Annotated in this window: 40 protein-coding genes, 2 tRNA genes, 2 rRNA genes and 1 other RNA gene; 16 read left to right on the top strand and 29 right to left on the bottom strand. The window is 67.0% G+C overall.

The annotated features are described in order from the left end of the window. Positions 1 to 149: 149 nt before the first annotated feature. The 5 genes from ssrA to ftsE all read right to left on the bottom strand — a co-directional run bounded on the left by ssrA (position 150) and on the right by ftsE (position 4,315). Positions 150 to 520: a transfer-messenger RNA gene (gene ssrA, locus RIV12_RS10005) on the bottom strand. Positions 521 to 680: 160 nt separating this feature from the next. Then, positions 681 to 1,217 carry an SsrA-binding protein SmpB gene (gene smpB / locus RIV12_RS10000; RefSeq protein WP_070661703.1) on the bottom strand — a complete coding sequence of 179 codons (537 nt, stop codon included), beginning with the start codon at positions 1,215 to 1,217 and terminating at the stop codon, positions 681 to 683. A gap of 155 nt (positions 1,218 to 1,372) precedes the next feature. Beyond that, positions 1,373 to 2,689, bottom strand: coding sequence for a M23 family metallopeptidase (locus RIV12_RS09995; RefSeq protein ID WP_075418386.1), 1,317 nt, complete (start codon positions 2,687 to 2,689; stop codon positions 1,373 to 1,375). 6 nt (positions 2,690 to 2,695) lie between these two features. Then, the gene (gene ftsX, locus RIV12_RS09990) at positions 2,696 to 3,613 is read right to left on the bottom strand and encodes a permease-like cell division protein FtsX (RefSeq protein ID WP_075418387.1); all 918 of its coding nucleotides are present in this window, start codon (positions 3,611 to 3,613) and stop codon (positions 2,696 to 2,698) included. 12 nt (positions 3,614 to 3,625) lie between these two features. Then, positions 3,626 to 4,315: a cell division ATP-binding protein FtsE gene (gene ftsE / locus RIV12_RS09985; protein WP_009398449.1), complete on the bottom strand. Its 690-nt coding sequence runs from the start codon at positions 4,313 to 4,315 to the stop codon at positions 3,626 to 3,628. Between the two features lie 215 nt (positions 4,316 to 4,530). Between ftsE and RIV12_RS09980 the strand changes: the two genes are divergently transcribed. Then, the gene (locus RIV12_RS09980; protein WP_309323547.1) at positions 4,531 to 5,091 is read left to right on the top strand and encodes a TY-Chap domain-containing protein; all 561 of its coding nucleotides are present in this window, start codon (positions 4,531 to 4,533) and stop codon (positions 5,089 to 5,091) included. On the opposite strand, the gene RIV12_RS09975 is transcribed toward RIV12_RS09980, so the two are convergent. The 4 genes from RIV12_RS09975 to RIV12_RS09960 form a co-directional block, all read right to left on the bottom strand. Then, positions 5,084 to 5,791, bottom strand: a complete 708-nt coding sequence (locus tag RIV12_RS09975; RefSeq protein WP_309323545.1) for a single-stranded DNA-binding protein — start codon at positions 5,789 to 5,791, stop codon at positions 5,084 to 5,086. The two genes, RIV12_RS09980 and RIV12_RS09975, sit on opposite strands and share 8 nt — an antisense overlap. 169 nt (positions 5,792 to 5,960) lie before the next feature. Continuing rightward, a complete protein-coding gene (locus RIV12_RS09970) occupies positions 5,961 to 7,463 on the bottom strand; it encodes a GTPase (RefSeq protein WP_309323543.1) in 1,503 nt (500 codons plus the stop codon). Continuing rightward, on the bottom strand, positions 7,460 to 9,061 hold the full coding sequence (locus tag RIV12_RS09965) for an ABC transporter (RefSeq protein WP_309323541.1): 1,602 nt from the start codon (positions 9,059 to 9,061) through the stop codon (positions 7,460 to 7,462). Before RIV12_RS09965 ends, RIV12_RS09970 begins: the two co-directional genes overlap by 4 nt. 308 nt (positions 9,062 to 9,369) lie before the next feature. Next, a tRNA-Arg gene (locus RIV12_RS09960) sits at positions 9,370 to 9,442 on the bottom strand. A 393-nt stretch (positions 9,443 to 9,835) separates the two neighbouring features. Between RIV12_RS09960 and RIV12_RS09955 the strand changes: the two genes are divergently transcribed. Beyond that, positions 9,836 to 12,526, top strand: a complete 2,691-nt coding sequence (locus RIV12_RS09955) for an ATP-binding cassette domain-containing protein (protein ID WP_309323539.1) — start codon at positions 9,836 to 9,838, stop codon at positions 12,524 to 12,526. Between the two features lie 86 nt (positions 12,527 to 12,612). Here the strand turns inward: RIV12_RS09955 and RIV12_RS09950 are convergent, their stop codons facing one another. After that, entirely contained in the window at positions 12,613 to 15,120 is a 2,508-nt protein-coding gene (locus RIV12_RS09950) for a serine/threonine-protein kinase (protein WP_309323538.1), read from the bottom strand. 182 nt (positions 15,121 to 15,302) lie between these two features. Here RIV12_RS09950 and orn point away from each other — a divergent pair, with 182 nt between their 5' ends. From orn to RIV12_RS09935, 3 genes are all read left to right on the top strand, one after another. Further along, positions 15,303 to 15,914, top strand: a complete 612-nt coding sequence (gene orn, locus RIV12_RS09945; RefSeq protein ID WP_075418417.1) for an oligoribonuclease — start codon at positions 15,303 to 15,305, stop codon at positions 15,912 to 15,914. Positions 15,915 to 16,032: 118 nt separating this feature from the next. After that, positions 16,033 to 16,108, top strand: a tRNA-His gene (locus RIV12_RS09940). A gap of 212 nt (positions 16,109 to 16,320) precedes the next feature. Next, positions 16,321 to 17,181 (top strand): polysaccharide deacetylase family protein, encoded by an 861-nt coding sequence (locus RIV12_RS09935; RefSeq protein WP_309323536.1) that lies wholly within the window; start codon positions 16,321 to 16,323, stop codon positions 17,179 to 17,181. A gap of 6 nt (positions 17,182 to 17,187) precedes the next feature. On the opposite strand, the gene tagD (RIV12_RS09930) is transcribed toward RIV12_RS09935, so the two are convergent. Continuing rightward, entirely contained in the window at positions 17,188 to 17,607 is a 420-nt protein-coding gene (gene tagD / locus RIV12_RS09930; protein WP_075418395.1) for a glycerol-3-phosphate cytidylyltransferase, read from the bottom strand. 728 nt (positions 17,608 to 18,335) lie between these two features. On the opposite strand from tagD (RIV12_RS09930), the gene RIV12_RS09925 reads away from it, so the two are divergent. Genes RIV12_RS09925 through RIV12_RS09895 form a run of 7 tightly spaced genes read left to right on the top strand, consistent with a single transcriptional unit; the run spans position 18,336 to position 25,304 of the window. Continuing rightward, positions 18,336 to 18,563 (top strand): hypothetical protein, encoded by a 228-nt coding sequence (locus tag RIV12_RS09925; protein ID WP_256695556.1) that lies wholly within the window; start codon positions 18,336 to 18,338, stop codon positions 18,561 to 18,563. After that, on the top strand, positions 18,560 to 19,600 hold the full coding sequence (locus RIV12_RS09920) for a glycosyltransferase family 4 protein (protein WP_309323534.1): 1,041 nt from the start codon (positions 18,560 to 18,562) through the stop codon (positions 19,598 to 19,600). Before RIV12_RS09925 ends, RIV12_RS09920 begins: the two co-directional genes overlap by 4 nt. 4 nt (positions 19,601 to 19,604) lie before the next feature. Further along, positions 19,605 to 20,879 carry a glycosyltransferase family 4 protein gene (locus tag RIV12_RS09915; protein WP_309323532.1) on the top strand — a complete coding sequence of 425 codons (1,275 nt, stop codon included), beginning with the start codon at positions 19,605 to 19,607 and terminating at the stop codon, positions 20,877 to 20,879. Next, the gene (locus RIV12_RS09910; protein ID WP_309323530.1) at positions 20,872 to 22,590 is read left to right on the top strand and encodes a glycosyltransferase family 4 protein; all 1,719 of its coding nucleotides are present in this window, start codon (positions 20,872 to 20,874) and stop codon (positions 22,588 to 22,590) included. Before RIV12_RS09915 ends, RIV12_RS09910 begins: the two co-directional genes overlap by 8 nt. Continuing rightward, a complete protein-coding gene (locus RIV12_RS09905; RefSeq protein WP_075418399.1) occupies positions 22,587 to 23,501 on the top strand; it encodes an ABC transporter permease in 915 nt (304 codons plus the stop codon). Before RIV12_RS09910 ends, RIV12_RS09905 begins: the two co-directional genes overlap by 4 nt. Then, a complete protein-coding gene (locus RIV12_RS09900) occupies positions 23,488 to 24,525 on the top strand; it encodes an ABC transporter ATP-binding protein (RefSeq protein ID WP_309323528.1) in 1,038 nt (345 codons plus the stop codon). The genes RIV12_RS09905 and RIV12_RS09900 overlap by 14 nt, the downstream gene beginning before the upstream one ends. Positions 24,526 to 24,527: 2 nt before the next feature. Continuing rightward, complete coding sequence (locus RIV12_RS09895) at positions 24,528 to 25,304, top strand: DUF6270 domain-containing protein (RefSeq protein ID WP_075418401.1); 777 nt, start codon at positions 24,528 to 24,530, stop codon at positions 25,302 to 25,304. 58 nt (positions 25,305 to 25,362) lie between these two features. On the opposite strand, the gene RIV12_RS09890 is transcribed toward RIV12_RS09895, so the two are convergent. The 10 genes from RIV12_RS09890 to RIV12_RS09845 all read right to left on the bottom strand — a co-directional run bounded on the left by RIV12_RS09890 (position 25,363) and on the right by RIV12_RS09845 (position 43,053). Continuing rightward, positions 25,363 to 26,610 (bottom strand): glycosyltransferase family 2 protein, encoded by a 1,248-nt coding sequence (locus tag RIV12_RS09890; RefSeq protein ID WP_309323526.1) that lies wholly within the window; start codon positions 26,608 to 26,610, stop codon positions 25,363 to 25,365. Then, positions 26,610 to 28,988, bottom strand: coding sequence for a hypothetical protein (locus tag RIV12_RS09885; protein WP_309323524.1), 2,379 nt, complete (start codon positions 28,986 to 28,988; stop codon positions 26,610 to 26,612). Before RIV12_RS09885 ends, RIV12_RS09890 begins: the two co-directional genes overlap by 1 nt. Continuing rightward, positions 28,985 to 30,889, bottom strand: coding sequence for a glycosyltransferase family protein (locus RIV12_RS09880; protein ID WP_309323522.1), 1,905 nt, complete (start codon positions 30,887 to 30,889; stop codon positions 28,985 to 28,987). Before RIV12_RS09880 ends, RIV12_RS09885 begins: the two co-directional genes overlap by 4 nt. Further along, on the bottom strand, positions 30,886 to 34,875 hold the full coding sequence (locus RIV12_RS09875) for a CDP-glycerol glycerophosphotransferase family protein (RefSeq protein ID WP_309323520.1): 3,990 nt from the start codon (positions 34,873 to 34,875) through the stop codon (positions 30,886 to 30,888). Before RIV12_RS09875 ends, RIV12_RS09880 begins: the two co-directional genes overlap by 4 nt. A gap of 141 nt (positions 34,876 to 35,016) precedes the next feature. Then, positions 35,017 to 35,409, bottom strand: coding sequence for a glycerol-3-phosphate cytidylyltransferase (gene tagD, locus RIV12_RS09870; protein ID WP_309323518.1), 393 nt, complete (start codon positions 35,407 to 35,409; stop codon positions 35,017 to 35,019). 263 nt (positions 35,410 to 35,672) lie between these two features. After that, complete coding sequence (locus RIV12_RS09865) at positions 35,673 to 38,855, bottom strand: bifunctional glycosyltransferase/CDP-glycerol:glycerophosphate glycerophosphotransferase (RefSeq protein ID WP_309323516.1); 3,183 nt, start codon at positions 38,853 to 38,855, stop codon at positions 35,673 to 35,675. Positions 38,856 to 38,861: 6 nt separating this feature from the next. Next, positions 38,862 to 40,145 (bottom strand): UDP-N-acetyl-D-mannosamine dehydrogenase, encoded by a 1,284-nt coding sequence (gene wecC, locus RIV12_RS09860; RefSeq protein WP_309323515.1) that lies wholly within the window; start codon positions 40,143 to 40,145, stop codon positions 38,862 to 38,864. A 76-nt stretch (positions 40,146 to 40,221) separates the two neighbouring features. After that, entirely contained in the window at positions 40,222 to 41,358 is a 1,137-nt protein-coding gene (locus RIV12_RS09855) for an LCP family protein (RefSeq protein WP_309323513.1), read from the bottom strand. Between the two features lie 179 nt (positions 41,359 to 41,537). Continuing rightward, complete coding sequence (locus RIV12_RS09850; RefSeq protein ID WP_309323511.1) at positions 41,538 to 42,713, bottom strand: branched-chain amino acid aminotransferase; 1,176 nt, start codon at positions 42,711 to 42,713, stop codon at positions 41,538 to 41,540. Positions 42,714 to 42,927: 214 nt separating this feature from the next. Continuing rightward, the gene (locus tag RIV12_RS09845) at positions 42,928 to 43,053 is read right to left on the bottom strand and encodes a hypothetical protein (RefSeq protein WP_256695558.1); all 126 of its coding nucleotides are present in this window, start codon (positions 43,051 to 43,053) and stop codon (positions 42,928 to 42,930) included. Between the two features lie 356 nt (positions 43,054 to 43,409). Here RIV12_RS09845 and RIV12_RS09840 point away from each other — a divergent pair, with 356 nt between their 5' ends. Then, positions 43,410 to 43,595, top strand: coding sequence for a hypothetical protein (locus tag RIV12_RS09840; protein ID WP_309323509.1), 186 nt, complete (start codon positions 43,410 to 43,412; stop codon positions 43,593 to 43,595). A gap of 117 nt (positions 43,596 to 43,712) precedes the next feature. Here the strand turns inward: RIV12_RS09840 and RIV12_RS09835 are convergent, their stop codons facing one another. Both RIV12_RS09835 and RIV12_RS09830 read right to left on the bottom strand, forming a co-directional pair. After that, entirely contained in the window at positions 43,713 to 44,297 is a 585-nt protein-coding gene (locus tag RIV12_RS09835; protein WP_309323507.1) for a hypothetical protein, read from the bottom strand. A 67-nt stretch (positions 44,298 to 44,364) separates the two neighbouring features. After that, the gene (locus RIV12_RS09830) at positions 44,365 to 45,432 is read right to left on the bottom strand and encodes a 3-isopropylmalate dehydrogenase (protein WP_075418411.1); all 1,068 of its coding nucleotides are present in this window, start codon (positions 45,430 to 45,432) and stop codon (positions 44,365 to 44,367) included. Between the two features lie 116 nt (positions 45,433 to 45,548). Here RIV12_RS09830 and RIV12_RS09825 point away from each other — a divergent pair, with 116 nt between their 5' ends. Together RIV12_RS09825 and RIV12_RS09820 are read left to right on the top strand one after the other, a co-directional pair. Then, entirely contained in the window at positions 45,549 to 46,169 is a 621-nt protein-coding gene (locus RIV12_RS09825) for a TetR/AcrR family transcriptional regulator (protein ID WP_309323505.1), read from the top strand. Next, the gene (locus tag RIV12_RS09820; RefSeq protein ID WP_075418413.1) at positions 46,166 to 47,416 is read left to right on the top strand and encodes an MFS transporter; all 1,251 of its coding nucleotides are present in this window, start codon (positions 46,166 to 46,168) and stop codon (positions 47,414 to 47,416) included. The genes RIV12_RS09825 and RIV12_RS09820 overlap by 4 nt, the downstream gene beginning before the upstream one ends. Before the next feature lie 89 nt (positions 47,417 to 47,505). Here the strand turns inward: RIV12_RS09820 and ilvC are convergent, their stop codons facing one another. Genes ilvC through RIV12_RS09805 form a run of 3 tightly spaced genes read right to left on the bottom strand, consistent with a single transcriptional unit; the run spans position 47,506 to position 50,849 of the window. Then, complete coding sequence (gene ilvC / locus RIV12_RS09815) at positions 47,506 to 48,537, bottom strand: ketol-acid reductoisomerase (RefSeq protein WP_075418414.1); 1,032 nt, start codon at positions 48,535 to 48,537, stop codon at positions 47,506 to 47,508. A 9-nt stretch (positions 48,538 to 48,546) separates the two neighbouring features. Next, positions 48,547 to 49,059, bottom strand: coding sequence for an acetolactate synthase small subunit (gene ilvN / locus RIV12_RS09810; protein WP_003784785.1), 513 nt, complete (start codon positions 49,057 to 49,059; stop codon positions 48,547 to 48,549). Between the two features lie 5 nt (positions 49,060 to 49,064). Next, the gene (locus RIV12_RS09805; protein WP_309323503.1) at positions 49,065 to 50,849 is read right to left on the bottom strand and encodes an acetolactate synthase large subunit; all 1,785 of its coding nucleotides are present in this window, start codon (positions 50,847 to 50,849) and stop codon (positions 49,065 to 49,067) included. Positions 50,850 to 51,135: 286 nt separating this feature from the next. On the opposite strand from RIV12_RS09805, the gene RIV12_RS09800 reads away from it, so the two are divergent. Beyond that, positions 51,136 to 52,908, top strand: coding sequence for an aspartate:alanine exchanger family transporter (locus RIV12_RS09800; protein ID WP_178388852.1), 1,773 nt, complete (start codon positions 51,136 to 51,138; stop codon positions 52,906 to 52,908). Positions 52,909 to 53,014: 106 nt separating this feature from the next. Here RIV12_RS09800 and RIV12_RS09795 read toward each other — a convergent pair whose 3' ends face one another. From RIV12_RS09795 to RIV12_RS09785, 3 genes are all read right to left on the bottom strand, one after another. Then, positions 53,015 to 54,328 (bottom strand): threonine/serine exporter family protein, encoded by a 1,314-nt coding sequence (locus RIV12_RS09795; protein WP_178388853.1) that lies wholly within the window; start codon positions 54,326 to 54,328, stop codon positions 53,015 to 53,017. A gap of 242 nt (positions 54,329 to 54,570) precedes the next feature. Then, positions 54,571 to 54,688, bottom strand: a 5S ribosomal RNA gene (gene rrf / locus RIV12_RS09790). Positions 54,689 to 54,875: 187 nt separating this feature from the next. Then, a 23S ribosomal RNA gene (locus RIV12_RS09785) occupies positions 54,876 to 54,994 on the bottom strand; the annotation flags it as partial.

Genomic DNA, 54,994 nt, shown 5'->3' with positions numbered 1-54,994 from the left:
GCACCTCGGGAGTTTTTACGATTCAGCAGAACGGAGCCCCCACCACCCTCGACGGGTGGTGGGGGCTCCGTTCTACGTTCCTGAATGCTGTCCCCGTCTTGTTTCGCAGCCAGGCATTGACAGGCATCCTTCTTTGGAAACTTATGTATTGGTGGAGATGGGGGGAATCGAACCCCCGTCCGACGGGCGTACAACAGGACTTCTCCGGGTGCAGCTCGCTAGCGTTTTTCTCGGCCCCGGCGTCTCACGCGAGCAAGGACGCCGACGGGCTCAGTCGATGAAAAGTCCCAAGAGCCCTACCGACACGGGCTCTCAGCAGTGGCTTCCTAGATGACGCCAGGAACCGGGGCGGAAGCGCTCCCCGGGCTGACGGACTTCGAGGCTCGCTCAGGCGGCGAGGGCGAAGTCGGTGCGAGTGTTATCGGCACCTATTGGTTCGCGCAGAGCGTTGACGAGATGACTGCGCATCCTCGACCCGCTTCTCCTGAACCTACGACCGTCGTCGAAACCGATCATCCCCTATGGACATGTCACCGGACTCCCGCAGGAGACCTGGAACGCGCTCTCAGCAGAGCCAGAACACTCTAGCAGAATCAGGAGACGAAAGCACCGAATGCTGATGCCCCGTGCCTCACACGACCCACGCGGAGCACTCGAGGCAGGAGAGTCTTCCGCACGTCTCAGCCCCGACGCCGGTTGGCGGCGGCCATGGCCCGGGCCGCTTCCCGCTTGTCCTGCGCCTCACGCAGTGCCTGGCGCTTATCCCAGTCCTGCTTACCCCGAGCCAGGGCTATCTCCAGCTTGGCGCGTCCACCGATGAAGTACAGCTCCAACGGGACCACCGTATAGCCCTTGGCCTGGACCCTGGTCTCAAGGCGCTCCAGCTCACTGCGGTGCAGGAGCAGCTTGCGCTTGCGACGCGGGGAATGGTTGTTCCACGTCCCTTGCAGGTACTCGGGGATATGAGCCCCCTGGAGCCAGGCCTCACCATGGCGGTCGATCTCGATCCAGGCCTCGGTGAGCGAGGCTCGTCCCATGCGCAGCGCCTTGACCTCGGTGCCGGTGAGAACCAGCCCCGCCTCGTAACGGTCCTCGATGAAGTAGTCGTGGGTCGCCTTGCGGTTACGGGCCACCGTCTTGTGGGCATCGGAGGCGGCCTTCGCCTTCTGCCCGGCTGTTGGCTTGGACGCCCGAGCAGACTTGGAGGCGGGGGTCATCGGCCTGTCCTTTCACGAGTACGGGATGGCTGGCGCTCCCACGTCAGGGCGACCCGGAGTCCCCTCCGGGCGGGCCGCACCCAACCGGGGCATCGTGGCGTGACACGACGACGCGCAGGGACAGGAGTCTACGGGCCTCGTCAAGAAGGACTCGCCTAGAAGCCGGGCAGAGACATCGGGTCGATGTACACCCCGTCCTGAGCCACCTGGAAGTGGACGTGCGCCCCGGTCGCGTAGCCGGTCGAGCCGGTCGCGCCGACGACGTCACCGCGCTTGACCTGCTGGCCGTCGGCAACGCTGCGCGAGGAGAGGTGGCACAGGGTGATGACGTAGGAGTGCCCGTCGATGATGCCGCCATTGATGTCAATGCCGATGCCGCAGGACTCGGAGTCCCAGTAGGTGGCCACTCCAGAGACCGCGGCGTACTGAGGCGTGCCCTCACTCGCGGCGAAGTCGACCCCCTGGTGCCCTGTTCCGGAACCGGTGACCGGGTGAACGCGGTACCCGAAGGGCGAGGTCACCTCGAGCGGACCGGTGATCGGGTGACCGATGTACCCGCTTCCCAGGGAGTCGGAACTGATCGAGCTCGAGGGGACCGACGGCATGGTGCCGGCGCTGGCCGCAGCCCGGTTGGCGGCGTCGATCTTGGCGACTCGCTCAGACGCGGCCGCGGCATCGGCGTTGGCCTGGTCGAGCTGGGCCTGCAGATTGCTCTTACGGTTCTCCAGCGCTGTGGCAGCGGACTTCTTCTGAGCAGCCAGCTTGGCGACCTCGTCCCGCTTGGTCTTGGCCGCGTCCCGGGCCGTCTTGGCGTTCGCCTCGGCGTTGTCGGCCTCGGTCTTGAGTGTGCCGACTCGCGTGGTGGCGGCATTCTGCCTGGCCTCACGGTTGGCGTTCTGAGCGCGCTCGACCTCGGCGGCGGACAGCACAGCCTCCTGGACCCCTGAGCCGATCTCGACGGCCGAGGCGCGTTGGTTGAGCTCCTCGACGTCCTGGGAGGCGAGAACATAGCTCCACGAGGTCACCGAGTTGTCCCCCTGGTAGGTGGACACCACGATCTCCGCCACGGAGTCGGAGGTCTCCGAGGCCGTTTTCTTGGAGGCCTCGGACTCCTGCTTGACCGTCTCAAGACTGCTCTGCGCAGCGGTCAGGCGGTCGCTGGCGATCTGCTGCTCCCTCTCCTTGGCGGCCAGCGTCGTCTCAGCAGTATTGAGCTCGGTCTCCGCTGTGCTCAAGGATGCCTGGGCGTTTTGAAGCGAGATGTAGGCCTGTCCCAGATCAGCGCTGACCCCCTCGAGGGAGGAGAGGACCTCCTGCTGCTTACGCTGCGCCTCACTCTGTTTGGCAACGGCGTCGTCGCGCTCGTCGGCCAGGGAGATGTCCCCGGAGTAGAAGAAGGCGAGGCTGGCGGCGGCCAGGGCACAGACCGCGGCGCGCCGGCGTGAGCGGCGGAGGAACAGACGAGACAGCATGCGAGATCAGATCCTCGTGTACTTGGACAGAGAGAAGGCGGAAGAGACCGCGGCCAAGGCGATGGCCGCCAGAATCAGCCAGGGCGACAGGAGGAGAACGTCTCTGGTGGTGATGAAGGCAGTCGTGAAGGAGATGGAGGAGGCGAGCCACCCCTCCACGACGTAGCGGACTCCCACCCACAACGTGGCCACGGCGAGAATCGCCCCGGTGAGGGCGGCAATGACCCCTTCAAGGATGAAGGGCATCTGGATGAAGAGGTTCGAGGCTCCCACCAGGCGCATGATCCCGGTCTGTCGGGAGCGGGACATGGCCGACAGCCTGATGGTCGTCGAGATGAGCAGCACCGCGGCCACCGCCATGATGGTCGCCAGCCCTCCCGTGATCCAGGAGGCCCGGTTCATCACGAGGAAGAGGGGCTCGAGGGTGGAGCGTTGGTCGACCACGCGCTCCACGCCTCTGTGTCCCTCGAACTGCTCCGCCACCAGCTTGTAGTTCTCGGCGTCCTTGAGCTTGATGCGGAAGGACACGGGCATCATGTCCTCAGTGGCGTTTCTCCCGACCGCCGATTTGGCGTAAGCCTTCATGAAGTTCTGATAGGCCTGGGCCTTGGTCTCCATCTGGTAGGACTTGACGTAGCCGGAGGGGGCACCGCTGGTGATGAGGTTCTCAACCTCGCTGATCTGAGCAGCAGTGGCCTCGCCGTCGGCGCAGTTGGAGGAGGCCGACGACTTGGGGCACATGTAGACCGAGACCTCGACCTTGTCGTACCAGTCGCCCTTCATGGTCGAGATCTGGCTCTGCAGCAGTGAGGAGGCCCCCACGAAGAGCAGCGACACGAAGGCGACGAGAATCACGGACACCGTCATCGCCAGATTCCGGGACATGCCCTTGGCGGTCTCCGAGAGGACGAAACGCAGTCTCACAGTTCTTCTCCTTCAGCGGTCCGAGCCGTAGACACCGCGGTCCTGGTCGCGTACGACCTCACCGCCCTTGAGCTCGATGACTCGTTTACGCATCTGGTCGACGATCTCGTCATCGTGAGTCGCCATGACGACCGTGGTCCCCTGCCGGTTGATGCGGTCGAGCAGACGCATGATCCCGACCGACGTCGAGGGGTCCAGGTTTCCGGTGGGCTCATCGGCCAGGAGGAGCTTGGGCCGGTTGACCATGGCACGGGCGATCGCCACGCGCTGCTGCTCACCCCCGGAGAGCTCGTGCGGGAGGCGCTTCTCCTTGCCGGCCAGCCCCACCAGGTCGAGGGCCTCCGGCACAGCGGAGAGGATGTAGTGGCGCGGCTTACCGATGACCTGGGAGGCCAGTGCCACGTTCTCCAGGACGTTCTTGTTCTCCAGGAGCCGGAAGTCCTGGAAGACGAAGCCGATCTCCCGTCGCAGCTGGGGCACCTTCCACGAGGAGATCTGCGACAGGTCGCGTCCCAGCACGTGGATGCGTCCCTTGGTGGGACGCTCCTCACGCAGGACCAGACGCAGGAAGGTTGATTTTCCTGACCCCGAGGCACCGACGAGGAACACGAACTCATCACGGTTGACCTTGATGTCGACGTCGTCAAGCGCCGGACGCGCCCCGCGTTTGTACACCTTCGAGACGTGGTCGAAGCGGATCATTTGCTCGTTGCTCCCCTGCTGCGCCCCGAGCACGGCACTCGGGTTCATGGCGTTATGGCCACCGTATGCGCCGACACGCCATTTACCCGCCGTGACACGCCCAGCATCGATGTGGCTTGTGATGGCCGGGACGAGGTGTGATCCTCCTGTGATCACAGGGCTCGAGAGCCCCAGGCTCCAACCACTCACCGGCAACGCGCCCTAGGCTTGGGAGCATGAGTGAGATCTCCCTGTCGCCCGCGCTGTCACGCGCCTTCGAGGATCGTGTCGACCTGGGTTCCTGGGCGGGCTTCACCTCGTCGCTGGCCCGGTTCCTCGACGAGGTGTGTAGGCCGCCCGTGCAGCGGGGAGAGGCTGCCGAAGCCGCCATTGATCCATCTGGCGGAACCCTGTTGCTGACTGCACCGGCCCCCATGGTCAAGGCCGAGGAGCTGGCTCCCCAGGGGCGCTGGTCGCAGCTGCTGTCGAAACTGTCCCTGTCCACTCCCCCCGTTCCCTCCCCGGACCTGCCGGGTGTGGTCCTCGTGGGACGCACCGACGGCATCGAGGTCTCCCTACCTGAGCTCGACGCACAGGGGCGGGTGCTGCTCGGCCCCACCGAGCGCAGAATCCTGGGCGCGATCGGCTGGCAGGAGAGTCATCACGTCTTCGCCAGGCTGCTGTCCGACGGAGATGAGACCGCCGACCTGGTGACTCGCATCCTCATCGAGGTGCTCGAGGTCGCCCATCCCGCAGACCTCGACTACCTCCTGCGCGCGCACTCCGACATCAGCTGACCCCTGTGGCCTGCTCGACGAGATCATCGGCGAGCTCATACATGGGCCACGGTTCCTCGGCCTGCTCCTCGGCCTGCTCCTCGGCCTGCACGGAGACTGGATCGACGACGAAGGAATCAGCATTCCCCGCGTGCGTCGCAGTGGACTCTCTGGAGTCTCTGGACTCGCCGATCTCAGTGGAGTCCTGGGAAGCTCCCGCTCTCCGGGCCTCTGGAGCCGAGGCGCCCGATGCTGGCGTCTCGACGTCCCAGTGATCCGGTGAGACGTGCTCGTCGCAACCGGGCTCGAGCTCGGCGTCCCCGGTTCCAGCGCCCGAGGATGCAGAGGGCGCCGACTCCACGGCTCTCACGCGCGCGAAGCGGGACTCCCCTCTGGTCAGATCGTGCCCAGCGGCCTGGAGCGTGATGACGTTGGTCTCGTGCTTCCTGCCGTTGTTCTCCCAGGACTCCTGAGAGAAACGTCCTGTGAGCAGGACTGCGTCCCCCTTGCGCAGGGAATGACTCAGATTGGCGGCGAGCTGCCCCCATGCCTTAGCGGTGAACCAGATCGTCTCGGCGTTGTTCCACCCCTGATCAGTGCGGTAGGTCGGGGTGACGGCGACACGAAAACGACAGTAGGGACGGGCATTGTCCCCGACACGGGACAGGACCGGATTGGTCCCGACGACGCCCTGGACGGTAAGGTCGAGCTGACGAGTCATGAGCGGGCTCCTTGGTTGTGGGAGGGCGGCGCTCTGCCGCCCCTGCACCACAACGGTGCTCGGTCCGCCCATCAGATGCCCAGCGGGCCCCGGGCTCACTCCCCGCACGAGCCTCCCTCAGGGGAAGAACTGAGGGCTGTGGCCACTGGATGGCCTCTCAGAGGCGGGGTTACAGCCCCAAAGCGGATTGCAGCGCCCGATGCTTCTCCAGAACCTTGGCAGCCGGCTGGCTCAGTCCCCGCTCAACCACGGACTCCAGGCGTGCACGCACCCGTTGTCCATAGCGCTCCGCCTCGCGGCGCGCTCTGCTGCGCCGACGTACCCCGGCGATCAGAACCGCCATGAGTCCGAGGACGATGAGGCAGGCCGGGACGATCTCGATGCTGCGGTGCAGAACCTCGAGTCCCTCTCGCACCACGGAGGCGGACAGCCACGACACCCCGCCGAGCACCATGAGCAGACCTCCCCACCACAGCAGGTCGATCACCGGCTGGCGATGCCCTGGCAGCGGCACGGAACCGACCGCCTCGGCGGTCTGCCCCGCCAAGGTCTCCGGGGAGACGACGGCGGCCTCCATGCTCCGGGCCCACGTGGGCGGCAGTCCCTGTGAGGTGCGGTGGACCCATGTGGAGTGAGCCGAGGACACCGCGGTACGCGAGGGCGGTTCGGGGCGGGCCAGGGCTCTGGGCAGGACCCTGGACAGTCCGGCCCTCACCGAGTCCTCCACCGCCTGGGCGCCGGACGCCTGCAGCAGCACCTTGGTGGTCTCCTCGGTGAGGTCGGCATTGAGCTCCACCTTGTCGCGAGCCACCGTGGGACGTAGACGACGCGTGATCGCATCAAGCTCGGCCGAGGCCGTGCGTGCCGCGTTGGACTCCCGTGCGACGCGCTGGCGCAACATGCTGCGCACGACGTCGAGATTGTCACCACGCACGGCCGATACCGGGAGCACCTGAACCCGGCTGAGCCCATCATCCTTGAGAAGAGACCCGACGTCGTCCAGCAGGGTCGCCAGGCCGCTCTCCGGGAGGGTATCCACCTGGTTGACCAGGACGAGCATGTCCTCCTGACGGGCGCCCAGCCCGCGCAGGTAGCCGTCGTGCAGGGCCGCGTCGGCGTACTTCTGAGGATCGACCACCCACACGAGGATGTCGGCCAGCGGAACGAGGCGATCCACCTGCAAGGAATGCTCCGTCGTCACCGAGTCGTAGTCGGGGACGTCAAGCAGGACCAGGCCGGACATGCTTCCCTGGTCCTCGGCGTCGAGAATCGAGTCCCCCCGAATTCGCCGTTCCGAGGAGACCCCGAGGAAGTCCAGGAGCGGGCCGGCGTCGTCACCCCAGGAGCAGGCGGCAGCCCGCGACGTCGTGGGACGACGCGCGCCCACATCTGCGAAGTTCAACTGGGTCAAGGCGTTGAACAACGACGACTTGCCCGAGCCGGTGCCCCCGAACAGCGCTACGACGGTGTGATCCACTCCCAGCGCCAGGCGCTGCGCCACGGCATCGAGCGCTTTGTGAGCAGGGATCGACAGGGAGGCCGGAACCTCGGTGGGGCACAAGCGCAAGGCATCTCGAACCGCGTTCAGGCGGGCATCGAGGTGCTCGGCGTCGAGCACCTCGAACCCCCTCTGGGCGGAGGAGGCGGAGGGGACGGTATCGGATTGGCTCATGCTGTGGCTCCGGGACGGGTGAAGGGCTTGAGCTCGCCCGAGCGCAGACGCAGCGCGGCGGCGAACCCGGGGGCGGGGGCGAGGGAGGTGGCCGCCCCCTTGGGGACTGTGGCAGTCAGCGCCTCCGTGACCGCTTCCACCAGGAGCTGACCGGCCTGAGCGGTCTGCTCCTCCAACCCCAGGCGTCTGGCGGCGGAAACGGCCCCGTCAACACCGGCTGCTGCGGCGATGAGGAGATCGATGACGCTGGCGGGGCTCAGTCTACGGATGTCCTGCGGACTCTCGATATTCGCCTCCAGGTAGCCGACCCAGGCCTCAATGGTCACGGCCGCGTCATCACCCTGCCCCAGGAGTCTGCGCGCGTGCTCCTCGGCCCCCACCTCGGACCAGGCTCTCCGAGCTTCAGCACTCAAGGCGACGATAGCGGCCTGCAGCTGGTTGGCCAGGGCCTCACGGGCGTCGGTGGCCAGCTGAGAGAGTCCCTCGGCGCGAGCCTTGTCCGCCCGCCCCAGGAATCCTCTGCGCAGCCTGCCCCCTTGAGCCAGGGAGGCCAGTGGACCTCCGGAGGATGCCAGGGTGATCCACCGGGTGGCCGTGGCGCCCTGGCCTGCAGAGCCGGCCCTGATGTCAGCGCTCAACGACTCAATGGCGGCCTCCCTCAGGTTCTGGCACTTCCTCTCCAGCTCCTGAGCCACCGCGTCCTGGGCGTCGACGTCATCAGCCAGGCGCTCCAGGTCGGTGCGCAGAGTGCTCCACACCCCTCTGCCGGTACGACGCACAAGACCGGCTGCGCGGTGACGGCCGGCCAGGAGCTGCAGCCAGTCGCGCAGCTCGTTCACGCCGTCGCCCGACAAGAGCCCCTCATGCGGCCCGGCGTCCGGGATGACGAAGAAGGGCGCCTCTGACAGCCCCAGCCCCTGCAGGCGGGTGATGAGATCCCGACGCACCTCGGCCAGGATCGTCGCCGGCACCCGGTTGAGAACCACGCCGATGGGAGTCTCACGGCGTGCGGCCTCCTCCAGCGTCGTCCACGGCGTCTGATCGCCGTAACGCGCCGCGGTCGTGACGAAGAGCCACAGGTCGGCCGCCTCCAGCAGCCTGCCGGCCAGTGCCCGGTTGGCCTCATGCACGGAGTCCAGGTCCGAGGCATCGATAAGAGCCAGACCAGCCGGAATGGCAGCGGAGACCTCCTGCCGGCAGACCTGCATCAGAGGGTGCTCGGACAGTGAGTCCATATCCTCGGGGTTGGCCACCAGAACCGGGATTCTCGTGGTGGGTCTGATCACTCCGGCATCTGAGACCTCCTGGCCGAGCACGGAGTTGACAAGTGTGGATTTTCCGGCCCCGGTGGAGCCCCCGATCACCACGATGGACGGGATATCAGCATCCTGAAGGCGGGGAACAACCTGATCGCGGACCTGCCCGATAAGACCGTCGCGCAACGTACGCGCAGCCTCGATGCCGTCGGCACTCAGGGCCAGGTCGAGGCGCTCGAGGTCCCGGACCAGGTCGGACAGGACATCGAGGAGCTGAGCGCGACTCAGGGCCGAGACGGGGGCATCGTCCTTGGAGTGGCGCGAGGGGACAGGAGCGGGCATGTGCCAACACTATGAGCACAGCGCAGCAGAGTCGACGATTGATCTCGACAGTTCACACCACATGTGTCGCAAGTTCAGTGAGAGTCTCCTGTCACCCCGCTGTGACCGCTGGAGGCGTGCACCGAATCTCGGACAAGAGGAACAGCCGACCCCTCAGACATGTCAGGAGCACAGCCGCCGACTACCGCATCCGAACCGGTTGGAGCCGGCGGCGATGAGCGCGGCGACATCCTCACAGCCTCTGCGAGCCAGCGACCCGAACGGTCGATACTCCGCGGAATATCAACCTTCTCCACCCTGGCTGCCAGTGCCCCCGGCCGGACTCGAACCGGCAACCTGCGGATTAGAAGGCCGATGCTCTATCCATTGAGCTACGGAGGCGTGCGCAAGCGCCTGACCAGCCTACGCCATCAACATGGTGCCCCCTACCCCGACGGGAGGACCGCTCCCACACCGTCGTCAGCATCAGAAGATGATCGCGAGGAGATCACGCCGCCATGACGGACGTGCATCGAACCGGACGGCCGAACGATTCCGCGCAGCCGTTCAGGCCGCCTCTCAGACCATTGGCAGCCCGAGCCGCAATGCAACTGTGACAGCACTGCAACAGCCCTGTGACCGGCTTGATCGACACATCGCGGGGCCTCGCCCCGCCCCACGGCATCGCCCACATGTTGACAACCTCACAACGGGGAGCCCTCACTCTTAGCGACGACACTGAAACACCAGTATCGTGGCCGGAGCCCCATCCCGCCCCTCCGGAAGGATCGCGCCTTGCCCACTCCCGCACTCATCGTGCGCTCCCTTTCTGCCCAGGCATCGCTGGAGCCCCATACCTTCACCACTCCTTTCACCGTGGGGCGCGCACCGGACAGCGACGTGCAGATCGTCCACCCCCTCGTCTCCCGAACACACCTCCAGGTGACTCCCACCCCGACCGGGTGGGCGGTGAGCTGCCAGGGCCGTAACGGCATGCTCGTCGACGGGGCCGTGACGCGCGAAGCGCTTGTGACTCAGGGCACCCGGATCCAGCTGGGTGACGCCTCCGGGCCGGCTCTGGGGCTCACCCCGATCGTCTCCGGCGGAGTTCCTCAAGCCGGCGCCCCCGTCCAGTCGCAGCCGATGGGGCAGCCCGCGCCCTCTGCACCGAACGCCCCCTTCATCCCATCGCAGCCGAGTGCGCCCTCCGCCCCACAAGCCGCTCCGCTCCTCCAGCGCCCTGCCGGCCCGTCCCCGGCCGCAGCCGCCTCGACGCAGGCCGCACCCGTTCCACAGGCCATGGGATCGGCGCCCTCAGCAGCCACCTACGTGGCACCCGGACGCCCCCAGGCGGCGCCCTCATCGGGCTCAGCAGGCTCGGGCGCCTTCCCCACCTCGCGGCACACGCTCAAGTCCTTCCGTATCACCTCCTCGGGCACCATCGGGCGCGCCCCTGACAACACCCTGGTCCTGGATGACCCGCTCATCTCCAAGCACCATGCTCGGATCGACGTCTCCCCCAACGGCATGGTCGTCACCGACCTGGGATCCACCAACGGTCTCTACGTCGGCGGCCAGCGCGTGCCTCAGGTCCAGGTGACCCAGCCCGTGCTCCTGGGACTGGGATCCACCTTCATCGCCCTGAGCCCGGACGGCCTGTGCGAGGTCCAGGTCGCGGGCGGAGCCGGCGGCGAGCTGGTGGGTAAGGATCTGACCTTCCGTGTCAACAACGGCAACATGACGCTGCTCGACGGCATCTCCTTCTCCCTGCCGGGCAACGAGCTGCTGGCCGTCGTCGGCCCGTCGGGAGCCGGGAAGTCGACGCTGCTCAAGGCTCTCACCGGTGAGCAGAAGGCCCAGGAGGGCCAGGTGCTCTTCAACGGATTGGACGTCTACGAGCACTATCCGGTCATGCGCAACAAGATCGGCGTGGTCCCCCAGAGCGACGTCATCCACTCCGCCCTCACTGTCCGCAAGACCCTCGAGTACGCCGCCGAGCTGCGCTTCGCCAAGGACGTCTCCAAGGCCGAACGGCGTCAACGCATCGCCGAGGTCCTGGAGGACCTCGACCTGACCGCGCATGTGGACAAGCGCGTCAAGAAGCTCTCCGGCGGTCAGCGCAAGCGGGTCTCCACCGCCATCGAGCTGCTCACCCGCCCCAGCCTCCTGTTCCTCGACGAGCCCACCTCCGGTCTGGACCCCCAGCTGGACCGTGACGTCATGGACCTGCTGGCGTCCCTGGCTCATGGGACTCGTCCCGGTGACAGCGGCCGCACGGTCGTCGTCGTCACTCACAATGAGAACCACATCGACCGCGCCGACAAGGTCCTCATCCTCGCAGCGGGCGGCAAGCCCGTCTACTACGGCTCCCCCCGCGAGGTGCTCCCCTACTTCCGCCAGAGGCTCAACGAGATCGCCTCTCAGGGCCGCCTGCTGCTCAACACGCCGAAGGGCACCCTGCCCGACCCGCCCGCCGTGGACGGCTACGCCGATGTCTACGCCCTCATCCGCAACCACACCGCGGAGCTGCGTCAGTACATGGAGGCCACAGTGCCCTCGACGCGGCGCGGAGGGGCTCCCGCTGCGGCCGCCGGGCCGGCGACGCAGGAGAAGCCGCCCAAGCAGCAGTCCGTGCTCCGGCAGGTCTCAACCCTCGTGCGACGCCAGCTGCGGATCGTGGCGGCCGACCCCTCCTACCTCGCCTTCATGCTGCTGCTCCCCATCATCATGGGACTGTTGACCAAGGCGATCGAGGGGAGCGACGGCTTCGCGGTCCCCCACTACCCGGAACCCACTCCCCCGACGCCGGAGAACCCCACTCCCCAGGTCATCAAGTACTCCAGCCAGGCCCTGCAGCTGTTGGTCATCCTCATCACCGGCGCGGCCTTCTCCGGGATGTCGGCGACCATCCGTGACCTCATCGGAGAGCGGGACGTCTTCCTGCGGGAGAAGGCCGTTGGCCTGAGATCCGGTGCCTACCTGTTCTCCAAGGCAATCATCCTGGCGCTCATCACCACCGTTCAGACCGCGTTGATGATGGGCATCGCCCTGGCCCTCAACAAGGGCCCCTCCGATGCCGTGATCCTGGAGGGGTGGCCGGGGCTGGAGCTGGCCTTCTGCTGCTGGGCCGTCGCCTTCGTCTCCGGGCTCCTCGGACTGGCGGTCTCCGCGATGGTCTCCTCCTCCGAGCAGGTCATGCCGGTCCTGGTGGTCTCCATCATGGCCCAGCTGGTTCTGTCCGGCGGCATCATCCCGATCGCGGGGCGAGCGATCTTCGAGCAGCTCGCCTGGTTCATGCCATCGCGGTGGGGGTACGCGATGGCCGCCTCCACCCTGGAGATGCTCGCCATCATGCCCAACCGCGACGACGCGCTGTGGAAGCACGAGACCGCGCAGTGGCTGACGAACTACGGCCTGCTCTCAGCCATCGGCCTGGCCTGCATGGTGGTGTGCTACATCGCCCTGGCCCGCCGTGGGCGCCGCTGACGCCTGTCAGCCCTCCCGACTTGAACGCCGGGGTGCCGACCACAGAGCTGGTCGGCACCCCGGCGTCGTACCTGTCGCATGTGCCCCTATTTGCTGGTGATACTGGAGATCACCAGATCAAAGGTGTAGGTGGACCCTTGTGCTACCAGGAGGCGGGCGTCGCTCTTGTCCTTCGCGGGAACGACGGTGCCTCCGTAAGCGCCGGGAACCTTCCAGCCGACCTTGCCCGTATCGGGCGATACGGCAACGACGAGGTTGCCCGGATCACTGTCCGAGTAGCTGTACTCCCCGACCTCCACCAGCACCTGTCCGTCACTGAGCAGACCAATGGGCCTGATGTGGCACTCCTTGCTCTGTGTGAACTCGGGCAGCTCGAGCTTCTTGCTGCCTGCCTTGGCCGTGCAGGCACTCGTGTCGACGACGACGTCGACCGTGCCTCCGGGGCCGATGACTGGAGTGGTCGAGGACGCCGCCTTCGCTAAGGAGGAGTAGGCATCCTTCAGTGACGAGGCATCCAGCGGTGCTGACGAGGCCCACCAGTGCTCCTCCGAGAACTTTCCTGAGACGGTTGCCGCCTCGCTGCCGTCGGCCTTGTAGATCGTGGCACCTGAGGACGTCACTCGCGAGAAGGCCTCCGGTCCGGACTCGATATTGAATCCGCCGGGGAATCGAGTTTTCTTGTCGAAGTCGGAGTCCGGCTGCTTGCCGGGCTCCGAGACGAGCACCTCACCGGTCTTGGCCGACAGCACCTGGAACTGTCGCGACTTGATCTCGTAGGTGAGAATGAAGCCGTTCTGGACCCGGCCCCCCTTGTACTGGCCGGAAGCGCTCCACTTCTCCTTACCGGATACGTCGTACCCCCTCATGGGGCCTCCGTCGAAGACCTCCCCCTGCTCAGACACGATGCCGAGGTCCTGCGTCGCTCCGATGTAGAAGGACTCCTTGGAGAAAGGCGCTTGAGAGGTCTTGCCCCCAGCCCCGATCACCGTGGATGCGTCAGTGGTCTGGGTACAGAGCACCGAGCCACCGACCCAGGGCCGAACCTTGTAGCACTCACCGCTCCACACCGGCGTCGTCGTACTCTTCGAGAGATCGACGAGGTTCGCCTTGCCATCGTGGTCGAAGGCCATCGTGGTCCCATCCGCGGACACAACAGGATTGGAGACATCCGAGTAGCGCAGATCCTCCCGAACGCTGTTGCCCGCAGGCAGTGCCGCCGGCCACCTGTTGTCGATCTCCTGACCGGAGAAGAAGTACCACCAGGTCGCACTCGCCCCCACGACCGCCAGGACGGTGACCACTGCGGCCACAGCCACCCATCGACGACGCCACCACCGACGACGCGCACCGGCCTGCGCTCCAGCCGCCGCAGCCGCCGAGTACTGGGCTCCCGGCTGGCTGTAGAAGGCGGGCGCGGAGGGACTGGAGCTGCCCGGAGCGGCCAGCGTCGAAGGAGCGGCGAAGCCTCCGGTGCTCGCGGTCCCCGGGCTGAGAGGAACCTGTCCGGGACTGGGGGCGTACTGCTGCCCACTGACCAGAGTCGGCGCCTCCGGGGCGATCGCCATCGTGGCTGAGGTCGCCGAGGGATTCGGGGGCGTCGACGGCGGCACCGTCGGATCCGCGGACGGAGGTGCGTCCCAGTCATAGGGCATGACCGAGGCCGTCGACTGCGGAGGCGACTCGAGCCTCGGTGCGGCGGGCAGGCCCGCCAGTGTCGACTGCATGGCATCCAGACGCTGAGCGACGTCCTCGATGGAGGGACGCCTGTCGGGCTGCTTGAAGGTCATCGAGGCGATGAGCTCCCACAGCGGGTCAGGCATGCCAACCGGTCGGCCCGCGTCACGTCGGGCGTGCTGACTGAGCAGCTGAGCGGGTTGTCCCACGAACGGCGTCGTCCCACAGCTCATCTCGTAGAGCATGATGCCCAGCGAGTAGATGTCGGCGGCGGAAGTGGGTGCCTGCATCGACAGAATCTCCGGCGCCATGTACAGCGGCGTACCGATGGCTCCTGTGACGTGGGAGGCGGAGAAGGTATCGCAGATGCGCGCCACTCCGAAGTCCGCCAGCCGAGGGACGACGGCCTCCGGCACATTCCCTCCAGGCGCCATACCGGTGGCAACCGTCTCCGACGGGTCGCCGCCCCTACTGGGACGCGAGCTGAGCAGGACGTTGGCAGGCTTGATGTCCCGGTGAATCACTCCGGCCTGGTGAACCGCGCACAGCCCCTGGGCGATACGCGTTCCCAGGGAGGCCACTTGCGCAGGAGGCAGCGAGCCGCGAGCCCTCAGCAGATCCCGTAGGTCTCCTCCGTTGACGTAGTCCATGACGATCGCGAAGGTGGAGCCCTCGATCACGATGTCGCGGACGGCGACGACGTAGGGGCTGCGCACCCGCAGCAGCGTGGAGCGCTCCTTGATGAAGCGCTCCACGACGTCCGGATTCTCCACCAGGTCGGCGCGCAGTACCTTGAAGGCCAGGGTCTCGCGGGCGTCAGTACGCCGACCGCGCCAGACCTCTCCCTGGGCACCCGCACCGATCCGGGTCTCCATGATGTAGGAGCTTCCGAGGTGACGGGGGGCGGGGCTTTGGGACATCAGTGCTCCGTGTTACTCAAGGGCTGTCAGGCTTCACGGAGACCTTATCGCGATCCTCGCACCATGGGACCGCTCTACCAGGAGATGGTCGTGAATCGCTCCTCGAATCTCACCACCCTCATGGGAGGGTCCGTGACTTCAAGGTCGTCGACATGACTACAGTGGCTCCCGTGAGCAAGCAGATGACAACCTCTGACCCGCTGGTGTGGATCGACTGTGAGATGACGGGCCTGGACCAGAGCGCCGACGCGCTCATCGAGGTCGCCGTCATTGTCACCGACTATGAGCTCAAGCCGCTGGCGGACGGAATCGATGTGCTCATCAAGCCTCCCGCCGCAGCACTGGAGCGGATGGACGACTATGTGCGAAACATGCACACCTCCTCCGGCCTCCTTGCCTCCTTGGAGGACGGAGTGACCATGGAGGCCGCCCGCAAGACGGTTCTGGACTATGTGACCTCCCTTGTGCCCGAGCCACGCACCGCCCAGCTGGCGGGGAACTCCGTGGGCACGGACAAGGCCTTCCTGGCCCGTGACATGCCGGATCTCATCAAGCACCTCCACTACCGGATCGTGGATGTCTCCTCCCTCAAGGAACTGGCCAAGCGCTGGTACCCCAGGACCTTCTTCCACGCGCCGAAGAAGGCCGGCGGGCACCGTGCCTTGGCGGACATCCTGGAGTCCATCGACGAGCTGCGCTACTACCGCGAGGTCCTGTTCCCCAGCGGGGAGGGGCCGAGCTCCCAGGAGTGCAAGGACGTGGCTGAGCGAATCCTGCGCACGCCCACCAGGTGACCGGAGCGACGGTCCTCTCAGGACACCCACCCGACGTGACGTAGTGCACCGAGTCCAGTTTGGTGTGCGGGGAGAGGAGCGGATACAGTACCGATTCGTTGCGGTGATACCGTACATGGTGGCTGTAGCTCAGTCGGCAGAGCGCCTGGTTGTGGTCCAGGAGGTCGCGGGTTCAAACCCCGTCAGCCACCCCACTGATCGCGGATCGTCCCGCGCCCAATACTCTTCTCCATCCAGGCGGCAAGTGATGCCGCCGTCATCCGTAGCGCAGGCATGCGGCGGACAGCGAAGGCTTCAGCCGTTTTCCTGCGCCCCTGAGTAACAAGCAACCCACTCACTCCGGCGCTCCTGCCGGCGGAGCATGTGCTCGATGCTCTGAAAATCCATCTTCGAGAAAGTCCCTCCCATGCAACGCCGCGACTTCCTGCTCGCTCTGGCCGCCGGAACCGCCGGATGCCTCAGCGCCTGCAACACCACACAGCCGGCAGCTCGTTCCACCTCACCGGCCTCATCCTCAGCGCAGAGCTCACCCCCGGCCTCAAGGACCCCCTCCCCCACACCCTCACCGACGCCGTCGCTCAGCCCGCTCCACCTTCAGGACGGACCGCCTCCGCTACCCGCCCCCAGTCCGGCTGACTCCCTCATCACCGGCCTGCCGGAGAACGTCGGCAACGTCGTCGCGATCACCATCGACGACGGCGTCGACTCCTCAGTCGTGGAGGCCTACCTGGATTTCGCCAAGGACTCGGGAGTCCGCCTGACCTTCTTCGTCACAGGTTGCTATCCGAGCTGGACCGACAACCGGGACAAGATGAAGCCCCTGGTGGAATCGGGACAGGTTCAGCTGGCCAACCACACCTGGACGCACCCCGACCTGACGACACTGTCAGAGGGCGAGATCATCGATGAGCTCACCCAGTGCGAGAACCTGCTGCGCAACACCTATGGTGTTACCGGGGCTCCCTTCATCCGGCCTCCCTACGGCGGCCGCAGCTCCTTCACCGACTCGGTCTGCGCCAAAGCGGGCTACACGACCACGACCATGTGGTACGGCTCCTTCGGAGACTCCGGGCAGCTCACGCCGGAGGTACTTCTCGGTGAGGCGCAGAAGTGGCTGCTCGCGCAACACATCGTCATCGGTCACGCGAACTTCCCCACCGTCACTCACGTCTACGGCCAGATCATCGATATCCTGCGTCAGCGCTCCCTGCAGACAGCCACACTCGACGACGTCTACTTCGGCCCCGGGCACAATCGTCACGTCTGAGGGCGCTCAAGCGCACGAGGGCCCCTGGACGACCTCCTGATCCTCGTAGCACGGCCGCGTCCGAGCGGAGCCGATCTCCGGGGTCCGCGGGAGGTAGGCGATCTCGCAACGGCCTTCGAGCTGCTCGTCGAAGGTGCCGATCCAGTCATCGCCGATGACGAAGACATCAATGCCGTACTCATCGACGTCCCGGCTCTTCTGCCCCCAGGTCTGCTCGGGAACGACCAGGTCGACATAGCGAACGGCCTCAAGCATGGCCTTGCGCTGCTCATAGGAGAAGTAGGCGCGCTTCCCCTTGGAGGCACTGAACTCATCGGTCGATAGAGCGACAATGAGATAGTCGCCCATCGCCTTGGCCCGGCGCAGCAGCTCGATGTGCCCGTAGTGGAGCAGGTCGAAGGAGCCGTAGGTGATGACGCGTTTCATTGGGATTGTCCTCATGGTTAGGGCCACCGTTTTTTGTATGAATCACACAAGAACCGATCGCATTGTCGTTGGTTGCGCGTATGGCAGTTGAACGCGCTCGCCGCTAAGTCTAGGCACCAAGCGATCCCCAAAAATCCTTTGTTACCCCTCTGAAGCAGGCTTTCAACTATGTCGGCCGTCACCCCCTATCACTTAACCCAATGAATGCGCGAAACCGCCGCCCCACGCCTCACCCCGGGCCGCCACAAGCTGAGGCCATCATGTGACAGAACCCCAGCATTCCGCGGTATCGCAACGATTACAAGCGGTTTCGGCACCGTCACAATAAACCCTGAACATCACAGTCTGATTGCAGACAAGCCAATCATGACGACTATCGCTTTTCCGACTCTTCAACACAACTACCGTTATAAGAAAACGAGTAAAGAAGGCCACCTCAGGCCTTTCCCGTCCTAGAAGACCGGAGGTCACCAGTGGTAGCAGTAGCTCCTGCCCGCACCCTCCCCCGCCCTTCCTGCACCACCTCACGCATCCCTTCCGTGGCCGCTTCGATGCCCGACCTCCCTTCCGATTTCTCGGCAGTGACCCGAGACATAGCCTCCTGGGCTCTATGGCTCTTCCTGGCAACCCTCATCAGAACATTCTTATCAACGCATCGAATTCTTTATCCGCGCATGCTCCTGATAGGATTCGCGGCCGCAACGCTCATTCAAATGACCGCCTGGTGCGTGACACGGTATTACTGGCCGTGGGCCTCCACGCGGGTCATGCCGTTCATCATCGTGGCAGGCACCGGGTTCGCTCTGGGTTCCTGCTTCCTCGACCTCACGACGGAGGTCCATCTCCTGCCGTGGACCGCCGGCCTCGCCGGGTCGGCCATCGCCATGGCCGACCAGTGGCGGCGTCGGCTGAGATGGCGGGTTCAGGCACGGCGGGCTCTGGAGCCGGTCTCATGAGGACCCTGCTCCTGGGCGGCCTCGTCGTGACGGCAGTCGTCTCGGCCTCCTTGACTGCGGCTGTCATTCCGCTTCTGAAGAGAGCTCGCGTCATTGACGTACCCGAGGACAGGTCCCTCCACCGGTTTCCTGTTCCTCGCGGTGGCGGACTCGCCATCGTCCTGGCCGCCTCACTCGCCACCTGGACATCCATCCTCGTCGCGGCGCACCAGCAAGGCACTGCTCACACGGTAATCAGGCTCGATGTCGCGCTCATGGGTCTGGCGACCGTGCTCACCTTCGCACTGCTCGGACTGATCGAGGACCTGTTCTCCGTGTCTGTCCGGACTCGCCTGGTTCTTCAGCTCGCCCTGGGTGCAGGACTCGGCCTGGTGGTACACAGCGCCTTCGAGGTCCCACTGTGGTGGACCCCGGCGATCTGTGTGGGCACTGCCGCCCTGGTCAACGCCACGAACTTCATGGACGGCGCCAACGGCCTGGCCTGCAGCCACGCCCTGATGACCTCACTGTGGTACGTCCAGGTGGCGATCGTGGCTCCGGTTCCCGGCCTGGGGCTCATCATGATATCGGTGGCCGGCGCGTGCCTCGGCTTCCTGCCCTTCAATACGCCCCACGCCAAGGTGTTCCTGGGCGACTCCGGCTCCTACGCCCTGGGCGGTGCCTGGGCCTTCGCCGTCACGGCCTGCCTCGCCCAGGGCGTGGCCGTGGAGGCTGCAGTCGCCCCCGTCCTCGTGCTTCTGGCGGATACCGGCTACACCCTGTGGATGCGGGTGAGAGCAGGCCAGTGCTGGTATGAGCCGCACCGGCTTCATGTCTACCAGCGCATGGTCTGTGCCGGATGGCCGCACTGGGCCTCGGCTCTTCTGGTGACCCTGGCCGCGGCGTCGTGCTCCGCCCTGGCGGCAGGCAGTCTTCTCAGCCGCAGTCGGCTCTGGATACCCCAGGTCGCCATGGCGGCAGTCCTGATCCTCTACTTGCGGATGCCCTCCATCATCGGAGCGCCCAATCCCTTCCCCACCCTCCGAAGGGCGAGGTGAGGACATGCGCATCCTTCTTCTCAGCCACTACTGGGCACCGGAGGTCGGCGCTGCTCAACACCGTTGGAGCCGACTGGCCGAGGCGCTGATCTCACGTGGCCACGAGCTGGCGGTGTTGGCGCCGGCTCCCCACTACCCAGGAGGTCGTCTCCTGCAAGGAGGTGGGGCGCACATGGCCGGCTCGATCAGGCGAGACGTCACCGGAGCCATGGTGCATCGCACGATCTTCCGCCCCTACAGCAGCGGCGTGTGCGGGCGCGGTATCGATCAGATGGTCGCGGCGGCCGACTCCGTGCGCCTGGGGGTGGAGCGCTTCCGGGGAGCGAACCGACCCGACGTCATCCTCGGCTCGGTTCCCGGGCTCCCCACCCTTCCTGCAGCGCTCGCCGTCGGCAGGGTCCTACGCCGTCCGGTCGTGGTGGAGCTGCGAGACGCCTGGCCCGATGTGCTCCTGTCAGCCGCGCAGTGGTCCTCGCCTCCCGCCTGCTCATCGGCCATCACGCAAGCCCACCGAGCCCGCAGGCTGGACATCGTCAGCCGAGGTGCACGCACCCTTCTGCCACCCCTCATCACCCGCCTGGAGCGGGAGGCCACGGCTGTGGTGACGACGACGGACTCCTTCGCGCAGGTCCTGCGCTCCCGCGGGGTACGCCGCGTGGTGACGGTGCGCAACACCGGCTCCACGATGCAGGCAGGCCGGCCTCCTGCCGGCCGACGCCGTTCAGACGGCGTCCTGAACGTGCTGTACCTGGGGACGGTGGGGCGCGCCCAGGGACTGGGCTTCGCGGTCAGGGCCGCGCACATCGCCCAGCAGAGCGGTACCCCGGTGGTACTGCGGATCGTCGGCGACGGCGCGCAGCTCCAGGAGGTCGCCGCCTTGGCCCGCAGACTCGGGGCCCCCGTGGAGATACACCCTCCTGTGCCCTGGACCGAGGTGGACCAGCACTACGCCTGGGCTGATACGGCCCTGGTGAGCCTGCAGAACTGGCCGGCCATGTCTGTGACGGTCCCGTCCAAGCTCTACGAGATCATGTCCACCGGACTGCACGTGTGCGCCTCGGTCGACGGTGAGGCTCGGCGCATCGTGGAGGACGCCGGCTGCGGCGACGTCACTGCCCCGCAGGACCCGCAGGCCCTGGCATCCCTGTGGAGGGCTCTGGCTGCCGACCGCAGCCGTCTGGACGTGGTGGGTGGACGGCGTTGGCTGGCGGACCACGCCAACGCCGAGACCATGACGGACCGCTACGAGTCCCTCCTGAGGCAGGTTGTCGGTGACTGACATCCAGATCCTGAGGAACCTGATGCTGCTGGGCACCTCCGCCACCCGGCAGCTGGTCGAGGATCCTACGCTCCTGGTCCTGCAGGGGGCGCGTCGACTGTCTGAGCCCTGGCGCGGTCGGAGCGCTCGGTTGCTCGGCATCGGGGCGGGTGATCACGAGGTGCGCCGGGCACTGTCGGCATTCATCGCAGACAGGCCGGACACAGCCGGCGACGCGCTGAGTCGGGCGGTACCACGGTCCGCCGCCGGCCGCCGGCTCGCCGCCGAGATGGCGATCCATCTCGGTTCCGCAGAGCGCAGGCATATTGATGCCGAGGGTCTGAGCCCCTCGGTGCGTGCGCGGGACCTGTGGTCCCGGGGACACCTGAGCACTGCGCTGAGCACATTGGAGGGGGCGCCCGGCTCCAGGGCGCTGTGGGCCCGTCTGCGTTCCCAGCTCGCCATGATGAGCCCGGGCTTCCACCTCCCCCGTTTCTCTCCCTCACCCGGCTGGACGGCTCCTGACCCGACTGAGCCGCTCCGGGTCCTTCACGTACTGACCAGTTCGCTGCCCCACACTCAGTCCGGCTACACCGTGCGCTCTCACGCGCTCCTGCAGGCGCAGTCCAGCGCCGGCATCGATGTGCGTGCGGTGACACGCATCGGTTACCCCGTGATCATCGGCAGGCCTGCGGCTCAGGCCAGCGACGTCGTCGACGGAGTCACTTACCGGCGGCTTCTTCCTGCGCGGTCACAGGCCTCCCCGATAGCCCGGCTCACACAGATGAGCCGCCTGCTGGCGCGGGAGGTGGAGGCCTTCTCCCCCCACGTGCTGCACACGACCACCAACTACGTCAACGCCCTGGTCACCCAGGCTGTGGCCCGCTCCTACGGTCTGCCCTGGGTCTATGAGATGCGAGGGGTGCTGGAGTGCACCTGGGTGGCCTCCAGGCCGCCGAGCCAGCAGGCCGAGGCGCTGAGCTCTGAGCGCTTCACGCTGCTACGGGCCAAGGAGGCCGAGATGGCCCGGCAGGCCGACGCCGTTGTCGTCCTCTCACGGGTCCAGGCCGAGGACCTCACGGCCCGGGATGTCGACTCCAGCCGGATCACGGTCGTTCCCAACGCCGTGGACCAGGAGGTCCTCGAGGCCACCAGGCTGTCGCCGGCGGATGCGCGCCGACGGCTGGGACTGCCCCGCAGCGGCCTGTGGGTGGGGAGCGTCTCCTCCCTGGTGGGCTATGAGGGATTCGGCGTGCTTCTGCGGGCCGTGGCGCGCTGCCGCACTCGGGGGGTCGATGTCCGGTGCGCCGTGGTGGGCGACGGCGTCAGCCGTCCCGAGCTGGTGGCCCTGGCCGGAGAGCTGGGGCTGGAGAAGCCGGTGTGCGTCCTTCCCGGACGGGTGGACCGCGCAACGGCCCTGGACTGGTACCAGGCCCTGGACGTCTTCTGCGTGCCGAGACTGGATACGCCGGTATGTCGGCTGGTGACACCCCTCAAACCGATGACGGCGATGGCGCTGGGCCGGCCGGTCGTGGCCTCCGACCTTCCCGCGCTCAGCGAGCTCACCGCCTCAGCGGCGAATCGGTCCTTTCCCGCCGGTGACGTCGAGGCGCTCAGCCGAGTGCTGACCCGGCTGGCCGTTGGAGAGCCCCTGCCCTCCGCGTTTCACACGCCGCCCACCTGGAGCGGCAACGCAGTCCGTCAGGCCGAGATCTACGAGGAGCTGGTATGAGCAGGTCGTCCTGGACCCCGTGGCCCGACGGGCAGCCGTTCTGGGGTGGCAGCTCCGAGGTCAGCGTCAGCGTCGTCGAACTCAGCGAGCTGTATCCGGTGGGCCGGCGCCCACCGCTGGTGGCCTACATCCGCCAGCTCTGGCAACGGCGGCACTTCATCTGGGCCGACGCCCGGGCCAAGGCCCTGGGTTCTCAGCGTGGCACCTTCCTGGGAAACGCATGGCTCATCGCCAAACCGATGCTCAATGCGATGGTCTACTTCGTCGTCTTCGGGCTGCTTCTGCAGACGAGCCGCGGTATTGACAACTTCATCGGCTACCTCATCATCGGTGTCACGTTCTTCCCGCCGCTGCAGCGGTCAGTGACCGGCGGTAGCCAGGTGATCATCGCCGGGAGGAACCTCATCCGGGGGTTCTCCTTCCCGCGGGCCGCCCTGCCCGCGTCGTACACGATTCGTAACGCGATCGACCTGGTCCCACCGATGATCGCCGTCCTCGTCCTCGTGGTGGTTCTTCCTCCTCACGCCTGGCCGAGCTGGCACTGGGTCCTCATCCTCCCGGTCCTGGCGCTTCAGGTGCTTCTGAGCCTGGGGCTGGCACTGGCCACCTCCCGTATCACCACGACGATTCCGGACATGCGGAATATCTGGCCCTTCCTGACGCAGTTCTGGTTCTACGCCTCGGGAGTCTTCTTCTCCTACGAACGTTTCATTGATCACCCGGTGATGCTGCGGGCCATGGATCTCAATCCCGGATACCTCATCATCACGATGTATCGGGACGCGATCCTGTACCAACGCGTCCCACAGGCTCACATGTGGCTCATTCTCAGTGCCTGGTCACTGGGGCTGACCGTGGTTTCCTTCGTGTTCTTCTGGGAGAAGGAGGAGGTCTACGGTGTCGAACGCTGAGACCGGACCGAAGAATGAGCCAGCGGCCCTCCAAGCGGATGAGCCGGGAGACACGACGACGCCTTCCCCCATCGTCACGATGGCACCGGATGCCGACTCGCGTCCCGCTGTCATGACCGCGGACGACGGTCACGAGGCCGGCATCGGCACCGCCACCGTCGTCGTCGACGACATTCGGGTGAGCTACCGGGCGCCCTCCACTGACGCCGAGGATCTGCGAGCAGCGTCCATGGCGCACAAGATCTTCCTGGGGCTGACGGGGCAGAGGCCGAAAGTGAGGATCGATGCCCTCAAGGGGATCTCGTTCGTGGCACGCGCCGGGGAATCGATCGGCATCCTGGGGCGCAACGGTGCCGGGAAGTCCACGCTGCTTCGTATCATTGGCGGCCTGGAGACGCCGACCTCGGGAACAGTGAGCGCCCGTTCCAATCCGGTACTCCTGGGCGTCAATGCGGCCCTCGTCCCAGACCTTTCCGGCGAGCGCAATGTGCGCCTGGGCTGTCTGGCCATGGGGCTGAGTCCTCGACAGATCGAGGAGATCATTCCCGAGGTGATCGAGCTGGCCGGGATCGGGAAGGCCATCCACCGCCCGATGAAGACCTATTCCTCAGGAATGGCCTCACGTCTTCGGTTCGCGATCGCCGCCGCGGCGAACCCGGACATTCTCCTCATCGACGAGGCCCTGTCCACCGGTGATGCCGCGTTCAAGGAGCGCAGTGAGAACAAGATGACCGAGCTGCGGCGCGCAGCCGGAACGGTGTTCATCGTCAACCATGCCGCGCAGGTGGTCGAGGAGATGTGCACCCGGGCGCTGTGGCTCATGGACGGCGAGCTCATCGGAGATGGCCCGGGTCCCCAGATCGCCCATGACTACCGATGGTGGTCCTGGAACATCGCCAAGGACAAACCGGACAAGGCCGCCAAGATTCTGGCCGAGTGCCAGGAGAAGTGGAAACCGGCAGAAGTGCGGCTCCAACGCTCGGAGAGCCGCACACTGCCCTACCGACACGCTCGAGGAGTATGACCATGCGCAGTGAGGAAGGCGCCATGACAGCAGGACGAATCACGGTCTACGGCTCTTGTGTGGCCAGGGACGTGGCCAGTGAGATGGAGCAGCGGGGTTGGAGCGTGGAGCGTTACATCGCCCGTCAGTCCCTCATCAGTGCGGGGCGCCCGGCCGACGTCGGCGATCTTGATCTGTCCTTGCTGAGATCGTCCTTCGCCCGTCGTTCCTTCCTGTCCGACATGGTGGGCAATCTGGAGGCGCAGCTGACGGCCGTCGCCTCATACACCGATCTGCTGCTGTGGGACCTGACCGACGAGCGCCTCGGCGTCCTGGAGACGGCCCCCGGGACGTTCCTGACACGTTCGACGGAAGCGCTGACGGCCGGCCTCTACGAGGGGCTTCCCGCCAGGTTCCTCGAGCTGGGGACGGCGGAGCACCTGCATCTGTGGCGGCCTGCCCTGTTGCGTTTCCACAGTCTCCTGGAACGACTCGACCTGGCGAGCAAGACGATCCTCATCAACGTCCCCTGGGCGACGAGGACCACCTCGGGCACGTCAACCGTCCCGAGCTGGGGACAGACGGCCATGGAGGCCAACTGGGTCATGACCCGCTATGTCGACCTCGTCTACCAGGAGACCGACCTGCGGATCCTACAGGTGCCCGATGAGCTCGTCGTGGCCGACGACGCGCACCGCTGGGGGTCCGCCCCCTTCCACTACGCCGGGTCCCTGTACTCATGGATCGCCGACGAGCTGGAGATCGCTCTGGCACCGCGCAGCCTCGCCCCGACGCTCTGAGCTCCGCCTCGTGCAGCAGGGCAGGTCGGCGTCGGGCCCGTACGGGTCCTCACCCGCTTCAGCGACGACGCCGCAGCAGCCCCTGGAGGCTCATCGTCCTGGCCGGGCGCGTCTGACCCAGCCGTGGTCGGCGGGGCCACAGGGGGATGCGGGGGACGTCTCCGCCGGAGTAGCGCTGCACCGCCTCAGCCCCGGTGAGGACCCAGCCGACGTCGGTCCCGGCGTAGCGAAGAGGATCCGCCTGCCGGCTGGGAGACTCGACGGTGCACAGCTCCATGACCTCGCCGTCGCGCACCACCGCCACCTCGGGGCATCCTTTCCACAGCAGGAGGCGGGCACGGTCCCGGGCACGGAGGTTCCCCCAGGGGCTGCAGATGATCTGATCGGAGTCGAGGCGCTGCGCCAGCTCACGCATCTCCGCCGCGTGCGCCTCCCCCAGTCCCGGTGGAGCGGTGGGCATCCGACCCGCGTCGACGACTCCGAAGTACCAGCCGAGGTCGTACAGGATCGTCTGCTGAGCCCAGGGCTCACCACCGGCGGCATCGAGAAGGGCGTGGTAGCGCGTGCGCATCTGAGCGACGTAGCGGCCCGGCCGCAACCAGGCGGTCTGGACCGCGGAGTCGCCTGAGACCCGCTTGTCATAGTGGTAGACGGCCTCGGGCACGTAGACGATACTACGGCCCCCGCCGGTTCGGATGCGTCCCAGGTAGAGCGCGTCCTCGAAGGTGGGCGCCTCGCGGCCCTCGGGGAACCGGGCCGCGAGCGCCCGATCGGCCCGGATGAGACACTCGTGGACGGAGAGCTGGATGGCTTGCGGCTGACGGGCGGCATCGGCCCGAGCAGTCCCGCTCTGGAAACGGAAGTCGAGAGGGTGGGCCGTCTCAGCACCGTCCTGGTGGATGAGGGTGCGGCCGGCCAGGAGGAAGTCGCCTCGGCGCCTGGCGCCCAGGAGCCGGGTGAGGAAGTCGGGGGCGAGCCAGTCATCGGGGTCGGGAAAGCCGATCCACTGCCCGTGGGCGCGTCCCATTCCGACGTTTCGGGCGCGGCCCTGTCCCCCGTTGTCCGTCTCGACGATCTCGACGTCGAGGTCTGTTCGCCGCGCCCAGGTTCGGCAGACCCTCGGTGAGTCGTCGCAGGCCCCGTCCAGGACGAGCACGATCTGGAGGCGGTTGTGCGGGTGGTCCTGGGCGTCGAGCGAGCTCAGGAAGCGGGGCAGGTAAGGGGCCACGCCGTAGACGGGGGTGACGAGGCTGACCAGGGGCGGGCGGCGGCGCAGCCGTGGGCGCCTCGGTACCGGGGCCCGCATCAGATCAGGTCGCGTCGGAGCATCGCGGTGAGGCGGGCGCAGGCTCCGGCGTCGAGCAGTATGAGGTCCTCGGGGGCGGTGACTCGGCCGGCGATGACGTCCTCCACCGCCTGATGCACCTGCGCGGAGGTGTCCACGCCGATGGCTCCGATGGCCTCGTGACGGGCGCGGTAGCGGTCCGTGTCCGGACGTCCGCGGGGATCCCAGACGATGCCGACGCAGCCGGCGATCATGCCCTCGTCGAGGACGGATGACCTGTCCGAGACGACCGCCCAGGAGCGGACCAGGTTCTCGGGCAGGTCGCGGCCGGTGACGGCGGGCACGCCCAACGCCCTGAACCACTCGGGCGCGTGCAGCACAAGCTTGGGATGGGCGAACAGGACGGTGCGATGGCCGGCCTGGGTCAGGCCGGCGGCCAGCTCGAGCCAGGGCCGGTAGAGCGTGTTGAGGAGTCCGACGGCGTCGGGGTCGCTCTCCAGGGCACGTGAGACCTCCGGGTCCCAGGTGGGGGCCAGCAGGATGCTGTCACGCTCGCGCCCCAGAAGGCTGTAGAGGTGGTCGTGGCGGGGGAAGCCGGTGCGCCAGACCTCTCGGTCGGTGAGGGTGTAGGAGGTGTGGTCCGCCGTCAGTCCGGCCTGCTCGGCGGCGGTGGCGCACACGACGACATCCAGGCGGGCACCGTTGAACCAGCGCCACATGTCGCGCATGGTCACACCGTGCTGAAGGAAGACGAGGCGCTGGTCGGAGCCGACGCCTGAACCGGTGAGGCGGTCCTTGATGAGGGGGTCACCGATGTCGGACAGGAGGATGGTCTCGGCACCGCTCCAGGCGGCATCGAATCCCGGACCGGTCGGGTCCAGGAGGACGAAGCCGTCCTGCGCGAGGCGTTCCCAGTCCGGACAGCTGCGTTCGATGACGAAGATGTGCCGGACGCTGGGAGCGTGGGTGCGGGCATAGCGGTACAGCGGCTCGGCGTTGTCGCCGGCGCTGTCGTGGCGGTCCATGTAGAGCCAGGTGCGGGGCCAGTCGGAGGGGGCCGAGGCGGTGTACGGCGAGGGCGCTGAGGAGGACACCGCGGAGGACGCGTCCGAAGCCGAGGACGTGCCGTCGGCCTGCCGGTTATCCTGCGTGCCGCTGGGGCTGAGGAACCGGGCCAGGCGCCGGCGCAGCCCGAATGAGGACGCTCCCTGACTGCGTTGACCGGGGATCGTCTCAGGCGGTCTGGGGTTGCCCCGGTAGGGGGCCACCGGGAGCTCATGACCGTCGATGACGGCGGTGATCCTCCCCTTGGGCAGCCAGACGATGCGCTCGTGGAGTACCACGTCGTCGAAGTAGCGGTGATCGACTGTCTTGGCACTGGTCGGCTGGGCCCAGGCGCCGTCCACCTTCCACTGCTCCTGGGGCATGTCGCCGGTGTAGAAGTAGGTGGCCTTCTGATCACTGCGGAACCTGCGTCCCAACGGCAGGATGGGGGCGGGCATGGGGCCTGCGGTCATGGCGACCAGGGCGGTGCGACGTCCCACGGCCAGCGGCGTGGAGCAGTACGCCTCGATCTGGGAGGCGGGGACGCGTCGGGTGACGGCGCGCAGAAGCTGGGCCACCTCGGCGCGCTCGGCGGCCGTGAGCCCGGCCGAGGGGTAGCGCAGTCCGCGGTCGGCGTCGGTGACCTGGATGAGGCGGTGAATGATGAGCTGATGGACCCAGGCGGGTGGGGGGCAGTCGACCTGCAGCCACGCCGGCAGCACGGTACCCAGCAGGTGGCGGTAGTGGTCGATCCCTCCCCAGGGGCCGGGGGGCTTGGGGGCGTGGCGGATGACGGCCGGGCCGTCGTGGAGGCCCGCCCGGTTGCCGGTGGCCACGATGTGGGCGATGAGCCCGCTCAGGCCGATGCTCTCGTCATCACCGGCGACACCGTCAGCACCGTCGACGCCGTGAAGGGGTCCCGATCCGCCCCAGTGCTGCAGACCGTGGCGGGGGATGGTGAGTACCACTCCGCTCATGGTGTCGGGGAAGATGTGGGGCTCGACGGTCAGGTCAGTGGTGCGGCTGCCGTGCTTGAATCGCCATTGCAGCCGCTCGTCCCGGGTACCGTCGGGGCGGATGGTCACGGTCGGGGTGAGCACGACGGTCTCGCCGGGGCCGCACTGAGCCAATGAGGCGAGATATCCGGGCTCGACCCGGTCTCCCGCTCTGAGGAACAGGACCCGGCTCCCTGCGGCCAGGGGGCGGAGGACCTGGTCCAGAGCCGCCGGATCAGGGCACCCGATGGGGACGATCCCGCCTTCGGGCGAGTCCTGGTGAAGAGAGTCAAGCGTGTCCTGACCACCTGCGGAACCGATGATGATGACGTGCAAGGTCTCGGTGCTGCGGGCGTTCATGAGGTGGGCATCTCCATTTCGTGGGGCGGTCCCCAATGACTAATGGTGGACGTAGCCAGCACCTCTGCGTCGGAGATGTCCCAGGTGTGTCCGAAAGTCGTCCCACGTCGCTGGACGAACCCGAATCGGGAGGCCGAGTAGATACGGGCCCCGACACGTACGCAATCATTGAGGAAACCGGTGTCCTCACCGGTGGTCGTCTCAGGAAAAGTGATATCTCGCACCAGGTCCGTACGAGCCACCAGAGTCGGTCCGGAGACGAAAGTCGTATAGCGGTGCTCCCAGTCGGCGAAGCGCAGCACCGTCAGGTCCGGGCCCGTCAGGTGCAGGTAGTGGGCGTGCTTGCCGACGACGTCGGCACGGGCGTAGTCGGCCGCCGCGAGAGACTCGAAGAGGTAGTGATCGCCGTAGAGGTCGTCGTCGTCCATCTTGGCGATGTAGTCGGCCTCGACCCGCGAGAGCATGAGGTTGTAGCAGGCTCCTAAAGGAGTGCTGGCCTCAGCGGTGAGCCAGTCGATCTCAAGGCCCAGCTCGCGGGCGCGGACCTTATTGCTGGATTGGGCGGTGAAGCCGTGGGTGAGGATGACCGGCGCCATCGTCACCTGCTGCTGGCCGGCCAGGGTCTGCAGGACGTGGTCGATCTGCTCGGGTCGGATGGTGGACACCAGGGGTGCGACGGTGGGCCGGCGTCGGGCCCGCTCGCCCATGCCGACGGCTCGCAGCACGCTCTCCACTCGGTGGCTGTAGGTGTGATGGCCCCAGATTTCACGTTGTGCCAGGTAGGTCATGTGATCCCCGAGGATCGGGTTGGTCACGAGCGCGCGCACGGTGTGCCCGGCCTGAGCCCGGTCAGTGACCTTGGCCAGGGTGCCTGCGGGCAGAAGGCGGTCAGTGGCCGGCGTCGGGGTGCTCACCACGGGAGTGCCGCAGGCCAGGACCTCGATGACGCGGCGCGGAAGCATGGACGGGCTGTCCACCACGGAGCTGACGTTGAGGAAGACGGCGTAGGCGCGGTAGGCGGAGAGCATCTGGGGGTAGGTGAGACTGCCTCGCACACACGAGTCCCAGGGAGGCGGGAACTGGTAGGTGTCGTCGCCGTCGAGGTACCGGGAGAAGATGTCCAGCCCGTGGGGCAGTCGAGCCGAGACGTCGAGGGCGCCGCCCAGGACGACCTCCATCTGCTCGCGCCGCTCGGGGTACTTGTGAGCGAAGTAGGTTCCGGCGAAGGCGACATCCCTCCGTGGGGCGGGGCGGCCCGTATCGTCCAGCAGGCGGATCGGGTTGTGGATCGCGGGCTGGGCGGCGAAGGGCAGGACCCCGATGCGATCATGCCCCAGGTCTCGCCGGTAGCGCTCCACCATCGCCTCATCGGTGGTGAAGACCCAGTCGAAGAGGCGGGCGGTCTCAATGGCCTCGTCGTAGTGGGCGGGATCCTCCTTGTTCCAAAAGACCGTCGGCACTCCTCGGCCCCGCAGTGCGGTGACCATGTCCCTCAGGTGACCCGAGGGCCCCTGAGAGCCGATGACCTGGAAGCGCCAGGCGTCGTCGTTGCCGTGCCAGGCGGACTCCACGAAGAGCAGGTCGATGGGGGTCTGCTCGACCTGCTCGCGCCAGCCGGTGGGGGTCAGGGGCACGGAGCGCCACTCGTAGCACAGGGCGAGCGCCGAGAACTCATCGGCGATCACCCCGACGGTCACGTCGTGACGCGGCCCGGTCTCCTGCGGTGAGGGCAGGGGCCAGTCCGGCAGGAGCATCCGGCCCCGTCTCCTGGAGGCCCACCGGCGGGGACGTACCCAGGCGGTGGTCCGACGACGGCGCAGGTGCTCACGCAGCCCTGCCGGCCCCGAGCGGCGCAGGTGCCACAGGGCGCGCCGCAGCTCGGGGGCCGTCCGAGGCGTCATGCGGGCACCCCTCGCGAGGCCGCACGCCTGCGCCGTCTCCTCCTGGACGCCGCCTTCCCCTTGGGGCGCCGAAGGAGCGCTTCGGGGCCGAGCACCGCCTCCAGGGTGTCCCGCAGTGAACGCTCGTTGTGCTCCTTGACGTCGAAATCTCCGTGGGCGAGGTGGGGCTCGGCCAGTGCCGTGCGGATCGCCTGAGCGATGTCCTGGGGTGAGGTCCCGCTCAGAACCCCGTATCCGAGGGAGACCAGCTCCCGGTTGCCCGGAAGGTTGGAGGCCACGACCCCGGTTCCCAGCGTCATCGCCTCCAGCAGGGTGACCGGCTGCCCCTCGTGCAAGGAGGGCAGGACGAACAGGTCGGCTCCGTCAAGGACCGGGAACGGGTTGTCCATCTGTCCCAGCATCACGACGTGCCCGGACAGGCCCAGGGAGTCGATCCTGGCCCGCAGCGTCCCTTCGAGCACCCCGGATCCGATGATCGCCAGGCCGATACTCAGGCCTGGAGCGCCGCCGACCTCGGAGCCGTCCTGCTTGCGCAGAAGGGCGACCGCCTCGATCAGAGCGGCCTGGTTCTTCTCCATCGACATCCGCCCCATGGTGGCAAGGACGATGTCGTGCTCGTTCTTCAGCGCGGTGAAGGCATCGGGGGCGGGCGCCTGCGCCCCGAGGCGGACCCGCTCGACGTCGAGGAGGTTGCGGGCCGAGAGCTGGCGCTGGGAGAGGTCAATGCCCAACCCGGCCAGTCCGGTGCGGTTGTGGCGGGCCAGTCCCGGACTGACGGCGACGACGGCGTCGACATCGCCATAGAGGGTGAAGACGCGCTTGAGGCCCGGGTACTTGTCCCGGTACTCGTTGTCCATCTGGTTGTGCTGGTAGCAGGAGGTGCGGGATCCGCGACGCCCCCAGGCCGCGATGAGCGACACCCAGGTCTCGGCGTAGCCGTCGTACTCGATGGCGGCGTCGGGCACGAAGTCCCCCAGGATGCGACGCGTCTCGCGCTCGTAGTACGCCCAGTAGGAGTCCCAGAAGCTCTGCGAGGTGTAGGCCTCGGGGTGGTGGGCGAAGTCGTTGACGCAGGAGCGTTCGTGAATCCGCCAGGGAGCCGCCCCGGGCTTGCAGATGACGTGGACATGGCGGGGCAGGCGTCGGAAGATCTCCTGACGGTCCTCGTTGTCACGCAGAACGGAGGGCTCAACGATGAGGTTGACCGAGTAGAGCGCCGGATCGAGTGCCTCCAGGAGGGCCAGGAGGGCTGAGGCGATCCCGTTGGGGATCATGGAGGCGTGGAACAGGAGTGTCCGGCGCTTGCGGGCGCCGTCGCCGACCGCGGGGTCGAGTGCGTGGTCCCTGATGATCGCCCGCTGTCCGTGGTCGAGGTCGTCGTCGAAGAAGAATCGGGCCAGGCGAGCAGAGGCCCGTCCGTCCTCGTAGGGACAGTACCGGGCGAGGGCCTCCTGGGGCGCGATCCCCTCCCCGGCCAGGGCACGCCCGATGGCTGAGGCCAGCTCGCCGCGGTCGTAGCAGGCCAGCCCGGGGACCTCCGCGGGATCGAGGTACAGGCCCCGCTCGGCCCGGTACTCCTCGATGTCGTGCATGTAGAGCACGATGGGGCGCTTCTGGGGGAGGAAGTCGAAGAGGATCGAGGAGTAGTCGGTCACCAGGACGTCGACCGCGGCCAACAGCTCGTTGGTGTCGATGTCCTTGGGCACGACACTCACCGGCAGATTGACGCCGGCCAGCAGCTTCTCGGAGAGGCGGTGGGCCCGATAGACCACGAGCACGTCGTCACGGGAGGCCATGGCGGTCAGGTCGGCGACCAGGGCCTCGCGGTCCAGCTCCCGCTTGCTGACTCCGCCGCGCCAGGTGGGGGCGAACAGAACCAGACGGCGCTCGTCCCCCTCGGCCATGCCCAGGCGGCCTCGAAGCACCTTGCGGTCCTCGTGGCTCATCGTCAGCGAGGTGTCCAGACGAGGGGATCCGGTGATGATGGTGCGGCCCCGGTAGACGTCACGCAGATCATGGTCCTCGATGAGGGCCCATCGGGTGAGCTCATTGGGAGCCATGAGCGTGGTGCTCAGCTGGAAGTTGCGCTGCAGGTTCTCGTAGTCGAGCAGACCGCCCCGCATGGACCGCCCCAGGGTCTTGAAGGGTGTGCCGTGCCAGGTGTTGAGGTAGCGCTGCTCGCGACGGCGCACGAAGTAGGGGGCGAAGGAGACGTTGTTGACGAGGTACCCGGCGGTGGCGAGGTACTGCATGTACTCGGAGCTGTGCAACGGGACGAAGACGACGTTGCGACGGCCCAGCAGATCAGGCGGGATAGCACCCAGGTCGTTGACGGCCCACACATGGAGCAGGTCGGAGTACTCCGGCCGGTCCACCATCCAACGGAAGATGGCCAGGGGGTGGCAGCCGATCGAGGCGCCGTGGTTGGACTCCCACAGCACCAGGTGGGGGCTGACGGGAAGAACCTCCAGGGCCTCGGCGTAGCGGATGTTGCGGGCGGCTCCCGGGGTGCGCCCATAGGCCCGCGGGTCCAGCCCGTCCTTGCAGCCGAACTCCTCGGCCTGCTCGAGGATCTCGCAGGCGAGCTCCACCTGCCCGGCGTCCTGGGCCAGTTGGGCCAGGACCAGGCGGTGGTTCCGGTCCCCCTTGAGAACCAGAGGGAGAACACGGCGGATGGACTGAGCCGCCGTACGCGCCGCGGCGGGCGGGATCTCCATGCCGGTGCCGGGATCGTCCGTACCGCCATGGGACCTGAGAGCCTCGTGAAGCCCCAGTATGATGTCGCCGATGGTGGACTCGACAAGATCCTCCGGCCGTTGCCGAGGCGGGGGCGTGATCTTGGCGCGAACCAGGTCGAGGAAGTCCGAGCTGGCCCGCTGCTTCGATACCGACGCCAGCCCGCGTGGGGACGGTCCCAGGTAGGACCAGAAGGAGGCCAGAGCCTCGTCATGGTGTCCCAGTCTTGCCAGACAGACCCCACGGCGATAGTTCCACCAGCTGCGTGCGGGCTTCTTGAGCGTCCGCAGGGCCTCCTGGTAGGAGCGCTCCGCGGTGAGGAGGTCGCCAATGCGCTCCGAGGCGAGTCCCAGCTTGTAGAGGGTGTGCCCGTTCCCCGTGTCCAGCGAGGCGGCCAGGGCGTACTGCCCTTGTGCTCGCTCGTACTCACGCAGACGGTCAAGGCAGTAGGCCAGCTCGTAGGCCAGCTCCACCCTGGACAGTCCCTCTCCCGGATAGAGCTCGAAGAGCTCGGATGCCAGTCTCCAGTCTCCCCGGGAGCAGGCGAACTGGGCCGGTCCTTTGCTGCAGGCCTTTCCTCCGGCCGCCTCGCAGGCGGCGGCGAAGCTGGCCGAGGCGCGAGCCCGATCACCGTCGCGGTGGGCTATGACCCCCTGCTCGAAGAGCTCCTGCGCACTGAGCCGATCAACACTGGCCAAAGCATCCAGGGTGCACCTGGCCGGCCCGTTCAGGCCCAGGTGGAGCTGAGTCTGAAGGAGCTTGCGCAGCCAGGCGGCGTCATTCTCGTGCTCGGGCAGACCGGAGAGCAGAACCTCCAGGCGCTGCCACTGCGGGGTGCTCGCGGGCAGGCAGGCGAGCAGGTTCTCCGAGTAGCGGCGGTCTCGCACCCCTGAGGAGAGGGCACGCGAGAAGAAGACGGAGGCCCCTTCAGGATCATCCTGCCGTTTGAGGAGGCAGCCGGCGCGGTAGAAGGCCTCTCCGCAGGCGGGGTCGTGGTCGGCCACCTCGGTGTAGGTTCTCAGGGCGGCCTCGAACCGCTCCTGACGCTCGGCGATGACCCCTAGACGCAGCCGGGTCGCAGTATCGTGGGCGCCCTCGGAGAGCTTTTCATACAGGCGCCTGGCCTCCGCCAGGTTACCGTCTTCATACTCCTTGGCGGCGGCGTAGCGCACCAACCTGGACGCGGCCGGCAACTGCAAACGGCCGGAAACGGCGCGCCCCATCTTCCTGAGGACAGCATCCTTGGACATGATAATCGCCTTTATTACAGCACGAACGTTCTACGGATTAAAATCTTCGCTTGATGGCGCGCCACGCAACGGGAATCAATCCGGTTTCCATCTCGGACGTCCGCTTCAACCCGCACGGCATCCCGCCTCACAACACACCCATCAACTCAGGCGCATATCACTCTTGATCTGAGTCGTCGAGACCTCTGGAGTCCGAGGAAGGTAGACCACCTCGCACAGCCCTTCGAGCTGATCGTCGAACTCGCCAGTCCAGTCGTCACCCATGACGAAGACATCAATACCATATCTGGCGATATCCTCGGTCTTCTGCCCCCAGGTCAGCTCAGGCACCACAAGATCGACATACCGAATGGCCTCGAGCATCACCTTGCGCTCCTCGTAGGAGAAGTACGCCTGCTTACCCTTTCCGGCATTGAACTCATCACTGGACAGCGCCACCATCAGAAAGTCCCCAAGCGCTCGCGCACGCTTCAGCAACGCAATATGACCATAGTGGAGCAGGTCATATGTGCCATAGGTAATCACGCGCTTCATGGGGTCACTTCCTGGTCGGACGTCCGAAGTTCGCCCGCACCAACACTCCGGACAAACCGTCGTGAGTATTACCCACTTTCGAACTGAAACTGAAGATGTCACAGAATCGATGCCATTCCGATATGCCGCCGAAACACGTGATGTTCACAGTCGACTCTCACAGAGAGGCCTGTCCCACTTTCCCCGAGCGCCTCACATTCTCACAACAATTCTTCTTTCCAGTATTTTGAGAGATGTGACTCATCCGCTCTTCCAGTCACCTATCAGTCCAGGAAATGAGTGATCCATCCACGGATCCACACGAGGTTGTCCAGGATCGGTACGGGATCGACATCTGGCGGTGTGCAGTGCCCCGCGGTGGTGTCGCTGTCGCTGAGGATCCGCTGCAGGTGGGAAGCGAGCCCATCGTGGTCGACAGCGATGGGCAGCCCCGATTCGAGGGGCCAGTCACCGTACAGGCCCCTCTCGACGTCGCGATAGGAGGACAGGTCGGGTACGTAGGCCACTGCCGGCTTCCCAGTGAGAGCGAAGTCGAAGAAGATGCTCGAGTAGTCCGACACCAGGACGTCGGCCGCCACCATGAGCTCCTCGACACTCGGGTACCCGCTGACATCGACCGTCCCCGGGACACGGCCGGTCCGGTTCATGTGGTGGCTGCGCATGAGGACCACCGCACCGAGACGATCAGCCAGAGACGCCCCGTCCAGAGCCCCCAGAGGCCCGCGCCCGCTCACGGAGCCGCCTCCGGTCTCACCCTTCGAAGGACGCAGGCTCTCACGCCAGGTCGGTGCGTAGAGGATGACCGGCTGCTCCTGACCGATTCCGAGCTCGTGGCGCACCCGCCGCCTCACCTGAGAGCCTCCGATCATCCTCACGTTTCGGGGGTACTCCCCCACCCGGACCTGCCCGTGGTATCCCAGAGCCTGCTGCAGACGCCGGCCGGCTTCCGGATTCTGGGCGAGCAGCAGATCCCACTGGGGGACCTGGCGGGTCATGAGGCGCCGGTATCTCAGGGTGACGGCTCTCGGGGCGTCGTGCAGCAGCTTCTTGATCGGAGTGCCGTGCCAGGTCTGGAGCAGATGCTGGCCCTCACGCTTGGAGAACCAGGAGGGCAGGTGGTCGTTGGTGACGATGACACGTGAGGTGCGCAGCGCCTCCACCCATTCCTGTGATCCGACGACGACGGGGCGGGCGCCCGACGGCACCGGAACCGTGCCATCGACGACCGACCACCACAGGGGCGCGGTGACGCCGTGGGCCGCCAGGTCCTCGCATATCGCGGCCGGGTTGTCTCCCCCGCTGCGCCCGCCGAAGGACTCCAGGAAGACTCCCGCCCTCAAGGCATTGGCCTCACGTTCAATGAGGAGCCGATGGCCCCGTCGTGAGCGCTCATGAGGTGTCAGCGGGGGGATGACGGCTACGGCCACGGTGCCGTCCCGCCGGGTGATGATCCGCGCGCGGCGTGCGGGGCGCACGCAGTCCACTGAAAAGGCGGCACCATCGGGCACCACCGCGGAGCCGGTGGGCGCCGGGGCGATGGGGACCTCGATGGCGGGTCCGTCAACCCACTCCCCTGCCAGACAGCTCCCCTCAATGCGGCGGTCGGGCTCGTCCCGCGAGGCGGCACTCCAACCCACCGGGCAGGTCCCCAGCTCGGCGCGGGGGTCGACCAGGTCAATACTCGCCGACCACCCGCCGCCCGGCACCAGGACGGCGGGCACCGCCATCGAGCCGCCACTTCCGGCGCTGCCACCGAGGACAATATCCAGCCTCGCCGGGGCCCCCGTCACCGTTCCGCTCAGCACCAGCGTTGCGTCGATGTCCTGACGCGCGGCGAGCAGCACGACGTCAATCGGACCACTGGGCAGCAGCGCACTCCCCCGGCTTCCGCTGTCCACCGCAGCGACCTGGAGCAACCCCCGTCGACCGCGCACCGCCAGGCGCTGCCCGGACTCCGGCGGCGCCAGCCGCCACCTGCTGGAGCCGGCCGGTTGCGGCATCCATGCCCGCACCCTTCGCCCCGCGACGCAGGTCACCACCCGAAACCACGCGGAGCGTCCCGGTTCGAGACGCAGACGCACCGCGATCCCCGAGGAGAGGTAGGAGCGCCACGGGTCGCCGGCCTCCAAATCGGCTCGGGGCGCCTCGCAGCGGTCCACCTCGGCGCGGCCTCGAACTTCTCCTGACTCGTCGACCACCTCAACGGTCGGGAGATCGGTCAGGCTCGGGTCCACTCCCCAGACCCAGGCGCAGCCGCGTACCTCCAGGGTCCTGGGCCCCACCCAGCGCGCTGTGTCGACGCCGACGTGCAGTCGCAGATCAACGTCTCGGACCTCGGTGAGCCGGTGGGGTACCGCGATCTGTTCCAGGAAGCGCTGCTCGGGACGCAGAGCCCCCGTCTCGTGGGTCAGGGGAAGGTGGCTCAGGTCCTGGCGCCAGCCGATCAGCTCCTCAAGCTCCGCGGCGTTGAGTGGCCCGTCTTGGATGAGGAGCCACAGCACGAGTCGATCGAGCAGCTCGGTCGACTCCCACACAGAGTCCTCTGCATCAGCCAGCGCCCTCCTCGCGGTGCGGCGGAGCCTGCCGACGAAGTCAGGCCCCTCCCGGTGAGCCCGCTCAGCCAGACGAGCAAGAGTCCGATTCAGGCGTTCGGCGACCAGACGCTGACGCACCGCCTCCGGGGCGTGGGCAACCAGCTGCACCATGGCGTCCACCTCCGCCAGGAGGGCGCCGGGATCGGCGTCCGCGCCGGGACCACGAGCCGCCGATCCGGCGCGCCAGGTGTAGACCTCCTCATCCAGCACGTCAATGCGGGTCGCGGTAAGAAGCACCGCGAGGGTTCTGGCGGGGAGAGGCATCACAGGGCTGCGGAGCGCACTGAGCCCTCGTGGCAGGGTCCACAGTCTTCGACGGGCCATGACGGCACCGGCCACAAGCTCCTCAACCGCCTCGGGCACCTCGGCCAGCGGCTCCGCGAGGCGAGGCGCGCGGGGCGGCCCCGTCCTCGGCCCGGCCCCGGTTACCGGTGTCAAGGACCGCGAGCGCGCAACGACGACGTCGGAGCCCGACCGCTCCAGGCACTGAATCATCGACTGGCAGGCACCGGCGATGAGTCCGTCCCCGCCGTCGACAATGGTGACCAGTCGCCCTCGCGCTCGCTTCAGGGCGGTCTCCAGGTCGCCGCCCCGGCAACAGGGCACGACCCGGATACGCCGGTCCCTGGCGGACAGGCGAGTCGCCACCTGCTCACCGGTGCTCTGCGCGTCGGCCTTCGGCCGGACGACGACCAGGACCTCCACGTCCTTGAAGGTCTGGTTGAGCACGGATCGGATGGCCCCTTCCAGGTGAGGGCCGGCCTCCGACGCCCGGACGATGACGCTGAGTCGGGGCCGGTGCACGCCGCGCAGAGCCGCACCGATGAGACGTCTGAGACGCCGACCGCCCATGTTCTTCTACCCCGTCAACCGGTGAGCGCTGCGGCGCCAGAGCCCCGTGGCGTCAATGAGGTTGCGCCCCTCGAGCAGGAGCGGATCAAGGTCGGCGAACTCCTGGTGGCTGACCAGCAGCGCCACGACATCAGCCTGTTCGACGGCCTGCCGGCACCCGGTCAGTCGCACGTTGTCCCGCCGAGCCAGAGACGGCGGAAGCTCCTTGGCGTGCGGCTCAGCCACCAGGACCCGGGCGTGGGGCGCTGCGACGGCCACGTTCTCGGTGATGGTGAGCGCGGGTGACTGGCGCAGATCGTCGACGTCGGCCTTGAAGGTCAGGCCGAGCACCGCCACGGTCGGCGAGGCCGCTCCTTCCAACGCCTGGAGGATGCGCCCCACGTAATGGGCCGGCCGGGAGTCGTTGACCTGGCGGGCCGTGCGGATGAGCCTGGTCTCCTCGGGAGCGCGGGACACCAGGAACCAGGGGTCCACCGCGATGCAGTGACCGCCCACCCCGGGGCCCGGTTGAAGAATGCTCACCCGCGGATGGCGGTTGGCCAGGTCGATGAGCTCCCAGACATCCACCCCGACCCGCTCGCAGACAACGGCCAGCTCATTGGCGAAGGCGATGTTGAGGTCGCGGAAGGCGTTCTCCGTCAGCTTGGTCATCTCGGCGGTGGCGGCGTCGGTCAGGACCAGGTCGCCCCGGCAGAAGGTGGCGTACAGGTCTCTGGCCAGGTGCGAGGCCTCGGGGGTCAAGCCGCCGATGACCCGGGAGTTGGTCACCATCTCCGCCATGATGCGCCCGGGCAGCACGCGTTCGGGGCAGTAGGACAGGTGCACCTGGGGCCGTCCGCCACCGCCGTCCATGGAGAGGTCCGGGCGCATCGCGATGATCGCCTCGGCCAGGCCGCGAGTGGTGCCGGGTGGACAGGTCGATTCCAGGACGATGAGCTCGCCCCCTGTGAGACGAGGGGCGATCTGCCTGGTGGCGGCCTCCACCAGGGAGAGGTCGGCCGCGTGGTCCCGGCCCGTCGATGGGGTCGGCACCGCGATGATGTAGGTCCGTGCCGACGGCGTCACCGTCTGGGCGCGCAGGCGGCCGGCCTCGACCTGCTGGGCCAGCACGGCGGCCAGCCCCTCCTCGAGGAAGGGAAGCTCTCCGCGGTTGACGGCCTCGACACGTTCCTGGACACGGTCCACCCCGACGACGTCCAGTCCGGCGCGGGCCAGGACCGCGGCCGTGGGCAGACCGATGTACCCCAGCCCGATGACCGCGACGTCGGCTACTTCAGCAGCGTCAGTCATGAGTCTCCATGCATTTGTACCCGTCCCACAAGGCACTCCGCCGGGACGCCGCGCCGTGCACCACGAGTCCTCACCCCTAGTTCACCGTGGCGGGAAGCAGCTCGACGGCGTCGGGGTGCTCGGCGAGGTAGGTGCTCACCTGGTCCTCGGCGAAGGCCTTGAACAAGGGAGCGTCCGCATCGGCGTCGAGCCTGACGATGGACTGCCCGTCCTCGGAGGTTCCCGTACCGGCGGTCGGTACGGTCATGAACATGATGTCGTTGCTGTGAAGGTGACGCGTCTCCAGGGCCAGGGACTGCATCTGGTTGAGAGTGAAGGACTCGTCCACGGCAACTGTCCGCGAGGCGGTCTTGAGGAACGAGTACAGCGCCGTGGGACTGCTCAAGGTGCCGTTGGTCAGGACCCTGCTCACGATGGAGCGCATCCAGGTCTGCTGACGCTTGACGCGGTCGAAGTCCCCGCCCGGAAGGGAGGAGCGCTCGCGGGTGTAGGCCAGGGCCTGTTGCCCGTTGAGTACCTGCGGCCCGGCCCCGAGATCCTTGCCGGCGAGTGTCTGAGGCGTCTTGAGGTTGACGCGCACCCCACCGATGTCGTCGGTCAGCGCGACGAAGGACTCGAAGTTCGCCACCGCGAAGTGGTCGATGTGGATGCCGGTGAGGTTCTCCACGGTGTGGATCGTCAGCGAGGGCCCCCCGTAGGAGTAGGCGGCGTTGATCTTGCCCTGGCCGTGACCGGGGATCTCCACCCACGAGTCACGGGGGATCGACATGACCGAGATCGTCTTCCTGTCGCCGCTGACCTGAACGATCATGATTGCGTCCGTGCGCTGGGCCCCCTCCTGCCACTGGGAGGGGTCGGAGGCGGAGGTGCGCGAGTCGGTCCCCAGGACCAGGATGTTGACGGCCGGCTCCTTGCCCGCCGCCGCCTTCTGCTGCGGGGCTCGCGTGGGAATACCTGCGAAGGGGTCCGCAATCGTCTCGATGCCGGAGGCGATGGAGTGACGCACCCACAGGGCGAGGCCTCCCGTGGCCAGGGTCAGAACCAGGAAGATCGCCAGGACACTGAGAAGGGCGATCCTCCATCCTCGTCCGGGGCGGCGTCGAGCGCCGCGTACGCTGCGCATCGAGGTCGTTTCGATCCCTGATGAGGATGCTTCAGCATCACCCTTGTCAATCGGGGTGCTTCCAGGTTCTGGTAGGAGGGACTGCGTCATGGGCTAATGGCACCACATATTTCTCAAGCGTTTTGCCCGGAATCCCCTTGTTTTAGGAATTCCGGGCAAATTGCTCATGAAATGAGATGCAACTGAGACCGACGCAATCTCTCCGTCACCATTTCATGTCACGCCCAGAATATCTTTCTGGACGATCAGAAGGAATATCTCCAGTGGTTTTATGAACGAGGGGGTACGAGCTGGTACATCCACCCGTAGGGGTCCTCGGCGTGACCGGACTGAATGGCGGTGAGCCGGTCGTGGATCTGCCGGGTGACCTCGCTGCCCTCGATACGGGCGTCGAACCCCTCGCCCTTGAGATGCCCCAGAGGCACGACGACGGCGGCGGTCCCACAGGCGAAGACCTCGCTGACCCGACCCGACTCGATGTCTGCGAGCAGCCCCTGAAGGCTGATGGTGTCCTCGACGACGCTCCGCCCGGAGTCGCGCAGCAGGCGGATGATGGCGCTGCGGGTGGAGCCCTCCAGGATCGTCCCGGTCAGACGCGGTGTACGTACGGTCCCGTCGGCGTCGACGACCATGATGTTCATGCCGCCGAGCTCCTCAATGTTCTTCTGCGAGACGTCATCGAGGAAGCAGACCTGGTCACAGCCCCGCGCGTAGGCCTCCTGCTGAGGAAGCAGGGAGGAGGCGTAGTTGCCCCCGGTCTTGGCCGCCCCGGTCCCTCCGCGTCCGGCACGGTGGTACTCGGTGGTCACCCAGATGGAGACGGGTTCGAGGCCGTGGGGGAAGTAGGATCCCGCGGGCGAGGCGATGACGTAGTAGTCGACCACGGCGGAGGGGCGCACACCGAGGAAGGCCTCGGAGGCGAAGGCGAAGGGGCGCAGGTAGAGGGACTCGCCCTCACCCGAGGGCACCCAGGCGGCGTCGGCACGCACCAGATCCACCAGGGAGGCCACGAAGTCCTCCTCCGCCAGCTCGGGCAGAGCCATGCGCCGGGCGGAGGCGTTGAGGCGCGCCGCGTTGTAGCGGGGACGGAAGGTCCACACTGATCCGTCCTCGTGCCGGTACGCCTTGATGCCCTCGAAGATCTCCTGGCCGTAGTGGAGCACAGCCGCGGCCGGGGACAGGCTGAGATTGCCGTAGGGAACGACGCCGTAGTCACCCCACCCCTCCCCCTGCCTCCAGCGGGCGTGAGCCATGTGGTCGGTGAAGGAGTTACCGAAGTGGAGGCCCGCCAGGACTGCTGCCCGGTCATCCTCAGTGACGGGTGACGGGTTGGCGGTCAGGGGGAATCGACCGGCGAGCACGTCGGCCTCCGGGACTGGGACCTCGGCGGCACGAGCCAAGGAGGAGGATGCGAAGTCGGTTGAGGTGGCGTCTGTCTCGGGCATAGGCCCACCCTACCGTCGAGGCCACAACTCGGACACGGCCTTCCCATATGCTGGCTGGCAGGCGGGCGCGGGACTAGGTTCCGGCCATGAGCTCCGTTCAGCGCCCATCGATCAGTGCTCACCGGCTGAGCCCCCGAGCCAGGTTCGTGCGGGGCACGCTGGCCGGCGCAGCCCTGCTGACCGGGACGGCCGGATGCGCACAGGTGGATTTGGATCAGCTCGCCGCCAACGCAGGTCCGGCTTCTCCTTCTGCGGCGCCGCACGTCTCGACGACTCCGTCCCGGATGGTGATGCCCACCCCGCTGCCGACCAGCCAGGCCACGGCCGCAGCAGCGCTCACGGTCGGGTTCCCGGACCTGCCCGGCTACACCACCTCCACCGCCGCACCGCGTGGGCCCTCGGCCCCCGCACCCACATCGCCTCCCCGAGCCTCCTGGTCACGTTCCTACGCCTCACCCTTCTCCGGATGCCAGGTGAGTGCCGAGCTGACCAGCGCGGAGGCGCTGGTCGTCTCCGGCGGCGACGACCAGCGCCCTGTCCGAGCACTGGTCCGCCTCCTTGGCGGAGACCTAGCCGGAGGATCGGCAATCCGGTCAGCAGGAGCTCACGGCGACGAACCGCTCCGAGCCCTACACCGGAATCGCCACGACCTTCAGCGCCAGAGTCAGCGGCTCCCGGGTCACGGGGAGGGCCTTCGTGCGGGTGTGGTCGGCCGACGGAGCGGCCCCGTCGGTGACTCAGGTGTGCCAGCAGGGAGCCTTCGATGAAACGGCGTGGGACACCACCATTCGTGGCATCACCGTGGACGGCCTGTCGGATCAGTCCCGCTGGCCCACGGGGACACCGGGACCCGAGACGCCGGTCGCCCCCACCGCCGGGTGAGCTCGTCACGGCTCTTGCGACTGCTCCCCTTGAGAGGACGGGTCCTGCACAGGTTCAGCGGCGCCCTGTGCACTCGATGGTGCCGCATCGGATGGGGCACCGATCTGGGAGTGCGGCTCAGGCTCCCCCTCTCCCCGGTCGACCGACCTCCTCACCCGCCTCCGTGGGCTCGCCGGACTCGCCCTGGCCAGGAGCTCCCGACAGGATCTCCCCCATTGGCGGAGCCACCTGGTCCTGGGCCGCGGAGGAGCGTCGGGAGGAGACCGCGGACTCGACCACGGCAACAGCTTGACCAAGGTCCGCGAGCGCCGCCCGGATCACGTCGACGTCGTCGCCTTGAATCGCCTGGTTGAGCGCAGACCTCTTGACCTCAAGACCAGCGGACTCCGCCTGGCTGAGGTCGCCGGCGATGGCTCCGCTTCGGGAGACCAGTGCCTTGGCGTCTGCGGCGGCGTCGCTCCTGACCCGCGAGAGCGACAAGGCCCCCACGATGGAGGAGCGTTGAGTCGCCGCCGCCGCTACGGTCGCCTGGAAGGTCCTTCCCCTCGATCCAGCGGCACGTGAATCCGCCTCGGCCAGGAAGACGGACATCTCGGAGTCAGTGAGTGGATCATCGGTCAGGACATCGCACCCGCACAGGCCGGCGAGCCCGGAGAGCACGAGGCAGGTGGCGACCCGACGTCGGGGACCGCGTAACGACATACCCAGAATGTAACGACCCGCCCGAGTACTGCGGTCACGCTCCGGACACGAAGAGGGCCGTGGTGTCTCAATGCGATGACGCATCCGCCCCGGCCGTCACCGCGTCGGCGATGGCGTCACCGATCTGGCTGGTGGAGCGCTGGGCGCCGCCGCCTCGGGCGGCCATGTCCGCAGTGACTCCGGCCTCGACCCTCGCAGCCGCCTGGGACAGTCCCAGGTGGTCGAGCATGAGGGCGACGGCGCTGATCGTGGCGGTCGGGTCCGCCTTGCCCTGACCGGCGATATCCGGGGCAGAGCCGTGGACGGGCTCGAACATCGAGGGGAAGGCCCTCTCGGGGTTGATGTTGCCCGAGGCCGACAACCCGATGCCACCGGTCACGGCACCGGCCTCATCGGTGAGGATGTCGCCGAAGAGGTTGTCGGTGACGATGACGTCGAAGCGGCCGGGGTCGGTCACCATGTAGATGGTGGCGGCGTCCACGTGGCAGTAGTCGACGGCGACGTCGGGGTACTCGGCGCCGACGGCCTCCACGGTGCGGCGCCACAGGTCGCCGGCGTGGACGAGCACGTTGTGCTTGTGGACGAGGGTGAGGTGCTTGGCGGCCCTGGCCCGGGCCTTGGCGAAGGCGTAGCGAACCAGGCGCTCCACCCCGTAGGCCGTGTTGACACTGACCTCGGTGGCGATCTCGTGCGCCGTCCCCTGCCGCACGACTCCCCCGTTCCCGCAGTACAGACCCTCGGTGCCCTCACGCACCACGACGAAGTCGATGTCACCGGGATCGGCCAGCGGCGTCGGCACACCCGGGTAGTAGACCGAGGGACGCAGGTTGACGTAGTGATCCAGGGCGAAGCGCAGGCGCAGGAGCAGACCGCGCTCGAGCACACCCGAGGGGACGGAGGGATCACCGACGGCCCCCAGCAGGATGGCGTCATGCGCCTTGATGGCCTCAAGATCCTCATCGGCGAGGGTCTGACCGGTCCGGTGCCAGCGCTCGGCCCCCAGGTCGAAGGCGGTAGGACGGACCGCGACCCCGGTTCCCTCCAGCGCTCGCTCAAGGACCTTGAGCCCCTCGGGGACGACCTCCTTACCGATGCCGTCACCCGGGATTACTGCCAGCTTGATGGTCTGCGTCATGGGGCCACCTTAGGGCACGATCAGGATGCGAGACGAGGAGTCCGCATAACGGAAGTACGCGCTCGCGTTTCGACCAACGGTCGGTTATTCTGTTGCCGATGCACCAAGGAGGAGCCATGCCGCGCATCCACCGCCCTGCCGCACAACGTCGCGAGGAGATTCTCGACGCCGCACACACCCTGTTCACCACCAAGGGGTTTCAATCCACCACCATGGAGGACATCCTGAGGATCGTGGGCATCGCCAAGGGGACGCTCTACTACCACTTCCCCAGCAAGGAGCAGATCCTCAGGGCCCTGGTCCTGCGCATCGTCCTCCAGGTCGAGCAGCAGGCCCGCGAGATCGCCGCCTCATCGGCTCCGGCGACGGACAAGCTCGCAGCGATCATGGCCGCGATGCGGCTCGTGGACACCGAGACCGAGCTCGTCGACCAGTTCCACGCACCGGGTAACGCGGAGTTCCACCTGCTGTCCATCACGGCGATGATCGAGCACCTCACCCCGGTCCTCGCCGAGGTCATCACCCAGGGGGTGAGCGAGGGGACCTTCACCACCGAGCGCCCCCGTGACGCCATCGAGCTGCTGCTGAGCGCCTCGGGCATCCTCCTGGATCACGACATCATGAACTCCGGCCCCGATGAGCTCGCCCGCCGCCACGACAGCCTCATCTGGGCCTGCGAGACACTGCTGGGTGCCAAGCCCGGCAGCCTCGGCATCCTGATGAAGGCGGAGCCGTGAAGCACGTCGGACTGCTGGTCCTGGGCTCGTTCATCAACTCGCTGGGAACAGGGCTGACCGCCTTCGGCCTGGCCGTCGTCATACTGCGCGCCTACGGAACGGCGTCCTCGGTGGCGGCCGTCCAGATGAGTGCCTTCGCCCCCATTGTTCTTCTGGCGCCCTTGGCCGGGGTCCTCGCAGACCGCTACGACCGCCGCCTCATGATGATGATCGGGGACGCCGGCTCGATTCTCGGACTGGGCGTCATCCTCATGACCCTTTCCTCGCCCCGACCGTCCTTGGGATGGATCTGCGCAGGAGCCGTCATCTCCTCCTGCCTGGCCGCGCTGACCGAGCCGGCGCTACGGGCGAGTGTCACCGATCTGGTGACCGAGGAGGACTATGTGCGCTCCTCCGGCCTCCTCCAGCTCGCCTCGGCGGCCAAGTACCTGCTGGCACCGGCCGTGGCGGGATTCCTCATGCCCCTGGTCGGGCCCCGGGGTCTCCTGTTGCTGGACGCCAGTACCTGCCTGGTCACCGTGGCGTGCACCCTGACGGTGCGCCGCGCCCTGGCGGCCGAGGAACCGCAGCACGCCACGCCCCGGCAGTACGAGGACCACAACGTCATGGCGGGGTGGCTGGCCATCGCATCCCATCCCGCCCTGCGCACGCTCGTTGTCCTCATGACCTTGGCCACTCTCGCGATTGGGGTCGTTCAGGTGCTCCTCAAGCCGATCCTCCTGCCCACCGTGAGCACCACCGAGATGGGGGTGGTCGAGACGGTGGCCGCTACCGGCATGCTCGTGGGCGCGGCTCTGGTGACCGCCTGGAAGAGCGCCCAGCCGACGACGCTGCTCGCCTCGGGCCTGGCCGGAACCGGCGCCGCCATGGCCCTGCTCCCCGTGGGGCCGGGCGCCTGGTGGGTGGCCGCCTGTGGATTCCTCATCTTCGCCTGCCTGCCCCTGTCCCAGGCCGGGGCGGAGGTCCTTGTGCGCACCCGGGTCGACAACGCTCAACAGGCACGCACCTGGGGCACCATCAGTCTGGTCACCCAGATGGGCTATCTGGCGGCCTACCTGTGCTCCGGGGTGCTGGTCGACCGTGTGCTTCAGCCCCTGGTGGAGCCGGGACAGTCACTGTCCACCAGCCTGGGAGCCGTCGTCGGCACCGGTCCTGGACGCGGCGCAGCGCTTCTCGTGGGTCTCATGGGCATGGTCTTGGCCCTGGTGGCCCTCGCCGTTCGTCTCCAGCGGCGCCGGCTCGCCTGACCCCGGCGTCCACGGACGACACGAGGGCGGCGCCCCGATGACCTGACGTCATCGGGGCGCCGCCCGTTGTCAACGGATCTCGGCAGTCCTCAGCGGGCCACGGAGCCCTCGGTGTAGTCCTTGTCGACGTCGGCGCGCCAGGCGAACATGGAGCGCACCTCGCGGCCGGTGGACTCGATGGGGTGCGCCTCGCCCTCGGCCCGGAGCTTCTTGAACTCCGGAGCGCCGGCGGCCTGGTCGTCCATGAAGCGCTTGGCGAAGGTGCCGTCCTGGATGTCGGAGAGGACCTCCTTCATGTGCTCCTTGACCTCGGGGGTGATGACGCGCGGGCCGGAGACGTAGTCGCCGTACTCGGCGGTGTCGGAGCAGGACCAGCGCTGCTTGGAGATACCGCCCTCGTTGATGAGGTCGACGATGAGCTTCATCTCGTGGCAGACCTCGAAGTAGGCCATCTCGGGCTGGTAGCCGGCCTCGACCAGAGTCTCGAACCCGTACTGGATGAGCTTGGAGACGCCACCGCACAGGACCGCCTGCTCACCGAAGAGGTCGGTCTCGGTCTCCTCGCGGAAGGTGGTCTTGATGGCACCGGCGCGGGTACCGCCGATGGCCTTGGCGTAGGACAGGACGAGGTCCCAGGCGCTACCGGTGGCGTCCTGCTCCACGCAGACGAGCACGGGCACGCCTCGGCCGGACTCGAACTCACGGCGCACCGTGTGGCCGGGTCCCTTGGGGGCCACCATGACGACATCGATGTCCGCGGCCGGCTTGATGTAGCCGAAGTGGATGTTGAAGCCGTGGGAGAACAGGAGGGCGGAGCCCGCCTTGATGTTCGGCTCGATCTCCTCGCGGTAGAGGGTGGCCTGCACCTGGTCGGGCGCCAGGACGGTGACGACGTCGGCCCAGGCGACGGCCTCGGCGATGGACTTGACGGGCAGGCCCGCCTCCTCCGCCTTGGCCACCGAGGAGGAGCCCTCACGCAGGCCGACAACGACCTCGACGCCGGAGTCGCGCAGGTTCAGAGCGTGAGCGTGCCCCTGGGAACCGTAGCCGATGACGGCGACCTTCTTGGACTGGATGACGGACAGGTCGGCATCGTCGTCGTAGAACTTCTCAGCTGCCATGATTGCTTCTCACTTCTCCTTGAGTTGATCGGTGATGGATCGTGGGCCGCGCGTGATCGCCACGGCACCGGACTGGACAATCTCTTTGACACCGTACGGCTGGAGAGCCGTCAGTAGAGCCTTGACCTTGGATTCTGAGCCGATGGTCTCGATGACCACCGACGTGGGGGCGACGTCCACGACGTGGGCGCGGAACAGGTCGACGACCTGGAGCACCGCCGTGCGGTTGGCATCATCAGCGTGTACCTTGATGAGGTAGAGTTCGCGCTCGACTGAGGTGTCGGGGTCCAGCTCGACGATCTTAAGGACGTTGACCAGTTTGTTGAGCTGCTTGGTGACCTGCTCCATGGCCAGCCCCTCGGCATCGGCGATCACCGTGATACGCGAGATGTCCTCGTGCTCGGTGGGGCCCACGGCCAGGGAGTGGATGTTGAAGCCCCGGCGCGTGAACAGCGCCGACACCCGGGTCAGCACGCCGGGCTTGTTCTCCACCAGGACGGACAGCGTGTGCTTCTCGCTCACGGCGCTCACTCCTCTTCCCACACCGGGCTCATGCCACGGGCGTGCTGGATCTCGTCGTTGGACACCCCGGCCGCGACCATGGGCCACACCTGGGCGTCCGCGGAGACGATGAAGTCGACGACGACGGGGCGGTCGTTGATGGCATTGGCCTGGGCGATGACGTCATCCAGGTCCTCAAGGCGCTCGCAACGCAGTCCCACGGCCCCGTAGGCCTCGGCCATCGTGACGAAGTCGGGGATACGCACCGTTCCGGCGCCGGTATTCAGGTCGGTGTTGGAGTAGCGCTGCCCGTAGAACAACGTCTGCCACTGCCTCACCATGCCCAGCGAGGAGTTGTTGATGATGGCGACCTTGATGGGGATGTTGTTGAGGGTGCAGGTGGCCAGCTCCTGATTGGTCATCTGGAAGCAGCCGTCTCCGTCGATGAGCCACACCGGCCGGTCGGGGCACGCCTCCTTGGCGCCCATGGCGGCGGGCAGGCCGTAGCCCATGGTGCCCGCGCCGGCTGAGGTGAGCCAGGTGTGGGGGCGACGGAAGGTGAGGTAGTGGGCCGACCACATCTGGTGCTGGCCCACGCCCGTGACCCAGATGGTGTCCTCGGAGGCGGCCCGGTCGAGGTGGGTGATGACCTCCTGAGGCTGAAGCAGCCCGTCATCGGTATCGGTCCATCCCGTGGGGTAGGTGGCCTGGATCCGCCCGACCTCGCTGCACCACGGGGCGATGTCCACACGTCCCTCGGCGACGACGTGGTCGCGGAACTCGGCGCTCAGAGCGGGAACGACGTCGGCCAGGTCACCAACGATCGGGACGTCGGCGGTACGGATCTTGGAGATCTCGGCCGGGTCGACGTCGACGTGGATCACCGAGGCCTTGGTGGCGAAGGTGTCAGGCTTGCCGGTGACCCGGTCGTCGAAGCGGGCTCCCAGGCAGACGACGACGTCAGCGCGCTGCAGGGCCCCGACAGCGGCCACGGTGCCGTGCATCCCGGGCATCCCCAGGTTGAGCGGGTGCTCACTGGGCATGACGTCCAGGGCGGTCAGAGTGGTGACGAAGGGCGCCCCGATGAGCTCGATGAGCTCAGTCAGGTCCTCGGAGGGCACCTGCGCCCGGTTCAGGCCGCCGCCGAGGTAGAGGACGGGCCGCTCGGCCGCGCAGATCACCTCGGCGGCCTGAGCCAGGCGCCGCTGGTTGGGCTTGCCCGGCAGGCGGTAGCCGGGAAGGTCCCGGGCCGGGGGCCACACGAACTCGGTGGGCCCCTCCTGGGCATCCTTGGAGATATCGATGAGGACCGGGCCGGGGCGACCGGTGGAGGCGATGTGGAAGGCCTCGGCCACGCACGGAACGATGTCCTCGGAACGGGTGATGAGGAAGGAGTGCTTGACGAAGGGCATCGTGGCACCAACGATATCGGCCTCCTGGAAGGCGTCCGTCCCGATGCCACGGCTTCCTACCTGACCGGTGATGGCCAGCAGGGGCACTGAGTCCATGTGGGCGTCACCGATGGGGGTGATGAGGTTGGTGGCGCCGGGTCCGGACGTGGCGACGCACACCCCGGGGCGACCGGTGACCATGGCATAGCCCTCGGCGGCATGACCAGCACCCTGCTCGTGGCGCACCAGGACGTGACGGATCTTCGTCGAGGCGAGCAGGGGGTCATAGAAGGGCAGGATGGCACCACCCGGCATCCCGAAGATGTCTGTGACGCCTAGCTCCTCCAGCGCGCGCACCAGAGCCTGGGCGCCTGTCATGACCTGCTGGCCCTGACGTGCGGGAGCGTCATCGCGTGTCATCGCTCGCTCTCCTTCTCCGTGCCTACTGCCCGGCAACCTGCCGGGTAATGAACGTTAGATCAGTCTCCGCACAGAGTCATAATGAGACAGCGACTATCTCACATCGTGGAATCACGAACTCGGTGGCGTGGTGGTTCCCCCGGCGAGGAGTCTTCCCCGCCCCCCGCGGATCACGGACCTTGGTACGCCATCCGCGCCTGCGGAGATGACACAATGCTCCTGTTACTCCTGACAAAACATCCGCTGCGTCACTTTCAGCGGAGACACGGAAGGCGGAACTAGCGACGTGGCTACGGTCCTGGACTACCTGTTAGGCAACCCGGTTGTCATCGTCCTCCTCATGGTCGGCGCCGGGCTGCTGCTATGGCGCGCCAGACGCAGGAGCATACGCGTCCCGGCAGCGGCCCTCCTGATCGGCAGTACCGCCCTGCTCATCTGGAAGGTGGCGCACGCCAATGTCCTGCACCACTTGTCCGAGAACGTGGTTCTCGTCCTGTTCCTCCTGGTCGGCACCGGGATGCTGCTGGGGCACGTCAAGATCAAGGGAGTCAGCCTCGGAGCTGCCGCGGTACTGTTCTGCGGCATCGCGTTGGCGGCCTGGGGAACGTCTGCCGCAACGCCGATCGAGGTTCCCCGAGAGCTGGGAACACTGGGGCTGGCGATCTTCACCTTCGCCATCGGCATCCAGTCCGGGCCGAACTTCTTCCACGTCATCCGAACCGCCGGCGGACCGTTGGCGATCCTCCTGGGCGTTCTGGGCGTGGCAGCCCTGGCGGCCGTGGGCGTGGGGCGTCTCCTCGGACTCAAGGCGGCGATGATCGCGGGGGCCTTCGCCGGCGCCGTCACGAACACCCCCGCCCTGGCCGCAGCCGGTAACGCCGCTGCCATGGCCGGCGACAAGGGCGGGCCGGGTGACGCCACGGTGGCCTATGCCGTCACCTACCTTTACGGTGTCATCGGCATGCTGTTCTTCTGCCTGCTGGCGCTGCGCTACCGGCGCAGCGATAAGGACACTCCCTCCCCGCTCATCAACCGCACCATCCGGGTGGAGCGCGAGGACGGCCCGCTCCTGGGCAACATCGTTGAGACGATCTCCGGCCAGCTGCGGTTCTCGCGTCTGCGCCGGGGCGAGAAGGGCCCGATCACCCGACCGAAGAATGACGACCGGCTGTACAAGGATGATCTCATCACCGTCGTCGGCACCCAGGATGCCGTCAACCAGGCGATCAAGGCGGTGGGCCACGGCTCGTCGCACTCACTCATCGAGGACCGCAAATACCTCGACTTCCGCCGTATCACGGTCTCGGACCCGAAGCTGGCCGGCCGCACCATCGGTGACCTGGATATCGACAGCCGTTTCGGCGCAACGATCTCGCGGGTACGCCGCGGCGACGTCGACATGGTGGGCACCCCGGATCTGGTGCTGCAGCAGGGGGACCGGGTTCGCGTCGTCGGCCCAACCGGCCGCATGAAGGAGATTTCGACGTACTTCGGTGACTCCTCGCGCGGGTTGTCCTCTATCAACCCGGTGGCGCTGGGCCTGGGGATGACACTGGGCATCTTCATCGGTGAGTGGAAGTTCCTCACGCCCACCGGCGCAACCTTCTCCATCGGGTCGGCCGCGGGCACGCTCCTGATCGGCCTCATTTTGGGACGCATCGGCCGCATCGGGAAGTTCGTGACCGCTATGCCCTTCACCGCGACAGCGGTGCTCTCGGAGTTCGGTCTCCTAGTCTTCCTGGCGCAGGCGGGCACCAAGGCCGGCGGAGAGATCGCGCACGCATTCACCGGAGGTGATTGGTGGAGGATCTTCGTCACCGGTTTCGTCGTCACCACCATCGTGGGACTGGGGATCTACGTCTCCATGCGTTGGATCGTCAAGATGGGAGGGACCCGCCTGTCCGGTCTCATCGGTGGCGCCCAGACCCAGCCGGCGATTCTGGCCTTCGCTAACGAGCGCACCGGAGCGGATCCTCGGGTGGCCCTGGGATACGCGATGGTCTACCCCGTGGCCATGATCGTCAAGATCTTCATTGCGCAGGTCCTCGGCGGTCTCTGACCCCTCTCCCCCGAGCCACACGGGTGCTGCACGATCAATGGTGGCCCGCCGCTACGTATCAGCGGCGGGCCACCATCGTCCACCTGGGACGCACACAGACCGAACGTCAGTCCTCCAGAGGCTGCTCCGCCGCCTCGACGTGTGTGCGAGGGAGCGTGATGCGACCCGAGGTGGCGACATCGTGGCGCCAGTTGTGGTCGGTGATGATGCGTGCCAGGGCGAGCCCCACGCCAATGGCTGTAATGACGAAGAAGACCTCGAAAAGGTTCGTGGCCGCCTCGCCGACGTCGACGCCGCCCTTGTCCACCGAGAGCGTGTTGAGCGCGGAAATGGCCCGGTAGAAGGGAACCCCGGGGATCATGATGACCACTGCGGGTACGGAGAGCGCCACCCGGGACAGGGAGGCGCGGGAGACGAAGAGCTGGGCGAGCAGGCCGATTGTGACCGCGGCCAGCCCCACCGCAAGCTGCCACGGGACATGGAAGACGTCGATGAGAAGCAGTCTGCCGGTATTGGCCAGAGCCCCGACCACCGCGGCCAACATGCTGGCCTTGACGCCGGCATTGAACAGCATCGCGAATCCGTAGGCGGCGATGAAGGAGCAGAAGCAGCGCAGGACGTGCAGGAGCGGACCATGGAGCTCAGTGCCGCTGGCCGCCGCTACGTCCCAGCGGAAGATGAAGGTCACTGTCCAGACGGCAACGCCTGCGGCCGCCATGACCATGAGCACGTAGGCAGTGCGTGACAGCGCCGAGGAGAAGTCCTGACGGAACAGGTCGAGCATGGCGGTGACCATCGGGAAACCCGGGATGAGGAAGAGGATCGCCGAGATGATGCCGCCCTGGTGGTTGCCAGTCACCACACCGGCTGCGTCGAGCGCAGTCACAACGCCCATGTACGTGCCGGAGGCCGCGACTCCGCAAACGAGCCAGGTGAAGAAGTGCTGGTAGTGCCTCTCGAGCATTTGCCGGCGGATGAACTGTCCCAGGAATGCCGCGACGAGCACCGTCAGGCACTCAACCCAACCACCCTTGTTGAGGAAGCAGAATCCCGCGCAGGCGACTCCTGAGGCGGCCGCATTGGCGAAGGCGTTGTAGCGGGCGTGCATCTTCTCGACCTGTTCGAGCTTGGCCTCGAGGCGCTCAACCGTTTCATGGGCTCGCAGGTCGTGGACGATGCGACGCAGTGCCTCCAACCGACCGACGTTGACACCGACACGACGTACTTCGCATGCCTCGGTACGAAAGCGGTTGCCGACGTAGGAGGAGGTCACGATCTCCGTCATCGTCACGGTCGCCTCGTGGCGGTCAAGCCCCACGGCCGAGGCGGCTCTGGCCATAGAGGACTTGATGCGGTAGGAGCCAGCACCAGCGGCGAGCATGAGCCGCCCCAGGTGCAGTACGACGTCGGACTGTTGCATGAGCCGATCAGCGTCAAGGCTCGGCTCATGGCTGCTGCCCGAATGGGGGGAAGGGAGGTCGGTGTGAGTCACGGAAACAATGGTGCACCGTTTCGTACCCCGATGTCAGATCGGGGCAGGACACAGCACAGCCTCGGCTACTGCGGGTTGGTCTGGTGGCGTTGGTGGTTCTGGATGAGAATACGACCGGCCCCCAGGGTTCCTCTCCTAAGAGGGGCCCTGGGGGCGGTGCGTGAATATGTGCTCGGTGGTGTCCTACTCTCCCGCACCCTGGCGGGTGCAGTACCATCGGCGCTGTCAGGCTTAGCTTCCGGGTTCGGGATGGGTGCCGGGCGTTTCCCTGTCGCTGTGACCACCGAGACGACTGGTTGGGCTGTGCGTGTGTCCGTTCGTCTTGGCGTGTGAGCCGCTATTTGGTTGTTGTCTGGCTGCCCCCGTTAAACCACGCACGCACGCTGGGTGCTTGTGTGTGGTTGGTGGTTGGGTTGGGTGTGGACCGTATAGTGGACGCTTCGCTCTTACTCTCACCGCCCCCGGGTGTGGGGGTGTTGTTGTTTGTGTTGGCCTATTAGTACCAGTCAGCTCACAGACCGTTGCCGGTCTTCCACTCCTGGCCTATCAACCCAGTAGTCTGCTGGGGGCCTACCAGGACACCGAGGTGCCCTG

It is taken from the genome of Actinomyces stomatis, from assembly GCF_031292835.1.
GTDB classification, from domain to species: domain Bacteria; phylum Actinomycetota; class Actinomycetes; order Actinomycetales; family Actinomycetaceae; genus Actinomyces; species Actinomyces stomatis.
Note: the sequence above shows the minus strand (reverse complement) of the source record. Positions and strands in the feature narration are given on the sequence as shown.

Bases quoted from the DNA above. Each gene is read 5' to 3' on its own strand.
- RIV12_RS09935 (WP_309323536.1), top strand. From the start codon at position 16,321: ATGCAACGCCGCGACTTCCTGCTCGCTCTGGCCGCCGGAACCGCCGGA.
- tagD (WP_075418395.1), bottom strand. From the start codon at position 17,607: ATGAAACGCGTCATCACCTACGGCTCCTTCGACCTGCTCCACTACGGG.
- ftsE (WP_009398449.1), bottom strand. From the start codon at position 4,315: ATGATCCGCTTCGACCACGTCTCGAAGGTGTACAAACGCGGGGCGCGT.
- RIV12_RS09915 (WP_309323532.1), top strand. From the start codon at position 19,605: ATGCGCATCCTTCTTCTCAGCCACTACTGGGCACCGGAGGTCGGCGCT.
- tagD (WP_309323518.1), bottom strand. From the start codon at position 35,409: ATGAAGCGCGTGATTACCTATGGCACATATGACCTGCTCCACTATGGT.
- RIV12_RS09830 (WP_075418411.1), bottom strand. From the start codon at position 45,432: ATGACGCAGACCATCAAGCTGGCAGTAATCCCGGGTGACGGCATCGGT.
- RIV12_RS09950 (WP_309323538.1), bottom strand. From the start codon at position 15,120: ATGTCCCAAAGCCCCGCCCCCCGTCACCTCGGAAGCTCCTACATCATG.
- RIV12_RS09965 (WP_309323541.1), bottom strand. From the start codon at position 9,061: ATGCCCGCTCCTGTCCCCTCGCGCCACTCCAAGGACGATGCCCCCGTC.
- RIV12_RS09875 (WP_309323520.1), bottom strand. From the start codon at position 34,875: ATGTCCAAGGATGCTGTCCTCAGGAAGATGGGGCGCGCCGTTTCCGGC.
- RIV12_RS09970 (WP_309323543.1), bottom strand. From the start codon at position 7,463: ATGAGCCAATCCGATACCGTCCCCTCCGCCTCCTCCGCCCAGAGGGGG.
- RIV12_RS09835 (WP_309323507.1), bottom strand. From the start codon at position 44,297: ATGTCGTTACGCGGTCCCCGACGTCGGGTCGCCACCTGCCTCGTGCTC.
- RIV12_RS09805 (WP_309323503.1), bottom strand. From the start codon at position 50,849: ATGACACGCGATGACGCTCCCGCACGTCAGGGCCAGCAGGTCATGACA.
- ilvC (WP_075418414.1), bottom strand. From the start codon at position 48,537: ATGGCAGCTGAGAAGTTCTACGACGACGATGCCGACCTGTCCGTCATC.
- RIV12_RS09855 (WP_309323513.1), bottom strand. From the start codon at position 41,358: ATGACGCAGTCCCTCCTACCAGAACCTGGAAGCACCCCGATTGACAAG.
- wecC (WP_309323515.1), bottom strand. From the start codon at position 40,145: ATGACTGACGCTGCTGAAGTAGCCGACGTCGCGGTCATCGGGCTGGGG.
- RIV12_RS09885 (WP_309323524.1), bottom strand. From the start codon at position 28,988: ATGAACGCCCGCAGCACCGAGACCTTGCACGTCATCATCATCGGTTCC.
- RIV12_RS09975 (WP_309323545.1), bottom strand. From the start codon at position 5,791: ATGACTCGTCAGCTCGACCTTACCGTCCAGGGCGTCGTCGGGACCAAT.
- RIV12_RS09895 (WP_075418401.1), top strand. From the start codon at position 24,528: ATGCGCAGTGAGGAAGGCGCCATGACAGCAGGACGAATCACGGTCTAC.
- RIV12_RS09880 (WP_309323522.1), bottom strand. From the start codon at position 30,889: ATGACGCCTCGGACGGCCCCCGAGCTGCGGCGCGCCCTGTGGCACCTG.
- RIV12_RS09865 (WP_309323516.1), bottom strand. From the start codon at position 38,855: ATGGGCGGTCGGCGTCTCAGACGTCTCATCGGTGCGGCTCTGCGCGGC.
- RIV12_RS09980 (WP_309323547.1), top strand. From the start codon at position 4,531: ATGAGTGAGATCTCCCTGTCGCCCGCGCTGTCACGCGCCTTCGAGGAT.
- RIV12_RS09905 (WP_075418399.1), top strand. From the start codon at position 22,587: ATGAGCAGGTCGTCCTGGACCCCGTGGCCCGACGGGCAGCCGTTCTGG.
- RIV12_RS09995 (WP_075418386.1), bottom strand. From the start codon at position 2,689: ATGCTGTCTCGTCTGTTCCTCCGCCGCTCACGCCGGCGCGCCGCGGTC.
- RIV12_RS09890 (WP_309323526.1), bottom strand. From the start codon at position 26,610: ATGCGGGCCCCGGTACCGAGGCGCCCACGGCTGCGCCGCCGCCCGCCC.
- smpB (WP_070661703.1), bottom strand. From the start codon at position 1,217: ATGACCCCCGCCTCCAAGTCTGCTCGGGCGTCCAAGCCAACAGCCGGG.
- RIV12_RS09825 (WP_309323505.1), top strand. From the start codon at position 45,549: ATGCCGCGCATCCACCGCCCTGCCGCACAACGTCGCGAGGAGATTCTC.
- RIV12_RS09920 (WP_309323534.1), top strand. From the start codon at position 18,560: ATGAGGACCCTGCTCCTGGGCGGCCTCGTCGTGACGGCAGTCGTCTCG.
- RIV12_RS09795 (WP_178388853.1), bottom strand. From the start codon at position 54,328: ATGCAACAGTCCGACGTCGTACTGCACCTGGGGCGGCTCATGCTCGCC.
- RIV12_RS09850 (WP_309323511.1), bottom strand. From the start codon at position 42,713: ATGCCCGAGACAGACGCCACCTCAACCGACTTCGCATCCTCCTCCTTG.
- orn (WP_075418417.1), top strand. From the start codon at position 15,303: ATGACAACCTCTGACCCGCTGGTGTGGATCGACTGTGAGATGACGGGC.